At 52.1% G+C, this 57,671-nt stretch carries 49 protein-coding genes and 1 tRNA gene (2 of these 50 running past the window's edge); 18 read left to right on the top strand and 32 right to left on the bottom strand.

Going from position 1 to position 57,671, the window contains the following annotated elements:
* The 3 genes in view from LT85_RS04640 to LT85_RS04630 are tightly spaced (each overlapping or abutting the next) and all read right to left on the bottom strand, a layout consistent with a single transcriptional unit that may run on beyond the window.
* Positions 1–597: the 5' portion of a YdcF family protein gene (locus tag LT85_RS04640; RefSeq protein ID WP_253273665.1), read on the bottom strand. It extends 162 nt beyond the left edge of the window; 597 of the gene's 759 nt are visible here — the first part of the coding sequence; the start codon lies at positions 595–597; the stop codon falls past the left edge of the window.
* Positions 594–1,949 (bottom strand): lipid IV(A) 3-deoxy-D-manno-octulosonic acid transferase, encoded by a 1,356-nt coding sequence (waaA, locus tag LT85_RS04635; RefSeq protein WP_253273664.1) that lies wholly within the window; start codon positions 1,947–1,949, stop codon positions 594–596. Before waaA ends, LT85_RS04640 begins: the two co-directional genes overlap by 4 nt.
* A complete protein-coding gene (locus tag LT85_RS04630; protein WP_038485871.1) occupies positions 1,946–2,827 on the bottom strand; it encodes a Kdo hydroxylase family protein in 882 nt (293 codons plus the stop codon). Before LT85_RS04630 ends, waaA begins: the two co-directional genes overlap by 4 nt.
* Before the next feature lie 234 nt (positions 2,828–3,061).
* Here LT85_RS04630 and fdnG point away from each other — a divergent pair, with 234 nt between their 5' ends.
* From fdnG to LT85_RS25195, 14 genes are all read left to right on the top strand, one after another.
* Positions 3,062–6,130 carry a formate dehydrogenase-N subunit alpha gene (fdnG, locus tag LT85_RS04620; RefSeq protein WP_156117426.1) on the top strand — a complete coding sequence of 1,023 codons (3,069 nt, stop codon included), beginning with the start codon at positions 3,062–3,064 and terminating at the stop codon, positions 6,128–6,130.
* 8 nt (positions 6,131–6,138) lie between these two features.
* Positions 6,139–7,113: a formate dehydrogenase subunit beta gene (gene fdxH / locus LT85_RS04615; protein WP_038485861.1), complete on the top strand. Its 975-nt coding sequence runs from the start codon at positions 6,139–6,141 to the stop codon at positions 7,111–7,113.
* Positions 7,110–7,760: a formate dehydrogenase subunit gamma gene (locus LT85_RS04610; RefSeq protein ID WP_038485857.1), complete on the top strand. Its 651-nt coding sequence runs from the start codon at positions 7,110–7,112 to the stop codon at positions 7,758–7,760. The genes fdxH and LT85_RS04610 overlap by 4 nt, the downstream gene beginning before the upstream one ends.
* A 93-nt stretch (positions 7,761–7,853) precedes the next feature.
* Positions 7,854–8,801: a formate dehydrogenase accessory protein FdhE gene (fdhE, locus tag LT85_RS04605; RefSeq protein ID WP_038485854.1), complete on the top strand. Its 948-nt coding sequence runs from the start codon at positions 7,854–7,856 to the stop codon at positions 8,799–8,801.
* Entirely contained in the window at positions 8,802–10,250 is a 1,449-nt protein-coding gene (gene selA, locus LT85_RS04600) for an L-seryl-tRNA(Sec) selenium transferase (RefSeq protein WP_052134652.1), read from the top strand.
* The gene (gene selB / locus LT85_RS04595; protein ID WP_038485851.1) at positions 10,247–12,187 is read left to right on the top strand and encodes a selenocysteine-specific translation elongation factor; all 1,941 of its coding nucleotides are present in this window, start codon (positions 10,247–10,249) and stop codon (positions 12,185–12,187) included. Before selA ends, selB begins: the two co-directional genes overlap by 4 nt.
* Before the next feature lie 42 nt (positions 12,188–12,229).
* Positions 12,230–12,325: transfer RNA gene (locus LT85_RS04590), tRNA-Sec, on the top strand.
* Between the two features lie 351 nt (positions 12,326–12,676).
* On the top strand, positions 12,677–14,212 hold the full coding sequence (locus LT85_RS04585) for a glycosyltransferase family 39 protein (RefSeq protein WP_172656940.1): 1,536 nt from the start codon (positions 12,677–12,679) through the stop codon (positions 14,210–14,212).
* A complete protein-coding gene (locus LT85_RS04580; RefSeq protein ID WP_038485845.1) occupies positions 14,209–14,901 on the top strand; it encodes a hypothetical protein in 693 nt (230 codons plus the stop codon). The genes LT85_RS04585 and LT85_RS04580 overlap by 4 nt, the downstream gene beginning before the upstream one ends.
* Positions 14,902–14,923: 22 nt before the next feature.
* Positions 14,924–15,931: a glycosyltransferase family 2 protein gene (locus LT85_RS04575; RefSeq protein ID WP_038485842.1), complete on the top strand. Its 1,008-nt coding sequence runs from the start codon at positions 14,924–14,926 to the stop codon at positions 15,929–15,931.
* 9 nt (positions 15,932–15,940) lie between these two features.
* On the top strand, positions 15,941–17,086 hold the full coding sequence (locus LT85_RS04570; RefSeq protein ID WP_052134650.1) for a glycosyltransferase: 1,146 nt from the start codon (positions 15,941–15,943) through the stop codon (positions 17,084–17,086).
* The gene (locus LT85_RS04565; RefSeq protein WP_172656939.1) at positions 17,076–17,876 is read left to right on the top strand and encodes a class I SAM-dependent methyltransferase; all 801 of its coding nucleotides are present in this window, start codon (positions 17,076–17,078) and stop codon (positions 17,874–17,876) included. Before LT85_RS04570 ends, LT85_RS04565 begins: the two co-directional genes overlap by 11 nt.
* Positions 17,870–18,817 (top strand): lysylphosphatidylglycerol synthase domain-containing protein, encoded by a 948-nt coding sequence (locus tag LT85_RS04560; protein ID WP_038485836.1) that lies wholly within the window; start codon positions 17,870–17,872, stop codon positions 18,815–18,817. The genes LT85_RS04565 and LT85_RS04560 overlap by 7 nt, the downstream gene beginning before the upstream one ends.
* Before the next feature lie 21 nt (positions 18,818–18,838).
* Complete coding sequence (locus LT85_RS25195) at positions 18,839–19,639, top strand: class I SAM-dependent methyltransferase (protein WP_081992037.1); 801 nt, start codon at positions 18,839–18,841, stop codon at positions 19,637–19,639.
* A 19-nt stretch (positions 19,640–19,658) separates the two neighbouring features.
* On the opposite strand, the gene waaC is transcribed toward LT85_RS25195, so the two are convergent.
* The 15 genes from waaC to rfbB form a co-directional block, all read right to left on the bottom strand.
* Entirely contained in the window at positions 19,659–20,645 is a 987-nt protein-coding gene (gene waaC / locus LT85_RS04550) for a lipopolysaccharide heptosyltransferase I (RefSeq protein ID WP_038485833.1), read from the bottom strand.
* A gap of 24 nt (positions 20,646–20,669) precedes the next feature.
* Positions 20,670–22,058: a phosphomannomutase/phosphoglucomutase gene (locus tag LT85_RS04545; protein WP_038485829.1), complete on the bottom strand. Its 1,389-nt coding sequence runs from the start codon at positions 22,056–22,058 to the stop codon at positions 20,670–20,672.
* Between the two features lie 197 nt (positions 22,059–22,255).
* Positions 22,256–22,576, bottom strand: a complete 321-nt coding sequence (locus tag LT85_RS04540) for an H-NS histone family protein (protein ID WP_038485826.1) — start codon at positions 22,574–22,576, stop codon at positions 22,256–22,258.
* A 45-nt stretch (positions 22,577–22,621) separates the two neighbouring features.
* On the bottom strand, positions 22,622–24,556 hold the full coding sequence (locus tag LT85_RS04535) for a polysaccharide biosynthesis protein (protein WP_052134643.1): 1,935 nt from the start codon (positions 24,554–24,556) through the stop codon (positions 22,622–22,624).
* Between the two features lie 78 nt (positions 24,557–24,634).
* Positions 24,635–25,195 carry a sugar transferase gene (locus LT85_RS04530; RefSeq protein WP_038485823.1) on the bottom strand — a complete coding sequence of 187 codons (561 nt, stop codon included), beginning with the start codon at positions 25,193–25,195 and terminating at the stop codon, positions 24,635–24,637.
* A gap of 15 nt (positions 25,196–25,210) precedes the next feature.
* A complete protein-coding gene (locus LT85_RS04525; RefSeq protein WP_038485820.1) occupies positions 25,211–26,218 on the bottom strand; it encodes a hypothetical protein in 1,008 nt (335 codons plus the stop codon).
* Positions 26,219–26,223: 5 nt separating this feature from the next.
* Positions 26,224–26,766 (bottom strand): serine O-acetyltransferase, encoded by a 543-nt coding sequence (locus LT85_RS27285; protein ID WP_038485818.1) that lies wholly within the window; start codon positions 26,764–26,766, stop codon positions 26,224–26,226.
* Positions 26,763–27,926, bottom strand: coding sequence for an NAD-dependent epimerase/dehydratase family protein (locus tag LT85_RS04515; protein ID WP_253273663.1), 1,164 nt, complete (start codon positions 27,924–27,926; stop codon positions 26,763–26,765). Before LT85_RS04515 ends, LT85_RS27285 begins: the two co-directional genes overlap by 4 nt.
* Positions 27,889–28,812 carry a glycosyltransferase family 2 protein gene (locus LT85_RS25805; protein ID WP_081992035.1) on the bottom strand — a complete coding sequence of 308 codons (924 nt, stop codon included), beginning with the start codon at positions 28,810–28,812 and terminating at the stop codon, positions 27,889–27,891. The genes LT85_RS04515 and LT85_RS25805 overlap by 38 nt, the downstream gene beginning before the upstream one ends.
* Before the next feature lie 89 nt (positions 28,813–28,901).
* On the bottom strand, positions 28,902–30,062 hold the full coding sequence (locus tag LT85_RS25800) for an O-antigen polymerase (RefSeq protein ID WP_081992033.1): 1,161 nt from the start codon (positions 30,060–30,062) through the stop codon (positions 28,902–28,904).
* Between the two features lie 176 nt (positions 30,063–30,238).
* The gene (locus tag LT85_RS04500; RefSeq protein ID WP_081992030.1) at positions 30,239–31,555 is read right to left on the bottom strand and encodes a flippase; all 1,317 of its coding nucleotides are present in this window, start codon (positions 31,553–31,555) and stop codon (positions 30,239–30,241) included.
* Between the two features lie 133 nt (positions 31,556–31,688).
* The gene (gene rfbD / locus LT85_RS04495; RefSeq protein WP_038485809.1) at positions 31,689–32,558 is read right to left on the bottom strand and encodes a dTDP-4-dehydrorhamnose reductase; all 870 of its coding nucleotides are present in this window, start codon (positions 32,556–32,558) and stop codon (positions 31,689–31,691) included.
* Positions 32,555–33,100: a dTDP-4-dehydrorhamnose 3,5-epimerase gene (rfbC, locus tag LT85_RS04490; protein ID WP_038485806.1), complete on the bottom strand. Its 546-nt coding sequence runs from the start codon at positions 33,098–33,100 to the stop codon at positions 32,555–32,557. Before rfbC ends, rfbD begins: the two co-directional genes overlap by 4 nt.
* 2 nt (positions 33,101–33,102) lie before the next feature.
* On the bottom strand, positions 33,103–34,002 hold the full coding sequence (gene rfbA, locus LT85_RS04485; RefSeq protein ID WP_038485802.1) for a glucose-1-phosphate thymidylyltransferase RfbA: 900 nt from the start codon (positions 34,000–34,002) through the stop codon (positions 33,103–33,105).
* Complete coding sequence (gene rfbB / locus LT85_RS04480) at positions 34,002–35,081, bottom strand: dTDP-glucose 4,6-dehydratase (RefSeq protein WP_038485799.1); 1,080 nt, start codon at positions 35,079–35,081, stop codon at positions 34,002–34,004. Before rfbB ends, rfbA begins: the two co-directional genes overlap by 1 nt.
* Before the next feature lie 388 nt (positions 35,082–35,469).
* On the opposite strand from rfbB, the gene LT85_RS04475 reads away from it, so the two are divergent.
* A complete protein-coding gene (locus tag LT85_RS04475; RefSeq protein WP_038485796.1) occupies positions 35,470–36,303 on the top strand; it encodes a symmetrical bis(5'-nucleosyl)-tetraphosphatase in 834 nt (277 codons plus the stop codon).
* A gap of 19 nt (positions 36,304–36,322) precedes the next feature.
* On the opposite strand, the gene LT85_RS04470 is transcribed toward LT85_RS04475, so the two are convergent.
* The 6 genes from LT85_RS04470 to LT85_RS04445 all read right to left on the bottom strand — a co-directional run bounded on the left by LT85_RS04470 (position 36,323) and on the right by LT85_RS04445 (position 41,170).
* Positions 36,323–37,093 carry a lysophospholipid acyltransferase family protein gene (locus LT85_RS04470; RefSeq protein ID WP_038485793.1) on the bottom strand — a complete coding sequence of 257 codons (771 nt, stop codon included), beginning with the start codon at positions 37,091–37,093 and terminating at the stop codon, positions 36,323–36,325.
* Positions 37,090–38,379, bottom strand: a complete 1,290-nt coding sequence (locus LT85_RS04465) for a dihydroorotase (protein WP_038485790.1) — start codon at positions 38,377–38,379, stop codon at positions 37,090–37,092. Before LT85_RS04465 ends, LT85_RS04470 begins: the two co-directional genes overlap by 4 nt.
* 137 nt (positions 38,380–38,516) lie before the next feature.
* Positions 38,517–39,476, bottom strand: a complete 960-nt coding sequence (locus LT85_RS04460; protein WP_038485787.1) for an aspartate carbamoyltransferase catalytic subunit — start codon at positions 39,474–39,476, stop codon at positions 38,517–38,519.
* Between the two features lie 12 nt (positions 39,477–39,488).
* Positions 39,489–40,007: a bifunctional pyr operon transcriptional regulator/uracil phosphoribosyltransferase PyrR gene (pyrR, locus tag LT85_RS04455; protein WP_038485784.1), complete on the bottom strand. Its 519-nt coding sequence runs from the start codon at positions 40,005–40,007 to the stop codon at positions 39,489–39,491.
* Between the two features lie 38 nt (positions 40,008–40,045).
* On the bottom strand, positions 40,046–40,456 hold the full coding sequence (ruvX, locus tag LT85_RS04450; RefSeq protein WP_038485781.1) for a Holliday junction resolvase RuvX: 411 nt from the start codon (positions 40,454–40,456) through the stop codon (positions 40,046–40,048).
* 48 nt (positions 40,457–40,504) lie between these two features.
* Complete coding sequence (locus LT85_RS04445; protein WP_081992027.1) at positions 40,505–41,170, bottom strand: YqgE/AlgH family protein; 666 nt, start codon at positions 41,168–41,170, stop codon at positions 40,505–40,507.
* Positions 41,171–41,291: 121 nt separating this feature from the next.
* Here LT85_RS04445 and LT85_RS04440 point away from each other — a divergent pair, with 121 nt between their 5' ends.
* Positions 41,292–42,782, top strand: coding sequence for a cryptochrome/photolyase family protein (locus tag LT85_RS04440; protein WP_038485778.1), 1,491 nt, complete (start codon positions 41,292–41,294; stop codon positions 42,780–42,782).
* Positions 42,783–42,834: 52 nt separating this feature from the next.
* Here LT85_RS04440 and LT85_RS04435 read toward each other — a convergent pair whose 3' ends face one another.
* The 6 genes from LT85_RS04435 to LT85_RS04410 form a co-directional block, all read right to left on the bottom strand.
* Positions 42,835–48,927, bottom strand: a complete 6,093-nt coding sequence (locus LT85_RS04435) for an Hpt domain-containing protein (protein WP_038485775.1) — start codon at positions 48,925–48,927, stop codon at positions 42,835–42,837.
* A 160-nt stretch (positions 48,928–49,087) separates the two neighbouring features.
* Positions 49,088–51,487 (bottom strand): methyl-accepting chemotaxis protein, encoded by a 2,400-nt coding sequence (locus LT85_RS04430; RefSeq protein WP_038485772.1) that lies wholly within the window; start codon positions 51,485–51,487, stop codon positions 49,088–49,090.
* A gap of 128 nt (positions 51,488–51,615) precedes the next feature.
* Entirely contained in the window at positions 51,616–52,221 is a 606-nt protein-coding gene (locus tag LT85_RS04425) for a chemotaxis protein CheW (RefSeq protein WP_038485769.1), read from the bottom strand.
* Between the two features lie 63 nt (positions 52,222–52,284).
* Positions 52,285–52,650: a response regulator gene (locus LT85_RS04420; RefSeq protein WP_038485766.1), complete on the bottom strand. Its 366-nt coding sequence runs from the start codon at positions 52,648–52,650 to the stop codon at positions 52,285–52,287.
* Positions 52,651–52,736: 86 nt separating this feature from the next.
* A complete protein-coding gene (locus tag LT85_RS04415; RefSeq protein WP_038485763.1) occupies positions 52,737–53,165 on the bottom strand; it encodes a response regulator in 429 nt (142 codons plus the stop codon).
* Positions 53,166–53,328: 163 nt separating this feature from the next.
* Positions 53,329–53,481 carry a rubredoxin gene (locus tag LT85_RS04410; protein WP_038495022.1) on the bottom strand — a complete coding sequence of 51 codons (153 nt, stop codon included), beginning with the start codon at positions 53,479–53,481 and terminating at the stop codon, positions 53,329–53,331.
* A 107-nt stretch (positions 53,482–53,588) separates the two neighbouring features.
* On the opposite strand from LT85_RS04410, the gene thiD reads away from it, so the two are divergent.
* Together thiD and hemL are read left to right on the top strand one after the other, a co-directional pair.
* Complete coding sequence (gene thiD, locus LT85_RS04405) at positions 53,589–54,443, top strand: bifunctional hydroxymethylpyrimidine kinase/phosphomethylpyrimidine kinase (RefSeq protein WP_038485760.1); 855 nt, start codon at positions 53,589–53,591, stop codon at positions 54,441–54,443.
* Positions 54,444–54,603: 160 nt separating this feature from the next.
* On the top strand, positions 54,604–55,887 hold the full coding sequence (gene hemL / locus LT85_RS04400) for a glutamate-1-semialdehyde 2,1-aminomutase (protein WP_038495020.1): 1,284 nt from the start codon (positions 54,604–54,606) through the stop codon (positions 55,885–55,887).
* A 38-nt stretch (positions 55,888–55,925) separates the two neighbouring features.
* Here the strand turns inward: hemL and corA are convergent, their stop codons facing one another.
* A complete protein-coding gene (gene corA, locus LT85_RS04395; protein WP_038485757.1) occupies positions 55,926–56,891 on the bottom strand; it encodes a magnesium/cobalt transporter CorA in 966 nt (321 codons plus the stop codon).
* Between the two features lie 276 nt (positions 56,892–57,167).
* Positions 57,168–57,671: the 3' portion of a monofunctional biosynthetic peptidoglycan transglycosylase gene (mtgA, locus tag LT85_RS04390; protein ID WP_038485754.1), read on the bottom strand. It continues 189 nt past the right edge of the window; only the last 504 of its 693 coding nucleotides appear in the window; its start codon lies beyond the right edge, outside the window; its stop codon occupies positions 57,168–57,170.

Genomic DNA, 57,671 nt, shown 5'->3' with positions numbered 1-57,671 from the left:
CTTCTCAAAAAGAATTTGAGCGCGAGACATATGTAAAGCATCTGTGACTAGTAAAATCCGGCCCACCCCTGCCCGCCTCAGAATTTCTGCAGAAAATAATGCATTCTGTTCGGTATTATCAGAGACATCTTCCAGCCACTTTACCGGCACAGAAAAATCTTCCCGCAAACTGTTTGCCATCATTTCAGCTTCTGATGACGGCCAGCCCTCGGGACTCCCGCCCGATACCAATATCGGCAAACCCGTTTGGCGATATATCTTTGCACCGTAACGCAAACGAGCCAGAGTCCAGTAATTCGGCTCATCGGCAGCGCCATACTCCGGCGCATTTCCCAAGCGGCCGCCGCCCAATATCACAATCGCCTGTGCATCATGCAGGCCTGCCGCAGACAAAACCGGGACCCGTTGCTCTAACGGCACCACCAGCAGCAACGCCCCTGCCTTGCTGCTCAATATCCCAAGCAACAATAGCGAAGCAACGCTCAGAGTGACACCCAAACGTGGATAAGCGCGACGCAAGAGGATCCCGGCAAAACAGGACAAGATAAGATTCGTGGGCATCAGCAAGAGCGTGCTGAGCACTTTGGTTGCGATCACGGCGATGTGCATGGGACAGAGAACTCGGAAGAGATTAAAGGCTGCAGCAATGCCATGGTTCGCGCGGTAGCGCCTCGATGCTGCCGCGCGAAACTGCTAGCCTGCTGGCCCATCGCTTGCCGTTGCTCCCGGCTCTGCAACAGATACAGCGCCTCATCTAGCATATTCTCGACATCGGTCACGCGACGCGCGGCGCCGGCCGCAATGGCCTGCTCGGTGATGGCGGAGAAGTTAAACGTATGGGGACCAATCAATACCGGTTTGCCTACGGCAAAGGCCTCGATCAGGTTTTGCCCTCCCATCGGCAACAGGCTACCGCCGATAAACGCAACATCGCAAACAGCGTAGTAGGCGAACATTTCGCCCATTGAATCGCCCACCAGTATTCTTGTTTCGGGCGGCACGGCGTCGCTGCCAAGTCCGGTGCGGCGCAACGACGACAATCCCTTCGCTGCCGCCAGCTGGGCAACTTCGTCAAAACGCTGCGGATGACGCGGTACGATTACTGTCAAAATATTCGACCATGCCGGATTCTGGCCGCGCCGGAACAAAGCTTCGAGTATCAAGTCTTCTTCGCCCTCGCGGGTGCTAGCGCACAACAATACCGGACGACTACCTATCTGCGCTCGTATCGCGGCACCCGCAGCCAACAAGGCCGGCGGCGGAGTGACATCGAATTTAACGCTACCGGTCACCTGCACATTGCGGCCGCCAAGCTGTCGTAAGCGGCCTGCATCTGCATCGGTCTGCGCGCCGACGCAGGACATCCCGCCGGCGGCTTCTGTCATCAGCGTGGAAAATCGCTTGCCGCGACGCAGGGAGCGCTCCGACAGTCGCGCATTCACCAGTGCGACCGGCACCTTGTAACGACCGCACTGCGCGATCAGGTTCGGCCATACTTCCGTTTCCATCAATACGCACAGACTTGGCTTGAAGTGACGAAGGAAACGCCCGACCATCCAGCCGGTATCGTAAGGAAGAAAGGATTGCACCACGCGGGGAAATTTGCCGAACAGAGAATGCCCGGTCGCGCGGCCTGTTGCGGTCATGTGCGTCAACAGGATGGTATAGTCCGGATAAGCATCAAGCATAGCGGCTATCAAAGGCTCGGCGGCGCGTGTTTCGCCAACGGAAACGGCATGCACCCACAGGAATTTGCTTGTCGCCAGATGCTGCGCCATGGGAGGATAAAACCCGATGCGCTCCGCCACATGCTGGCGGTAACCTGGCTCCTTGCCGCCGCGCCGCCACAAGCGCAGCAATACCATCGGCATCGCCAGCCACCATACCGCCGAGTACAGCAAACGAATGCGCCAGGCCCGCCCTGCATCAAAACCCGATGCAGCCTTCATTCCGTGAGCACGCGGCCAGTCAGGCGGCGCAGGATCGCCAGCGGGCTGGCGCCTGGGTCGTACTGCTTCGCAGCTGGCAAATGCAAGGTCTGTTCCATCATGTACTGGCCGGCCATCACCGCATGCGGTGTCTGGTCGGAAAAACACACCCACACCGATCCGGCGGCAAATGGCTGGGTTACTTGCGGACCGTTTTTCTGGTACTCAAGATCGGACTTCATGGCGTCGTGCAGTTGCAACATCAGATGATCGTATTCGCTACGCAGCGACTTCGTGATGTGTAAGGCGTTCATGGCCTTTGCCTGCCAGCGCGAATAGGCTTTGACGCGCGGCAGGAACCGTTGCGCGACATCTTCGAACGGCTCACCGACACGCCAGACGCGCGGCACGCCGTCTGGGTTAACGTTGGCAAACACGCGCAAGATCCGCTCACCGTAATTCGGGCGTGACGGGAAAGAATCGACATGCAGGCGGCGGTCATCGGCCCGCCACGACTGGGCACGGGTTTCCACTTGCATCGGCCTGTAGCTGGTGGGGGCCATGCGCAATTCGCTACGGGTGTCGGCATACGCTGGCAACAGGGAATAGATCAACTGCTGGGCCTGGCTGCGAAAACGTCCGATCATCTTGGCCAAGGCGATCTGGTCAGCCGCATTACCAAGCGCGCCCTTCAGCTTGCCGTTCGCGTCGAGACTGATGTTGCGGCTTTTGGGATCCCGGATCTCCGGTGTCAGGAAACGCTGCTCATCGGCAGTGAATGCAAAACTCAGATGTGGGAAATACAGGACTTTTCCGGCTTCAAGCGCGGAAATCCAGGCCGAGTTTGGCGTGTTGATCTGCCAGTCGGCAATATCGATTTCGAGAATTTGTTGTTCCATGGCCGTATTATGCCGCGTTGCAATGACGACGTGAACCACGGCATCTGTCCACCTTGTTGATATTTATCAAACAATCAATAAAAAGCATGTTTTTCCAGCCTGCGCAGGACGAAACTGCCGTAACAGCCGGGGGGGTGCAACATTTCCTTCTGTTGGCAAACAATAATCCATCCTATAATAAAAACGCATGTTCAGAACACTGTTTGGCATTAATGCGCAAAGAGAGGTCTACCCATGGTTCACATGTCCCGGCGCCAGTTCCTTAAAACGACTGGCGCAACCCTGGCAGGTTCAAGCTTGGCGCTGATGGGATTTTCTCCCGCCCCTGCGCTGGCCGAAGTACGCAGCTACAAGCTGACGCGCACGGTCGAAACCCGTAATACTTGCCCCTATTGCTCCGTCAGTTGCGGAATCCTGATGTACAGCCTCGGTGACGGCGCCAAGAATGCCAAAGCCAGCATCATCCATATCGAAGGCGACCCCGACCACCCGGTCAATCGTGGCACGCTCTGCCCGAAAGGCGCTTCCCTGCTGGATTTCGTACACAGTCCCAGTCGGCTGCAGTTCCCGGAATACCGGGCGCCGGGCTCCAAAGAGTGGAAACGCATGTCGTGGGACGATGCGTTAAGCCGTATCGCTACCCTGATGAAACAGGACCGGGACGCCAACTTCATCGAAAAGACGCCGGAGGGACTAACCGTCAACCGCTGGCTAACCACAGGCATGCTGGCGGCGTCGGCCAGCAGCAATGAAGTCGGCTATCTGACCCATAAAACCATGCGCAGCCTCGGGCTGCTGGCGTTCGACAACCAGGCGCGTGTCTGACACGGTCCGACGGTGGCAGGTCTTGCCCCGACGTTTGGCCGTGGAGCGATGACGAATCATTGGGTCGACATCAAGAATGCGGACGTTGTCCTTATCATGGGCGGCAATGCAGCCGAGGCCCATCCGTGCGGCTTCAAATGGGTGACCGAAGCCAAGGCGCATAACAAGGCAAAGCTGATTGTGGTCGATCCGCGTTTTACGCGCTCGGCCTCGGTGGCGGATTTCTATGCGCCTATCAGGACCGGCACTGACATTATTTTCCTCGGCGGAGTGATTCGTTACTTGCTGGAGAAAGATCAGATCCAGCACGAGTACGTCAAGAATTACACCGATTTCAGCTTCCTCGTGCGCGAAGACTATGCCTTCGACGATGGCATTTTCTCTGGCTACAACGCCGACAAGCGCAACTACACCAAGACAACCTGGGACTACGAGGTGGGCGAAGACGGTTTTGTAAAGACCGATCCGAGCCTGACCCATCCGCGCTGCGTCTTTAACATGATGAAACAACACTACGAGCGCTACACGCCGGAGATGGTGGAAAGCGTCTGCGGCACGCCCAAGGAAAAATTCCTTAAAGTGTGCGAAATGCTGGCCTCGACGGCATCGCCGACCCGCGCAGGTACGATCTTGTATGCACTCGGCTGGACCCAACACTCGATCGGCTCGCAGATCATCCGCACCGGCGCCATGGTGCAGCTGTTGCTGGGGAATATCGGGATCGCCGGCGGCGGCATGAACGCCCTGCGCGGTCACTCGAATATCCAGGGACTCACCGATCTGGGCTTGATGACCAACCTGCTGCCAGGCTACATGACCCTGCCCTCCGAATCCGAGCAGGATTTCGGCAAATATATCGCCGCCCGCGCCAGCAAGCCGCTACGTCCCAACCAGCTCAGCTATTGGCAGAACTACGGAAAATTCCATGTCAGCCTGATGAAATCCTGGTGGGGCGACGCCGCCACCGCAGACAACAACTGGGCCTACGACTACCTGCCCAAGCTCGACAAGCCCTATGACATGCTGCAAATATTTGAGCTGATGAAACAGGGCAAGGTCAACGGTTATATCGCACAGGGCTTCAATCCGCTAGCGGCTGCGCCCGACAAGGGCAAGATCGGCGCCAGCCTGGCCAAGCTGAAGTTCCTGGTGGTGATGGATCCACTCGCGACCGAGACTTCCGAATTCTGGAAGAATCACGGCGCGTTCAACGACGTCGATTCGAGCCAGATACAAACCGAGGTATTCCGGCTACCGACCACCTGCTTTGCCGAAGAAGAAGGTTCGCTGACGAATTCCGGCCGCTGGCTGCAATGGCACTGGAAAGGCGCGGAACCTCCGGGCGAAGCGCGCAGCGACCTGGAAATCATGTCGACCCTGTTCCTGAAGATGCGCAAGATGTATGTAACGGACGGCGGCAAATATCCCGACCCTATCGTCAAGCTGTCCTGGCCCTATGCCGATCCAGAAAGCCCGACGGCCGTGGAACTGGCCAGGGAATACAATGGCCGCGCCCTGAGCGACCTGGCCGATCCGAAAGACGCCAGCAAGATCACTCGCAAGAAAAACGAACAGCTGGCCGGCTTTGCCGAACTACGCGACGACGGCAGCACGGCTTGCGGTTGCTGGATCTTCAGCGGCTGCTGGACTGAAGCAGGCAACCAGATGGCGAGACGCGACAATTCGGACCCTACCGGCATCGGCCAAACGCTCAACTGGTCCTGGGCGTGGCCGGCCAACCGCCGCGTCCTGTATAACCGCGCTTCCTGCGATGTGAATGGCAAGCCGTTCGACGCCAAGCGCAAGCTGATCGGCTGGAACGGCGACAAGTGGGGTGGCGTCGACGTCCCCGATTTCAAGGTAGACGAAAACCCTGCCGGCGGCATGGGGCCGTTCATCATGAATCCGGAAGGCGTGGCGCGTTTCTTCGCCCGCGCCGGCATGGCCGAAGGCCCGTTCCCTGTGCACTACGAACCGTTCGAAACGCCGGTCGGTTATAACCCGCTGTTCCCGAAGAATGCAAGCGCAACCAGCAATCCTGGCGCTCGCGTGTTCCCTGACGACCGCGCCATGTTCGGCAAGGTTGACGCCTTCCCGCACGTCGGCACTACTTACCGCCTCACCGAGCATTTCCATTACTGGACCAAGCATGCGCGTCTCAACGCCATTCTCCAGCCGGAGCAGTTCGTTGAAATCGGCGAGGATCTGGCGAAGGAAGTCGGCGTAGTGGCCGGTGAGCGGGTCAAGGTTAGCTCCAAGCGCGGCTATATCGTTGCCGTGGCGGTGGTGACCAAGCGCATCAAGAAAATGACGATTGAAGGAAAACCTGTGCATCACGTCGGCATCCCTATCCACTGGGGCTTCAAGGGCCTGACCAAACCGGGCTATCTCGCCAACACGCTGACGCCGGGCGTGGGAGATGGCAATTCGCAGACGCCGGAATTCAAGTCGTTCCTGGTCAAAGTCGAGAAGACATAGGAGAAACCATGGCTCTGCAATCGCTCGATGTCAAACGCGTCTCTGCCACCACCACGCCGCCGCCCGGCGCGCGTGAACCGGTCACCGGCACTGTCGCCAAACTGATCGACGTCACCAAATGCATAGGCTGCAAAGCCTGCCAGACCGCCTGCATGGAATGGAATGACTTGCGCGATGAGGTCGGCGTCAATGTTGGCGTGCTGGACAATCCGCCTGACATGACGGAACACTCGTGGACCGTCATGCGGTTTTCAGAATACGAAAATCCGGACGGCAATCTCGAATGGCTGATCCGGAAGGATGGCTGCATGCACTGCGAAGATCCGGGTTGCCTCAAGGCTTGTCCGTCGCCCGGCGCGATCGTCCAATACAACAATGGCATAGTCGATTTCCATGAAGAAAACTGCATTGGCTGCGGCTATTGCGTCACCGGCTGCCCGTTCGATGTGCCGAGGATTTCAAAGAAAGACAACAAAGCCTACAAATGCACGCTGTGCTCGGACCGGGTCGCAGTGGGCCAGGAGCCGGCCTGCGTCAAGACCTGCCCTACCGGCGCCATTGTCTTCGGCACCAAGGAAGACATGAAAGCGCATGCGGCTGAACGTATCGTCGATCTCAAAGAACGCGGCTTCGGGCAGGCCGGTTTGTACGATCCGCCCGGCGTGGGCGGCACCCACGTCATGTACGTGCTGCATCATGCCGACAAACCCTCTCTCTACCACGGCCTGCCAGACAATCCGCACATCAGTCCGTTGGTCGGCCTGTGGAAAGGTGTCGCCAAGCCATTGGCGCTGGCCGGTATCGCACTGACTGCGCTGGCCGGATTCTTCCACTATATCAAGGTCGGGCCGAACGAGGTGACAGATGACGACAAGGCTGCGGAAGAGCAAGAGTCCGCAGCATCAAGACGCGCCGCCCTGCTCACTACGCCTGAGAACAATGCGAACGATCCCAACATCACAGGACAGGATCTGCCACCATGAACAACCCCGACAACGCCGATCGAGATGTCACAAAAGACAGCATCGTTCGCTACAACGCCGCTGAGCGTATCAATCACTGGGTGGTCGCCATCACCTTTGTGATACTGGCCTTATCCGGACTGGCCTTGTTTCACCCGGCGCTGTTCTGGCTCAGTTTTGTGCTGGGCGGCGGCCCTTGGACCCGCATCCTGCATCCCTTCATCGGCCTGGTGATGTTTGTCTGCTTTGCGCTGCTGACCCTGCGTTTCTGGCGGCACAACCTGATCAGTAAAAATGATGTCGCGTGGCTGGAAAATGTCGGCGACGTCATCAGCAACCGCGAAGAAAACCTGCCGCCGGTAGGCCGTTACAACGGCGGCCAGAAATTACTGTTCTGGGTCATGATCGCCTGCATGGCAGGCTTGCTGTTGTCCGGCATCGTCATCTGGCGCGCCTGGTTTTCCTGGCTGTTTCCGATCTTTGTCATCCGGCTTGCCGTGGTGTTGCATGCGCTGTGCGGCTTTGGGCTCATTGTCGGCATCATCGTGCATATCTATGCTGCGATCTGGGTCCAGGGCACTGTCGGCGCTATGACACGCGGTACGGTAAGCAGAGCCTGGGCGCGCAAGCATCACGCCGAGTGGTACCGGAACATGACTGGCGAATGAAATTTTCGTGCGCCCCCTCAGGACATATTTAGGCTACATTAATACCATCTGCTTTGAAAGGGTCATTCGCACCCACGAAAGGAAGGTGGCGCTTTGCAACGTATCCTTGAACCGGGTGAAATCGAAGCCCTGGATCACAATGCGATTCCTCGTGTCCGATTGCCGCAACGCATCAATATTTTCAGCAACCGGGCGCAACGCCTCAGACAGCTAGCGGCAGGCAACCCAATCGGCGATTACCTGAAATTGATGGCGTCGCTGGCCGAGACGCAACAACAGGCATTGAACGAACTAGCCCGGGAACCTGACGATCAGGCTCAGGTTCAAGCCAGCAACAACCTCGCCCAGACACATCTGATGCCATTGATCCTGGCGACTGATCAGGTACGCAGCCCGCATTGGCAAGCGATATTGGACCAACTGCTGGAGCAACTCGCCAAATCAACGGACTTGCCGCCGCAGCTAACCCAACTGATAGAACATATTAGACAAAGCAGCCCTAACCAGCACGACAGCCAGGCGGAAGCTATTTTGCGGCGCAACAATGAAATCATCGACCCGGCCAGCGCCCCGTTCTATACAGCTGCCTTACAGGTCATATGCAGCGATCTGGTGACGCGCTTCCAGGTTCGCGACGTGCCATTGCTGGACACCCCGGGTTTATGCCCATGCTGCGGCTCGATGCCGGTTGCAAGCGTCGTGCGGATGGATGGGCAATCACAGGGCCATCGCTATCTGCAATGCGGCATGTGCGCCGCCGAATGGCATATGGTGCGAATCAAGTGCACCTATTGCGATTCCACCCAAGGAATCGCGTATCAATCCATAGAAGACGAACAGGCCGCCGGCGCAGCAAGCGCCAAAGCCGAGACCTGCGACGCATGCCATAGCTGGCTGAAAATTTTTTATCAGGAAAAGGATCCGTATGTAGAACCCGTTGCCGACGATCTGGCCAGTTTGACGCTGGATCTGCTCATGGGTGAAACCGCCTACGTTCGTCGTCAAGGCAACCCGCTGTTGTGGCAAGCTGCGGAGGGCTGAATGAAAGGCGCAATCTCGCTGGTCAGTCCTATCCTTGCGGCCGCCAGCGACATTCCCGCAGTAGACCGCGTTCTGAATCTGCCTCAGACCCAGACCTTGCTAACGCAATATGGACGCACTCAGGTGACCGCAGCCGTACGCAGGCTACTCGACGAACTCAGAAGCCAGGCGTTGGCCGGAACACTTGCGGCGAGCGCCATTGACGATAGCAGCTTGAGCAGCAGTCTGGAGCAGCGCCTTGCGACTGCCAGCCGCCTGCAACTGCGTGCGATGTTCAATCTCACTGGTACCGTGCTTCACACAAACCTAGGACGCGCGCTGCTGCCGTATGAAGCCGTACAGGCAGTGATTAGTGCCTTGACCAATCCCGCCAATCTTGAATTCGATCTGGAAACCGGTGGCCGCGGCGACCGCGACAGCCTGGTGGAAGACGTATTGTGCGAACTCACCGGGGCCGAAGCGGCAACCATCGTCAACAACAATGCTGCGGCGGTATTCCTGATGCTGAACGCGCTGGCGCAAAGGAAGGAAGTCATCGTCTCGCGCGGCGAACTGGTTGAAATCGGCGGGGCTTTCAGGATTCCCGACATCATGCAACGCGCCGGGGCAAAGCTGATCGAGGTCGGCACCACCAACCGCACCCATCCTGCAGATTACGCCAACGCCATCAGCGCTCGCAGTGCGATGCTGATGAAAGTCCATTGCAGCAATTACGCCGTCAGCGGTTTCACCAGCAGCGTCGAAGTTGCTACGCTGGCAGAGCTGGCGCGACCTCACGGTGTTGCCGTCACGGTCGATCTGGGCAGTGGCACACTGATTGACCTGACGCAATGGGGCTTGCCGGCAGAGACCACTGTACGGGAAACCATCCGACAGGGCGCCGACCTGGTGACATTCAGCGGCGACAAACTGCTGGGCGGGCCACAAGCAGGCATCATCGTCGGCCGCGCAGACCTGATACAGCGTATCAAGAAAAATCCGCTGAAACGCGCGCTGCGTGTCGGCAAACTCACGCTAGCGGCGCTGGAACCAGTATTACGGTTATATCTGGCGCCGGAATTCCTGGCCGAACGGCTAACTACCTTGCGCCTGCTGATCCGTAGTCAACCGCAGATACAGGCGCAGGCAGAGCGCCTGCTGCCGGTATTGCAGGTGGCATTAACAGGCAAATATGCAGTGACCGCCGAAGCAATGTTCAGCCAGATCGGCAGCGGCGCTTTACCTGTCGACCAGTTACCTAGCTACGGCCTGGTGCTGCGTGCCTGGAGCACCGCCGATGGCGGCAAGCGCCACGGCCGCGCACTCGACAAACTTGAGAAAGCGTTGCGGCATTTGCCGCGCCCAGTTATCGGCCGGATCGCCAGCGACGCACTATGGCTCGATTGTCGCTGCCTGGAAGAGCATGACGAAAACCTGTTCAAGGTTCAGCTGCAGGATTTATCCCTATGATCGTCGGCACCGCCGGACATATCGATCACGGCAAGACCACGCTGATCAAAGCGCTCACCGGCGTCAATACGGACCGCCTCAAGGAAGAGCAGGAACGCGGCATATCGATCGAACTTGGCTATGCCTACACCGCGCTGCCAAATGGCGATGTACTGGGATTCATCGATGTCCCCGGACATGAACGCCTGATCCACACCATGGTGGCAGGCGCCAGCGGCATCGACTTTGCGTTGCTGGTGATCGCCGCCGACGATGGCGTCATGCCGCAAACGCGGGAACATCTGGAAATCCTGCAATGGCTGGGAGTCAATGTCGGCGCCGTGGCCTTGACCAAAATCGACCGCGTCGATCAGGCCCGCATTGCGGAGGTTACCAACGAAATTCAAGAACTGCTTGTGCACACCAAACTGGCAGGCATACCGGTTTTTGCGGTTGCGGCGCATCTTCCGCAAGACGCCGGAACCGCTGCCTTGCAACGACATTTGCATGTGGCGGCGCAAAGCTTGCCGCCGCGCCGCGCCGATGGTCTCTTCAGGATGGCGATAGACCGGGTATTCACCTTGGCAGGACACGGCACCGTGGTAACCGGAACCGTTTTCTCGGGCGAGGTTCACAACGGCGATCATCTGGCACTGATGCCGTCCGGTGATACTGTACGGGTACGCAGTCTGCATGTACAAAACCGCCCCGCCGCCAGCGGCCACGCCGGCCAACGCTGCGCACTCAATCTGAGCGGCATCGACAGGGATGCCATCAAGCGCGGCGACTGGCTGGCAGATTCTCGTGCATTGATACCCTCGACACGGATAGACGCGGAACTGCACTTGTCTGCTCACGCCGGTTTGACGGTGCGCAACCGCTCTCCTCTGCATGTCCATTTAGGGACCATGCACCAGGTTGCCCATCTCACGTTGCTAGAGGGAAATGCGCTGACCGCCGGTCACAACTGCAAGGTGCAGCTGCTGTTCGAATCGCCTGTCTGCACCGTGCCGGGTGATCGCTTTATCGTCCGCAATGCGCAAGCAAACATGACAATTGGCGGCGGCCACGTGCTGGACCCGGTAGCGCCGGCAAGAAAGCGACGTGCGCCAGGGCGCCTGGCCTGGCTCGACGCGATGGAGCATATGCTGAATGGCGCCGGCATCACTTCCTTACTGCAAGCAACGCCTATCGGCGGCTTACGGCTTTCGACGCTGATGCAACTTAGCGGCTTGCCATCGGACTCATTGCGCTTACCGCCAGACGTACAAACGATTGTAACCGGAGCGCTGGAGCAGGATAAATTTGTGATGCTCTCCAGCCAATGGCATTCTCTAAAGGAATGCGCGCTTACCGCACTCGCCGATTTTCATACGCGCTTCCCGGATGAACAAGGTATCGATGCAGGACGTTTGCGGCGAATGGCACAGCCGAATCTAGACAGTGCGTTGTGGCACGCGGCCTTGGACACACTTCTCAGCGAAGGGGCAATTCAGCGTAGTGGACAGTGGCTTCATTTGCCGCAACATACTGTGTCGCTGTCAGAAAGCGAACAGGGGCTAGCGCAGCAATTGCTGTCAAAATTGGCAGCCGCAGATTTCGATCCTCCGTGGGTACGTGAACTGGCGAGGACGTATGCCCTGCCGGAAGAACAGGTTCGACAATTATTGCGCAAGTTGCTGCGGCAAGGATTGGTATATCAGATTGAACCTGACCTGTTTTATCACCACGACTGTTTACGTCAGCTGGCTGCGCTGGCGAAGAAACTGGCAACAGAGCAAACCCTTGAACATGGCACGAAAGCTGTCGCCGGCGTCAATGCCGCAACCTGGCGCGATGCGACCGGGCTGGGACGCAAGCGCGCGATACAAATCCTGGAGTTTTTCGATCGTATAGGTTATACCCGGCGCATACGCGACATGCATGTGTTACGCGACGGTGACACGGTCTGGTTTTGATAGCGTAGACGCCATCAATCCAGATAAGATAGAGCAGCACAAGGAAGGCACACGTATCCGGTGATGCGGCCGGGCTTCAAACCCGGTGGGGGGTGCCAGTCACTCCCGGGTAGGTTCGACTCCTGCTGTCTTCCGCCAATTATTGGCACGATGCAAAAGCATATGTGGCACGTACAAACTGAAAAAATACATAACTTCGCAACAAGCCATAACATATCTCATTGAATTAATAAAGACATGAATTGTTACAAAATGATACATAAATGCATCTCTTTTATGGTCTACTTTCTCAAAATCATGATTTGGCGCCGTAACAGAGTTACAAGATAATTAAAAAATCTTTACGCCACTTTTCTATATATAGCGCTAGCTCGCTAAAAAATAAGGTGGTGCATGCAGCGTATACAAAATATTTTCCTTCATTACTCGTTGCCAATACTGTTAATTTCTTTGCTTTTTTTTGTAAAGACGCTCTATCTGGCTTTCTGTGTGACGCCATTTTCAGCGGTTCCGGATGAGATTGGACATTATGCTTACGTTCAAGATATAGCATACGGAAAAGGCATTCCTGTATTGAGTTCGCCTGCTGTTGGAAAATCCCTGATTGGTGCAGATATCATGGGATATGTAGAAAAAAACACTGATGCAAAACCAGCTTATAACTGGATTGCGCAACATCCGCCTATTTATTATGCCTTGGCTGCAATACCATTGAAAATAGGCAGCTGGTTCACTAGCGATCAAGAACTTTTGCTACGCCTGCCACGTATTGTATCGGCGTTGTCCGGTGCATTGTTGTTACTAGTTTTATTCCAGACTTTCAAAGTCGTCGGATTGGACACACCACGTGCCAATGGACTTGCGGCCGCCATTGGCTTTATTCCAATGGTTTCCCACCTATCCTCGGGAACCACGCACGATATACCACTTTTTCTGTTTTGTGCATTAGCTACCTATTTTTTTGCTCGCCACATTGTTGAGCGTCAAATTAAAGACGCCTATTGGTGCGCAACGTGGCTTGCCATTGCAAGTGGTACAAAAATGATGACTCCTTGGGTCTTGCTTGCCCCGATGATATTTTTCCTGATCTTTGAGCTTTCCACTCCAAATAAAATTAAACATGTTCTTGGTATAAGCTTGACGGCGTTCTCAATTCCAATAATCTGGATGGTGCGCAACCTTGTTTATTTCGGGAATCCGTTGTACACCTCCGGCACAGAAAGAAAACCTGGGCTAGATGTAGCACTAAACTTAAGTTTTCTGGATTTCATACATTCACAACCTGCAATTAGCCAAACTATTAATTGGTTTTACGGAATGTTTGTATATCTTGGTGCTGGCCGGGAAAATGTACTCCTTCAGTACGATTTGGTGCCTCGCCATTTGAACTTTATCTGGTTCGCAGTACGTGGCTTTCCATATAGAGGTTTTTTGGATATTCTATTTTTTCTGCTAAATATCTTTCTCATTTACATCTTAAAACTTCTATGGAAAATTTTCAAAAAAAATCCAAAAAAAACTGAAGATACCTCCTTAATTTACTATATAAATAGTCGTCTTCAAGAACATCACTACAGAAAACCGTTAAGCATAATCAGCGTTATTGTCGCTGTTTATTTCTCTATTTATGTTGGCTCAGCAAATTTTACGAACTTAAGTTTTCTCGTACTTTTCTCTGTCGTTGCATCAATATTTCTAGGTACGTTATCATTGCCTTTGAGTTTTCTTTCAACAGATAAAATAGATAGAGTTGCATTGTACGGTTTTTTTATAAATCTATTTTTTTCTATTATTTTTTTATACCATATATATGGCGCCTATTTAATTGAAGGTCAATTAAGAGCGACTCAAGGTAGATATTTCTATCCAGTCATTCCATTACTATTACTGTCTGCTGCTGTCGCTTTTATTCGATTACGCGTACCGGTAATAGTTCTCAATATAATTGTCACCATTTTGGCTTGCGCAGAACTTTCAACCTATATTTTGCAAGTGATTCCATTTTATCTGAAGCAGTATTCATGAAATATCTCATCTCTTTGAAGATAATTTTTTTATGGACGATATTTTTCATTTTTTTTATTTACTTTTCCTTTAATGAAAATTACTCAAAAAAATATATACATACCATTCTTCCAGCCCCCGCAGTCCGTGAACAAATTCCAGCTGGAGAAATTGTAACGGGCTTTCATATTCAACAGTCTATTAATTGGAACTATATTAATGTTTCAACACTAAATCAATCTGCCACATTTTGCATTAACCTTTTGATGGCAAACTATAACAATCGCAGCAATTCAGGAATATTCTCTTTAACCTTACGAAATCAGAAATTTTTACAAAAAAAAATAATAAATTCACAGTCAGTACGTGATAACACCAATCAAATTGTTTGCTATGACAAACTTCCTCTGCCGGAAATTGCATTTACACCAACCATCCTTATCCTTGAGGGAATAGACAGCAATCCCGGAAAGGCCGTTTCCGCTTGGCTAACCTCAGATACAACATTCGGTATAGCTCAACGAGACGGTGTGGTACTGGGAAAAAGTCTGGTGTTTTCCATTGATGTAATAAATGAATCTAATGGGAAGCTTATGCAGGTCATCTTGCTAACCATACTTTGCGGTTTGAGCATATCAATACTATTTTGGCCCACTAATTCCAAATCATGCGGCGACACAACTGCGATGGCGCGATCAAGCAATCAGTAACAAATATCGAAAATAAAATAAATTGAAACTTATCATCCAAATTCCTTGCTACAACGAAGCAGAAACACTCGCCATCGCTCTTGCGGCCTTACCAAGAAAGGTCGCCGGATTTGACTGCGTAGAATGGCTGATCATTGATGACGGCAGCAGCGACGACACAGTCAGCGTCGCTCGCAAAAATGGCGTCGATCATGTGGTTCGCCATACCCGTAACCAAGGTCTGGCGCGCGCCTTCATAACCGGTTTGGAAGCCTGCCTTCATCTGAAGGCGGACGTCATTGTCAATACCGACGCCGACAATCAATACGATGCGGAAGACATTCCGGCATTAACTGCTCCTATACTTGGCAAACAAGCAGATATCGTAATCGGCGCACGCCCAATTGCTACCATCGAGCATTTTTCACCCTGGAAAAAAATCCTTCAAAAGCTGGGCAGCTGGGTGGTTCGCGTCGCCAGCAAAACCGACATTGCCGACGCCACTAGCGGCTTTCGAGCCATCAGTCGGACCGCAGCCCAAAACCTGACCGTATTCAGCAGCTATACCTATACGCTGGAAACCATCATCCAGGCTGGTCAAAAAAACATGAGCGTCACTTCTGTGCCAATCCGGGTAAATGAAGACTTACGACCTTCGCGTCTGGTCAAAAGCATCTCATCGTATGTGTCCCGTAGCATGGTCACTATCGTAAGAATTTTCATCATCTATCGCCCCTTCCGCTTTTTCGGATCGATTGGGGCTGCACTATTTGCCGCCGGTCTGTTGATCGGTTTACGCTTCTTGTGGAAATACCTGGGCGGAGATGGTAACGGTCATATACAGTCTTTGATTCTCGCCGCCGTTTTATTGGTAATGGGGTTTCAAACCTTGCTGGTTGCATTTCTCGCAGATCTGCTGGCAGCCAATCGCAAACTGATCGAAGACATTCGCTTCAGATTACGCGATGACAAGGGGGTCAATGCGGTACTGGACCGCTCGCTCGATCACGACACGCAAGAGACTCCGGTACCTGACGAAATCGTGGCCTGAACGAATACAATGAAAATTGTTTTGTGGGGGACTTATGATACTGGCAAACCGCGTGTGAGGCTGCTACGCGACGGTATTCGCAAGAATGGCATTGAATTAATTGAGTGCCATGCAAATGTCTGGAATGGTATTGAAGACAAAAGCCAGATTAAAGGTATTTTCGGCAAATTCAGCATGATTGCGCGCTTGCTATGCTCCTATCCGCAGTTAATATGGCGCTATTTACATCTGCCTGCGCATGATCTGGTCCTGATCAGTTATCCGGGCTTGCTTGATATATTAGTGATCCATTGTTTCGCCCGTCTGAGACGCGTGCCTGTAGCCTGGGATGTATTTATTTCTGCCTATGATACGGTGATCGATGATCGCCGAATGTTTCGCGCCAGGCATCCTGTTGCGCATGCTCTTTGGAGACTTGAATGGCTTGCGCTCAGGGCTGCTGATGGAATTTTCATGGATACAAAGGTACATGCCACAAGACTGGAAACGCTATTTCATTTGCCCGATGGTGAATGCGGTACCGTGTGGGTCGGTGCAGAAACCGAGAAATTTCCCGTTCCACAAACGCCAATTCCCCGGTCTCAAGAATCATTGCGAATTCTGTTCTATGGCCAGTTTATTCCCTTGCACGGAATCGAGCATATTATAGAAGCCGCTCGCTTGCTGAGTCACGAAGAGATCGATTGGATGCTGATCGGTAAGGGGCAGGAAACATCGCATATTCAGACAATGCTGGCCGAACAGCCATTGCCCCGCGTACATTGGCATGAATGGGCGGATTATCAGGATTTGATAAGCTGGATCCGGCAAGCAGATATCTGTCTTGGTATTTTTGGCACTTCTGAGAAAGCGGCTAACGTTATTCCGAATAAGGTGTTTCAGATTATTGCAGCTCAAAAGCCATTGATTACACGCGACTCACCAGCTATCCGGGAATTGCTCCAACACTGTCCGCCTTGCGTTTCCCTAATACCAGCAGGAAACCCGCAAGCGCTAGCGGATATGGTGCAACAGCAAGCGGATATCGTGATGAACAGAAAAGAAGGAAGCTGCCATGCAGATTTAACAAAAAAGATTGATGCGGCAGCTATCGGAGCGCAATTCCATGCATGGCTCCTCAGTAAACGAAATTTCAAGATTGACCATGATGATTGATCCCGTACTTGGACCGGCAATACCTGAACTTGGTTGGGTTCCGGCACCCCGTTATCTGATGAGGCGGGCGCGAATTCGCCGGCTGATGGACAAGATCCCGACAGGAAGTCTAATTGAAATTGGCTCGGGCGCGGCGGCCCTGCTGGTTGAATTGGCCCAAAAGGGTTTCCAATGCGAAGCATTGGAAATGTCCGCAGATGCACGCGCGTTGTCGACGTCCATGATCCATAAATTTGCTCAAAACATACCGCTGCATGCCTCCCCCAATCCTGACTGGAAGAATTGTTTCGACGTGCTATGCGCTTTTGACGTACTGGAGCATATAGAGCATGATCAGCAAGCGTTAGCCCAGTGGATATCGTGGATAAAACCCGATGGCCATTTATTGCTGTCCGTGCCAGCCCATATGAAATTGTGGCGCGCCGGCGATAAATGGGCAGGACATTTCAGGCGCTATGAACGCAGTTCATTCATTATGTTGTTAGAAAATTCCGGTCTGGAAGTGGAAGTATTCGAGTGCTATGGATTTCCATTAACCAACTTCACCGAATGGATCAGCGCGCCTATCTATGCTCGTCGCATTTATAATAAAGCACAGAACGACGATGCCAACCGCAAGCAAAATAATGATCGAAGCGGCACTGACCGCAAACCGCATATGGCACTTTATCCCTTGCTGCGTTCTCTGCCAGGAAAATGGACTCTTGGGCTATTTTCCGCCATACAGAGTCTCTTTATAAACCAAGACCTGGGTAGTGGCTACGTCGTCAGAGCCAGACGCCGATGCTGAAGAAGGTCTATCGTGCGCTAGGCTTGTTGATAGGCTTGGTGACAATCGTAGCTTTCATGGGATATACGTTCAAGACGTTGACCATGAAAGACATATCGCGACATTTGACAGCTCCGGTACTTGGCAGCATTGTGATCGCGGCGCTGCTCTATGCCACCATCATTCCGGTAAGTGCCTGGGCATGGAAACGCATGCTCGCGGATATTGGCTACGCTCGTCCATGGCGTGAATTATCAATGATCATGGGAGTAACCCAGATAGCCAAATATTTGCCAGGAAATGTCGGACAGCACATCGGACGCGCCGCAATGTCAATGGCACGCGGCATCACATTACGGCCCTTTTTTATAACAGTATTTTCAGAAACCTTGCTCGCATTGCTCGCTGCACTGATTGTTGGCTCCACAGGTGCTTTTTTTTCACAGGCTGGCCTGGCTAACTTCAGCTCCGCGCACCAAACAGTTTTTATACCTGTACTAATCGGCTTACTACTTCTAACGTTGCTGTTGTACCGCCCTTTGGCGCCGCGCTTGTTAAAATGGCTAGCTCCGGCAAACAACTCTACGTTTGAAGGGATGTTGCCACGACTACCAACATTGTTTCAGGCATTTGGTGCCTATAGTTTGAATTACGTCACGATTGGCGCAGGGATCTTTGTCATGGTGACGGTATTGCTACCGGAAATGAAACACGACTTTATGTTGCTGCTGGCCAGTTTTGCACTGGCATGGGTTGCCGGTTTTTTCACGCCGGGTGCGCCTGCTGGCTTAGGCGTCCGCGAAGTGCTCATGCTCGGTATGCTCACTCCCAGCTACCCCGGATCAAGCGCTCTTCTTGTGATTGTCGGCTTTCGCCTGGTGACCATATTGGGCGACAGTATTTGCTTTCTATTCGCTTATCTCATGCTCATATTTTCGCGACGTACGAAGCAGTTCATCTAATTTCTATTTGCATACGACACCATGAATCTCGAACCCACCGGCGAAAGAATGATCCTTGAGCACTACGACTCTTCGATCGAAGATTATGTCATCTACGCGATGCATATCGCCACCTACAATTTTGCTGAAAAATTTACCAAAGATAAGCGTGTGCTGGACTACGGCTGCGGCAGCGGCTACGGCTCTGCGCGAATATCCCGGAATGCCATTCATGTTGACGCAGTTGATGTGGCCGAAGATGCGATCGCCTATGCGCAAGAGCACTATGCAGCGTATAACATCGCTTTCCATTGCTGCGCACCAGATAGTCGACTGCCGTTTCCAGATCAGTCATTTGATACGGTGCTTTCATTCCAGGTTTTCGAGCATATTCAAAAGACCGCGCACTATCTTTTGGAAATCCGCCGGGTTCTTAAACCCGGGGGACAATTAATTCTGGTAACTCCGGACCGCAGCACACGCCTACTACCGTGGCAAGCTCCATGGAATCGCTGGCACATTCGTGAATACAGTACAAGCTCACTTAAAAAATCTCTGGAACCTATTTTCCAGGAAGTAGACATTCTGCACATGAGCGGACGCAAAGATGTGATTGAGATCGAGCTTAGCCGCTGTGCAAAAATAAAATGGATAACGTTGCCATTTACACTGCCGTTTGTACCAAGGTTTCTAAGGATGAAATTATTGAATGTGATACATGCTTTGAAGAAAAAGCGTCAGCCAGCAGGCGTAAAGAAACAATTCAACTTTGACGACACAGATATAACGATTACCCAAAATGCGCAACCATCTCTGAACTTGGTGGCGGTAGTCCGAAAATAATCAATCCGTACACCTAAATTCATACCAATAACATATCGATCGCCTGCGCGACAGCGCTCACGGCTGGCGGCGTTCCCTCGTCACCCAAATTGATAATTTTCGAGGACCAGTTTCCTTCTGTCTTCCAGCGAGGAGAATCGCAGTACAACTCGATCGTCGGGCGCTCAAAGGCAGCAGCAATATGAGTAAGGCCAGTGTCAACCCCCACAACCAGCGCAGCGCGCCGGGCCAGCAGCATCGCCTCCATTAACGACAATTTGGGTAGCACCCTCGCATTGATCATCTGGCTAGCCATCTGCTCTGCAATAAGCCTCTCGCTCTCGCTCCCCCAAGGCAGCAATACTGTCATCCCGCGTCCGGCCAACAATCTGGCGATTTCTATCCAGTTCGAAGACGGCCATCTCTTTTCCGCACGGGCCGTGCCGTGGAAAAAAACCGCATAAGGTTCAGCCTGCAACCATGCAGGCGATTGCGAAGGTTCTATATCGGGCATGCGCATGTTGAAATCGACAGCCCCCCCAACGTTGTAATTCAGCGCTGCCGCAGCCACCTCGCGTGCGCGTAGTACGGCATGGGTATGCAGGCCTACCTGAACGCTCTTGGTGTGAAATATACGCGACAGCGGTTCGTAACCGGAACCTTCGGTGGCATTGGCTAGCCCCACCCGCTGCCCGCCGGGAGCCAGACGAGCCATACGCATCACTATGCTGGTTTTCAGCAAGCCTTGGGTATCGAACACGACATCGTAGGTATCCAGCTTGAGTTGCTGCATAAAACTGGTGATTTCCCTCCGTATCGCACTCGACAGCAAATTCTTGCGCCAACGACGCAAAGCAATTGGAATGATACGCCGTACATCGGGATTCATGCGCACCAGTCCGCTGTAGCCCTCCTCAACTACCCAGTCGATATTGGCGCCTGAATAGTGACGACGGATATCCGACACCATTGGCATGTTATGCACCACGTCTCCCAGAGAGGAGACGCGGACGATCAGAATATTCAAACCGGAACCATCGACAGGAATAAATTAAAAGGGAAGCGCAGCATCCGGCTTGGCAGCCAGAATCACGCGCTTGAATTCAGCCTGAATACGTAACAGCGCTTGCTCGGACTCAGCTTCGAAGCGCATCACGACCACCGGCGTGGTATTGGAAGACCGAGCCAGACCGAAGCCGTCTGCATATTCAACCCGTAAGCCATCGATCTTGATGATGTCGTCAGATCCTGGAAATTTTGCCTCAGCTTGCAATTTCTCAATCAAGCCAAAATTCTCCCCCTCTTCCAGTTTCAAGTGCAGCTCCGGTGTACTGGATGATTGCGGCAACGCGTTCAGTACCGCAGACGGATTCGCTTCCCTGCTGAGCAATTCCAGCAAGCGCGCACCGGCATACAAGCCATCGTCAAAGCCATACCAGCGGTCCTTGAAGAAAATATGCCCACTCATTTCGCCGCCCAGCGGCGCAGCTGTTTCACGCATCTTGGCCTTCACCAGCGAATGGCCAGTTTTCCACATCAGCGGTTTGCCGCCATGCTCGGCGATCCACGGCGCAAGATGGCGCGTGCATTTGACGTCATACAGAATCTCTTTACCCTGATTGCGCGTCAATACATCTGCTGCAAACAGCATCAATTGACGATCCGGATAGATGATCTGACCATCCTTGGTGACAACCCCCAGGCGATCGCCGTCGCCATCGAACGCCAATCCGATTTCAGCATCGGAATTCTTCAAGGCACGAATCACATCTTGCAGGTTTTCGGGATGCGCGGGATCGGGATGATGGTTAGGAAAAGTACCATCCACCTCGCAGAACAACTCATCCACCTCACAACCAAGCGCACGATACAGTTCACCGGCAAAAGCGCCGGCGACGCCGTTGCCGCAATCGGCCACGATCTTCATCGGCCGCACCAGGTGTGTATCGCTGACGATCCGCTGCAGATAAGCATCTTTGATGTCGTGCTGACGATAGCTACCGCTAGGCACTACCATAGTAGGCTTGGCACTGCCGTTTGCGACGGCTTGATATAGCTGCTGGATGGCTTCACCATAAATCGCTTCACCGGCAAGCACCATCTTGAAGCCGTTGTAATCGGGAGGATTATGACTGCCTGTAACCATGATGCCGGACTGTGCACCCAATACGTGAGTGGCAAAATAAACCATCGGCGTTACCACTACGCCAAGATCCACCACGTCCACACCGGCATCCTGCAAACCGGTAGCCAAGGCGGTGACAAGTTCAAGGCCGGAGAGGCGTCCATCGCGGCCGATAATCACAGTGGACTCGCCTTTGGCGCAAGCGGCACTACCAAATGCCCGACCGATTTGACGAGCGATCCCAGCATCCAGGGTGACGCCTACTACACCGCGAATGTCGTAGGCCTTGAATATCGATTTAGAGAGTGGGAGCATAATTTTTTGATGGAAATATCGCGGTGCATAGCAGAAAGCGCCGAACGTGTTGCCCACGCGCTGGCACCATCAATGATGAGGCGCGAAACCAAACCACAAGACGTCCGCCGAACTTCAGCGCACGCCTTCGGTTCCTGAGATTAACTACTACGTCGTCGCAACCCTCAACTACAGGACACGACGTCGTTATGCGGCGGCTATACGCGCACTGCGTCTAAAGACTGTCCCGATGCGACCCAATCCTGCACCCATTTAGGCTGACGGCCACGGCCGGTCCATTGCAACGTAGCATCTAATGGATGCCGATAGCGCACCGCCACTTTGGCTTTGGAGGTCGCGCCTTTGCCACGGGATTGTGCACCGAGTAAATCTTGCAGAGAAATGCCTGCACTTTGTGCAATCGCCAGGATTTGCTCGCGTGCCTTGGTTTGCTCCTGGTGTTCCCGATCTTTCAAGGCTTGTTTGACCTGATCCTGTAACGCACGCAGCTCACCAACTGATAATCCAGATAAATCCATACGCCCCCCGATAAAGGAAATTCAATTTTAATAAAAATCGATAAATTAATGCAATGTTGTATCACTTATCTTTGATAAGCGATGCTTTGCGCGCCATATGAAATCTTCAATTCCACATTGCGGCGAATATTCGGCGACCGTGCGTAGCAATAACTCACGCACCTCTTCATAAGCAAATCTGTTACATGAATCATCCAGTTTGCTGAGTAAATCCTCAAGGATCGCCCAAGGAATCTCGACTTCCTGCGCGCGCATGATCAAAGGGTGTTCGGTACCTTCGACATTTTCACCAATTAAGAGCTCTTCATACAGCTTTTCTCCCGGACGCAAACCCACATGGTTGATTTCAATCGTGCCATCCGGCGACAGATCCGATAGCACTTCCAATCCGCTTAAATGCACCATTCTTGTTGCCAGGTCGATGATCTTTACGGGATCGCCCATGTCCAACACGAATACATCGCCTCCCTGCCCCATTGCCCCAGCCTGCAGCACCAACTGAGCTGCTTCCGGTATGGTCATGAAATAACGCGTGATTTCCGGGTGAGTAAGAGTAATAGGGCCGCCTGCCATAATCTGTTTGCGGAACAACGGCACCACCGAACCGGACGACCCGAGTACGTTACCAAAACGGACCATGCAGAACCGCGTTTTTGATGCGCCTTTGACTTGCACGCGGGAGAACGCTTGCAATATCAGCTCGGCAAAACGCTTAGTCGAGCCCATCACGTTGGTTGGGCGAACTGCTTTGTCGGTGGAAATTAATACGAAGGATTTAACACCAGCTTGCAAGGCTGCCTTAGCTACGCTCAGTGTACCAAACACATTATTCCGGATGCCTTCAATCGGATTGTGCTCAACTAATGGTACATGCTTATAAGCGGCTGCGTGGTACACGGTTTCTACCGAAAACGTACGCATGATGCGCGTACATTTTTCCGTTTCTAGCACTGAACCAAGGAACGGTAACAATTCAATGCTTAGACCAAGGCTTCGTTGCAACTCGCTCAGTTCCTGCTCAATTGCATACAGACCAAACTCAGACATTTCAAGCAAAATCAGTCGAGATGGCCGCTGCCGAATAATTTGGCGGCACAACTCGGAACCAATTGAACCCCCTGCGCCAGTGACCAAGACCGATTTATTTACGATACAGGCAGAAATTAATTCCGGATTGGGCTCCACTGGATCCCGCCCCAGCAAATCCTCTATCTCGACCTCACGAATATCCTGAACACGCAATTCACCGTTGATCAAACTCTTGATTGGCGGAGTTACTTTAATTTTAACTTTGAGAGGCTCAAGCTGATCAAGAATATGTTTCTGCTGCAACTTGCTGACGGAGGGCATCGCCAACAACACCTCTTTAAGGTTGTATCGCGCGATCAAGCCTGGCAAATCATTTGCCGAGAAAACTTTTATTCCGGCAATAGTTGCCCTGTGCAATTCTTTTTTATCATCTACAAATGCTACCGGTAAATATTCGTTCCCGACGCGGAGCGCACTTGCAAGTTGCGAACCAGCCTGACCTGCGCCATAAATTACTACTGGCACGGCGCCAGTAGCGCCACTGATCCGCAGCAAATATCCTCTTGCCAAAAAACGGCTTGCGGCCACATACAAGATCGCACTGACCCAATAGATACCAAAAACTGCACGAGAATAACCTGCCGTCTGTGTAAATGTTCCAAGTGCCCCCAAAGTAATTACTGACAGTGTTACGCCAAGCACTACGACATATACAATCTTGTGATCTATGAAACGAACAACGGCACGATACAGCCCCAACTTGATGAAAATAGGGATAGATATTAAAGGCGCCATCACTATCAACAGACCGTATTGATGTAACAACCAACTACTAAGTCCGTCGTGACGCAGCCATATAGCCAGGCAAAATGTCAACGGCAGCATAACAAGGTCTGCCGATGCTGCAATCACCTGCTTTTGAAAACGGGATAAGCTTAAAAAAGAAATCATGTCGATAATTTAGTTAGTTGCCACTATAAGAAAGTCACAACATTTTTTTCTATCAAATCTCAGATTTTTCATTGGTTATCAGTGAGTAATACCATCTCTACGAACGACTTTTAAAAACGTGAGATAAATAATTTTTATATCGAGAAAAAATGATTGTTGACGAAGATAGTCCACATCCAGTTTAACTTTCTCAGGAATTGGCAGCTCATCTCGCCCATTGATTTGTGCCCATCCCGTCAATCCAGGTAATAATTGATCGACGCCTTGCTCTGTTCTCATTGCGATCAAATCATTCTGATTGAACAACGCAGGCCTAGGACCGACAAAACTCATATCGCCGATAATTATGCTCCACAATTGAGGTAATTCATCAAGACTCGATTTACGTAAAAAAGATCCAACCGGCGTAAGAAATTTTTTAGGATCGGGTAACAAATGTGTTGCAACTGCCGGTGTATTCGTACGCATGGTGCGAAATTTCGGCATTTTAAAGATTTTGTTGTTGCGCCCGACACGGTCCGACCAGTAAATAACAGGACCTGCTGATGTAAATTTTACCAATAAAGCAGTAATAGCTATAGGTATAATTAACATTATTGAGGCAATCAAGGCCAATATTAAATCAAAAAATCTTTTCATTTGCTGCCGAGTCCTTCAGGAAAATATTTCCGCTATCCATTCACGCAAACTGTATTTTCTGTAGATTTCTTCATTTACAGGGCAGAAAACAGTGAGCAAAAAATTGCCAGGTATCACCGGAGTCAATCTATCAACTACAAGAATATTATTGGGATTGTAGAAATCATAATTTTCCACATCAGGATTTGTCGTAATCAATTTTTTCCTCGCCCCCAGACACTCGATCGTACGCATCGTTAATCCTGTCTGCCCCGGGTGATGTATATCCACCAAGATTTTGCTGCGCCCAATTAATTCCAGTGTATGAGAGAAATTCAACGAATTCCATTTCACATCATGCCAAGGAATCGGCCTAAATTGCCGGTCAAATATTTTCCTTACTGCGAAAACCCATTTGCTTTGATAAAAAAAATGTGCATAAAGACGAATATCAGGCACGAGATCTCTCGTCACGGCCCATAATCTTTGTACAACAGAGTAACGATCTGAATGTATAGATCCGAGAAATAATAGATCAATTTCGGCTTTCGCATTTAATTGGCTTAATTCTCCGACCAACTCATACGCGCGAGAATAAAATAACGGAAGATGTTTGATTTTCTCATTACCGATGGAGTCAAAGCGGTCAAAACTGTACACTTTATCAAAGTATTGCAATTTTTCATGGCTGTTCTTGAAATTTTTCAAAGAATCCCACGTGTAGTACAGAAATTTTGCATTTGGCAAAGCGGCTTTTAAAGATAAAATTTTTCCGGCAGGGAGCGCTTCACCTTTGACAACAAATACAACACTATAAGCAACCTGAGTAGCTCGCGTCACAATTTTATCAAAATACTCATTGACTATTTTGGTTACTAGCTCGGGACAAAAGCGTATTATCGCTTTCATAAATGATGTAGATGACGGCCTGTCGTCATACCAGTCGACTTCATACCCCGCGGCCCTCAATTCTACTTGAATCTCTTTTTCATATCCAAAAAAACTAGGCGCAATAAACAATACGCGCTGACTGGTCTGTATCATCTTGCTTATACCTGCTTAACTATGCGCGCCGGAATACCAACAACGGTAGCACCTGCCGGTACATCCTCAACAACAACGGCATTCGCTCCCACGCGCGCATTACTACCTACCGTTACAGGACCGAGAATTTTTGCGCCGGCACCGATAATTACATTGTCGCCAATACTTGGACGAGATGAAACTGAGTAATCCAAATCAATTTCGCGAGCACCAAAAGTCACGTTATGATAAATCGTTGCGTTGTCCCCAATTTTATTGGCCCCGATCACAGTTCCTTGAGTATGCGGAAAATATAAACCAGGCCCGATTTCACATCGAGCAGCAATTTCAAGACCAAACAAGACAAAATTTATGAGGCCAAATATTTTAGCGAAAGGAGATAATTTTCGTTGCAAAAACCAGTGAGAAAGTCGAAAAATAACCACTGGCATGAAGCGTGGAGAAAATGAATTTTTCAACAGTCCGAGAAAGGTTGCTTGCTTTTCCAAGCGACCCGCAATCAGATACTGGCGGGTCAAATCCGCAAATAAAATTGTTTTCAAACTCATGACATCATCTTGCGTTTTTTCAGTTCTTCGTTTGCTTTGTCCAGGCCATCCTCGGGCAAAGGCTGCGAAAGAACCCAGCTTGCGAAAGCTTCAATTCCCTTTATCAAAGATATTTGTGGTTCGAATTTCAGTTTCGTACGTATTTCGCTCAGGTCAGCATAACAATGGCGAATATCACCCAAGCGATATTGAGCAGTTACTCCCGGCCTTACCTTCCCACCCAAGGCATCTACTAACATATTGGCAATTTGCAATACCGATGTTGGCTCGCCTGCGCCAACATTAAAAGTACCACCGTTAGCAGCATCATTCAGAAGCGCTAATTCAATTGCACATACAACATCGCTAACATGCACAAAATCCCGGCTCTCCTGCCCATCCTCGAAAATTGGAAGAGACATACCACGACGTATTCGAGTGGAAAAAATCGATAGAATCCCCGTATAAGGATTATTAAGAGATTGGCCCGCACCATAAACATTTTGAAATCGCAATATGGTCGTTCCGATTCCGAGGGAATCTCCAGCAATGCGAATCAAATCTTCTTGTGCATATTTTGTTGCAGCGTAAATGGAAGCAGGACTTGGCCGGGCCACCTCCGGTGTAGGTATTGCCGTTATTACATCGCCACAATGTGGACAAACAGGATCCCATTGATGGCTTTTCAATTGGACAGCGCTTCTGGCTCCAGGATAAACGATACCGTGAACCTTGCAATCGTACGCTCCCTCGCCATAAATCGATCTCGACGATGCAAGAACGATTTTTTTTATCGAATGCGGTGCGTTCGCGAGCACATCCATTAATTGAGCGGTTGCTTGGCTATTTACATCATTATAGTGAGCAATCTGATACATCGATTGCGCAGTCCCCGTTTCAGCCGCTAAATGAACTATGCCATCGATATCTGCCAATGCTTGAATCAAGGCCGCCCGGTCACGGACATCCGCTCGAATCAATTCGACTTGATCAACCAGATCATCAGGCAAGTCACGTATGACATGAATCTGGGGGCTAAAATTATCCAAAATACGGATCTTAAACCCTCGTTTAAGTAAGGAGTAAGTTAAGTTTTGACCAATAAAACCTGCGCCACCTGTAATCAAAATATTCATAATACATTCATCCAATAAATTCGCCTGACTTGCGGCGTATGCCATCGCAAATACCTACAAGCATCATTTTCAAACTACGTAATTTCTTTTCATCAATTAAAATATTGATAAAAAATCGGAGAGTTAAACCATAAGTTAAACGGCGCTTCCATGTCCAGGAAACATAACTGGCCCGGCAAAAACTTACTGTATTCCGAAAATAATAAAAGCGACGCAATGGAGAGTATCTGAAAAAACTCAATCCAAATATACGAGCGGGTGGAGCATCCGATGGCGCATGTCCCATTTCAATTCTTAGACATCCAAACAATTTATAACCTTTTGCTCTGGCGCGAAAGCTCCATTCAGTATCTGTATAATCCACAAACAAACCAGCATCATAATGGACGCCATTTTCCCAAACATCGGCTCGCACTAACATACCAGAAGTAATCAATGCATCAGTTTCGACATAACTTTCGGAACAGTTATTAGGCAATCTCGATATAATTTTCCCCTTCTCCTCAAGATAAAATGGGAAATAGGTTTTATTGGACTCACGGCGGTCGAAGAAAACTGGACCAACCGCAGCACAATTAACTCCCTCTAATGCAAATTTTTCATGAGTTTTCTTGAGATTTCCGATAAGGTCAGCAGTTGGAGCACTATCCTGATCAAAAGTGGCCACATACTTCACTCCCAAGCTTATCGCACGCTCAAATCCCATATTCAGAGCATGCCCAAGCCCTTTGTTTTTTTCAAATTGTATATATTCAATATCCAGACCTTCTTTCTGTGCAAAATCGTAAGCCTCCTTCGTTCCACCATTATCGACCAAAATCAAATAATCGACCTGTGACGATAAAGACTTCAGGAGATTAACTACAATTTTGTATTCAGGAAAATAGCCGACAACTATTGCTGCAACACCTGTTTTATTTAATTGTGTCATCTAAAGCTTTTCTCACGTTTAATTAAAATATAATTACTTATATGTTACCCGCAAATCCAATCCGCTTAAATTTCCATCTATTTTTAAAATTATATTTTTCTAATTTTAAATCCTTCGAATATATATAAAAAAACATAAAGCAAGAAAACTATCGCCCAAAGCGGATATGCGCGTAAATATTGCTCTTCGAAAATACTCATTATCAAAGGATATAGTGAAAGCGAATAATTAAATAAACTCAATTTTGACTTATATCGGTTTTTAAATAAAAACATTGAAATAAAGCCAATTATAAAAAATCCGATACAAACCGCTAATATTCCACCATCGTGGTACCAAGGAAAAAATGCGGTGTAAACGTTCCCAGGTAGCGGCGTTTCTACAAATGGAAACAAAGAGGGAGTAATTTCGCTCTGAACCCCTAAGGCCGAGAGGAAATTTTTTATAAAATTCGGTACTAATAACCAACCCGATATATCTGGATCACCTTTTGCTACATAATTATTAAATCCTGCTAAGCCGCTTAAAACATAAACTTTAAAATTCCAGGCTATGCTTTCAAATATATTATTTTCACTGCCACCTTTATTTAATAAAAAAGCCAACAGAAAAAATATTACAACAAAGGAAAATAAAATAAAGAAAGCTATTTTCTTTTTAATTCTCCCTTGGAAATACAGTATTATACTAAGCGAAGAAAAATACAATAACAATATCACTCTGCCAAAAGTTAAAAATCCTGCGAGCATTCCTGTAATTGCAATATAAGTTACCACTCTGCCACGAAGAGTCGGGGCACAAGAAATCGAAAGCAACGATGCAATTACAATTAAATAATGCAAATAAGAAATTAATATCACTTCTCTATCATTATTGCCAACAGAATCAATTAGCGAATTTCGTAATTCTGAAAGCGATTGAGTCGAGTCAAAGAAAATACTAATTATTAGAGGTAATGCAACTCCTAAAATATATGCAGGCAGTAAAAATTTTATGCAAATTTTTATAAATCGTGGAACGTATTCTTTATTTTTTAAATCCGTGTGCCTATATTTTCCATTAAATATATTTGCAAAAAAACAACCGACTACAAATGCAACACCGCCAAAAAAAACAATAACCCACGTATCAGTTACAAAGGGATAAAAAGAATCTAAAAAAACAATATGACCTAAAGCTTGCATTCCCCAAAGGGATAAAAATATGAAAATTGGATTTATCAACCAATCAGAGGTTTTTATTTTCTGCATAATTCTTTAATTTTTCTACAAATTAATTTGATTAAAGAATTTAAAATCAATGAATTTGTATGTCAATATACTTTCACATCAAAAATCAAAAAAAGAATTGAAATTAGTCAATCTTAGCCGTAAAGAAAACGAATTATTGCAAATAAAAGGAAGTCCGCTCAACCAAATTTAACATATCATCCGATATTCTTTGTCGCAACCATACCTACCATTCTATGTAAAATAATTCCATCAACAAATACTCGTAATGACCAAATTAATGAAGCACCTACAATCCCCAATTTACTGACTGAAAAATACAATAATGGCAAATATATGAATAACTCACAAACATGAACTTTTGCAGTTATATCTGACCGCCCGGCTCCTTGTAAAAATGCGAAAGGAATTGCCGCTAGACCATTTGCCAACACTCCAATTGCCAATATCTGAAAAACTCGTGTACTTTCATCAGAAAATTTCCCACCAAGCCATAAATGAAGTATCCAACCTGCAAAAAATATGACAAAAATTACTGCGGGAAATATTAGATAAAATATGTATTTGCAACTTTTCCAATATAATGTCATTGCTTCTTTAGTATTTTTCTGTGCATTTAATTTGGCAAATTGGGGAAAACATACTCCAGCTATCGCCGCTGGAATAACCAACAATTTGGTGACCATTTCATACGGTGTAGCATAATAGGCAACTGCTGCCATAGATAACATCATTCCGATAACGAATCGATCCATTTGCACCATTATCGGGCTCACAATATTACTCACAGTCATCCATCCACCGAATTTGAGTAATTCAGGCACGACAGCCCTTGACAATGAAAACTCTGTAAAATTATCCATGGATCTGTAGCAAAGGAAAAAAAATGCAATTGCTGTAAAAGCTCGGACTAATAATAAAGAAAAGAAAATTGCAACTAGGCTATTAGAAAATGGTAATACACACAATGGTGCAACAAACATCAGCACACCTAGCGGAATACGCACCAAATTTACCGATTTGAATTCATGCTTAGCTTCCAATACGCCACGCAAGCCCGTCGCCAATAGTACGAGAGGAATAGATGGCGCCAGCATACTCAGGCTACTCTTCGTTTCATCTTGCAAATAAACTGGTATCTTGAGACCCGAATAAATGATCCAATCACTAAGACCAACAATCAGCAAACTCGCGATCAATCCGAGTACAAACATGACGGTCAATCCGGTCCACATTAATGGTGGAATATCCTTTCCTTTATTCGTAGCAAGTTTCTCAGAAATAATTTGAGTTAGCGCACGTCCAATACCCAGATCAAATAAACTGAAATATCCAATCAGCATCCAGGCAATAGTTAATATTCCGAAACGATCAACTCCCAATCCCTTGATCAGTAAAGGAATTGATACTACAGCCGCGATCAACGGGGCAATCTGACCTACCAAATTCCATCCAATGTTATGAATAAATGTTCGATATGACTTCTTGTTGGATTCAGAATTTATTAGATCCAAGTTACCACCTTATTTCCCTTTTACTGAAAATTGCTCCGCTCTATAAAAAGCAATTTTCATGTACAGAATCTATAAATAACACCAGCTGTATGAAAATCGTTGGACAACGCGAGGATCATCCGCCGGAATGACATTATTCTTGGCAGAGTTTCAAAGCTCTTTCCCAAGCTGGCAATCCACAAAAAACGCTGGTCAATTTCTCGCAGGAGATAACTGAGTTATTAGGCCGTTTTGCCGGCAACGGGTACTCCTGTGTCGTTATTGCAGTTACGACAGGCTTTTTAGGTAGCGTTGTGTTTGCCAATATCGCCTCTGTAAATCCTGCCCAAGTGGTATGGCCCTGTGCTGTCAAATGATACAAGCCGCCCTTCTCTTGCCACCAAGCATGAGCGTCTTGCGTGCTCATCATCTGAGCGACAATGTGCGCGGTGGTATCGGCAATTGTCCGACACCAGGTTGGGGCGCCATGTTGGTCACCGACTATACGTAGTTCGCTGCGGTCAAGAGCCAAGCGCAACACTGTCAATAGGAAATTTTTACCCCGCGTGCCATAGACCCAACTTGTCCGCAGGATCAGATGCGGAACACCGGAAGCTTTGATCGCCAGCTCTCCGGCCAGCTTGCTACGACCGTACTCATTGATCGGACAGGTAGGATCGTTTTCTGTATAAGGACTGATTTTGGTACCGTCAAAGACATAGTCAGTGGAATAATGAATTATCGCTGCACCTAATTTCTTTGCCTCTTCCGCCATGACTCCCGGTGCCTCGCCGTTGACGAGCATAGCCAACTCTGGTTCAGTCTCTGCTTTATCCACAGCCGTGTACGCCGCTGGGTTAACGATAAGATTTGGCTTGATTTCACGAATGACGTCCCTGACCTGCGTCAAATTCGACAAATCCATCTGGTTACGATCAAGAGCTATAACTTCACCGAGACCTTGCAAGCTGCGCTCCAACTCATAACCGACCTGACCGGTTTTACCGGTGACAAGAATTTTCACGCGAAGACCTCTGCATCCGCCAATAACTTCCCAACTTGGTCCTTCCCGGACAACAACGGTGTTCCGGCAATCGGCCAATCGATGCCAATGTTGGGGTCGTTCCAGAGAATACTGCGTTCAAATTCGGGAGCCCAGTAATCGGTGGTCTTGTACAAAAATTCTGCCGATTCGCTGGTAACCACAAAACCATGGGCAAATCCTTCAGGAATCCATAATTGACGCTTGTTTTCAGCCGAAAGCGTTACACCAACCCAATGACCAAAAGTAGGTGAACTTTTACGCACATCGACAGCAACATCAAACACCTCCCCAGCCACTACGCGCACAAGCTTGCCTTGAGGCTGGCGAATTTGATAGTGCAATCCACGCAATACATTTTTAGCGGACTTTGAATGATTATCTTGAACGAAACTGGTGCTGAGGCCAGTTAGTTCATTGAAACCACGTTCGTTGAAACTCTCGTAAAAAAAACCACGATCATCGCCAAAAACCTTAGGTTCAAAAATCAATACTTCAGGAATATTTGTAGTTTGTACTTGCATGTTTAAAATACCTTATCTTTTAATAAGCCCAGCAAATATTGGCCATATCCATTTTTCTTCAACGGTTGCGCCAACTGCTCCAATTGCATAGCGTTGATGTAGCCTTTGCGATAGGCAATCTCTTCCGGACAAGCGACTTTAAGACCTTGTCGATTTTCAATAGTGGCAATAAATTGCCCGGCTTCCAGCAACGATTCGTGGGTGCCTGTATCCAACCACGCCATACCACGTCCCATTAATTCGACATTCAACCGATGGCGCTCGAGATAGACGCGATTAACATCGGTAATCTCAAGCTCTCCGCGTGGAGATGGCTTAATATCGGCTGCTATATCGCACACTTCGCTGTCATAAAAATACAATCCGGTTACCGCATAATGGGATTTCGGTTGCAAAGGCTTTTCCTCGATACTTATCGCGCGCCGCTGGTCATCAAATTCGACTACGCCGTAGCGTTCTGGATCATGAACGTGATATGCAAATACGGTGGAACCTTCCGTACGCGCTGAGGCTATGCTCAATTGATTTTCAAAATCGTGTCCATAGTAGATGTTGTCTCCCAAAATTAAAGCGGAGGGTGCATCACCGATAAATTCGCGGCCAATAATAAAAGCTTGCGCCAGGCCATCCGGAGTTGGCTGCACGGCGTAGCTCAGTTCGATCCCCCATTGCCGTCCATCGCCCAGCAATTCTTTAAAACGCGGTGTGTCCTGCGGCGTCGAAATGATCAATATCTCGCGTATCCCTGCCAACATCAATGTGGTCAGCGGATAGTAGATCATCGGCTTGTCATAGACCGGCAACAACTGCTTGGAGACCGCCATCGTCACAGGATACAAACGGGTGCCGGAGCCCCCAGCAAGAATAATTCCTTTACGGTTTTGGGAAGATGAAGCGCTCATTAAACACCTCCTGCTGCGTTCTGACGCTGCTCATAATTTTGCTCCACCCATTTAAGATAATCGCCCGACTGGACATTTTTTACCCAATCCTGATTATCCAGGTACCACCTCACGGTCTTGCGAATCCCGGTATCAAACGTTTCAATTGGCTTCCAGCCTAATTCACGTTCGATCTTGCGTGCATCAATGGCATAGCGGCGATCATGGCCAGGACGGTCCGTGACGTAAGTAATCTGATCGCGGTAGCTGCCCGTTGCTTTCGAATCCAACTCATCGAGAATGTCGCACAATGTATACACAACATCGAGATTGGCCTTCTCATTCCAGCCGCCAACGTTATAGACGTCACCCGGCTTTCCTGCGTCCAGCACGCGGCGAATTGCCGCACAATGATCGCTTACATACAACCAGTCGCGTACCTGCTGGCCATCGCCATAAATTGGCAACGGTTTGCCGGCGCGGGCGTTGGTGATGATCAAAGGAATCAGCTTTTCTGGAAAATGATAGGGACCATAATTGTTGGAGCAATTGGTAGTCAGTGTCGGCAAGCCGTAAGTATGATGATACGAACGGACCAGATGATCCGATGCCGCCTTCGATGCCGAATATGGGCTGTTAGGTGCGTACTGAGTTGTCTCAGTAAATGGCGCATCGTTCGCGCCCAGGGTACCGTACACTTCATCGGTTGAAACGTGGAGAAAACGAAACGCCATTTTCTCTGCTTTCGGTAAAGCATTCCAGTAAGCACGCGTTGCTTCAAGGAGACCGAAGGTACCGTTAACGTTTGTTTCCACAAAAGCGGCGGGTCCGTGAATCGAACGATCGACGTGACTTTCCGCCGCAAAATGAACGATTGCCCGAGGCTTATGCAGAGCTAACAAAGCAGCCACCTGAGAAGTATCGCCAATATCGCCTTGCACGAATATATGGCGTGGATCCTGGCGAACACTCGACAGATTATTTATGTTTCCTGCATACGTCAGCTTATCGAAATTAATCACCGGCTCATCATTCTGCGCCAGCCAGTCCAGTACGAAATTGGAACCAATAAAACCGGCCCCGCCAGTAACAAAGATCATGAGATTATCCTAAATACAATACAAAAAATTAAAAGCCACATTCTATATTAATTGCATTTTTGCAACACAAAAAAATGCAAGCAAGTCGAGATTATCCCCCATTATTTAGTGAAATCAGACCTTCGCGGCATATTTCGAACTAACAGCAGTAGAAATTGATAAAAGTATGTATATATTCATACAAACAATTTTCGCCTAGCAACAACAAATGAATTTAATGGTTACATAGGACCTTGATCAGTATAAAAAGTGCCAAAAATCAATTTTTAATCTATACATTACAGTTAATAATTTACCCGTTCCTATTAACAACGTCACTCGCAACACTGGAATCCACGCTCCCACTTACAATAGCAAGCGTCGCCACAATCAATCCATACCTGCATCCATGCCAATCGATAGTTCAGTAACATATGCCATCGGCGACCTCCAAGGCTGCTATCAAAGTCTGGTAACGTTAATAGACAAGATCGAAGCCATAACGCCCAACGCCAGGTTTATTTTTGTCGGCGACCTGGTTAATCGTGGCTCACAATCGCTCCAGACGCTGCGCTTGATTCGATCCTTAGGCGAGCGAGCACAAGCGATACTAGGCAATCATGACCTACATCTACTGGCCGCAGCCCACGGCATCCGCAAACTCCATCGCGGCGATACGTTGGATGAAATCCTCGACGCGCCAGACCGAGAGGAGTTGCTGGATTGGCTGAGACACCGGCCTTTAGCCCTGTTTCAGCAAAATCATCTTTTCATACACGCAGGCGTGCTGCCTCAATGGTCTGCAGCAAAAACCATGGCGTTAGCACAAGAAGTAGCAGACACACTACAAAGCCCCCGCTGGGTAGATTTTTTGCGTGAAATGTACGGTAACCAGCCGCTGCACTGGGATGACGCGCTCAAGGGTAACGAACGCTTGCGCTGCATCGTCAATGCTCTAACGCGCCTGCGCTTTTGTACGGAGGATGGAACGATGGAGCTGGCAGCGAAGGAAAGCACGGGAATTTCCCTGCCCGGCTACATGCCTTGGTTCGATGCACCGCAGCGGCAAACTGAGGATGTCACCGTAGTGTTCGGCCACTGGTCGACGCTGGGGCTGGTGTTACGGCCCAATCTGATCGGACTGGATACCGGCTGTGTCTGGGGCGGAAAACTGACTGCGGTGCGCCTGGCGGACCGCATGGTAGTACAAGTCAGTTGCCCGCAGGCGCAGCGCCCTGGCTAATTGCGTCTCGTGACCAACGTCAAGCTGCGACGTCGATCTTCTCGGATTGCGGGTCCTTCAATGCCTCAGCAATCAAGGCCTGTGCAGTCGCTGCCAGTTCACGCCGATGCCGTCCGCCAGTCTCGATTGGCGCTAGCTGGATCAGTTCGGCTTTCATCGGGGCGCCTTGCAGGATCGCAATCATGCTTTGCGCAAAAGTCATGTCGCCGATAAAATCCGCCGCCGGATGCAGGGCTCCTTGCGCATCCAGATAACGCAAGGCATAGGGTTGTACCGGAACCTGTGCGTCCAGCGCCGCCTCGAACAGGTTGGCGTGAAACGGCAGCAATGTACCTTGCGCCGCTGTGGTTCCTTCAGGAAAAAAGGCCACCCGCTCACCTGCCTGGATGCTGGTGACCAGTCCCTGGAATATGCGTCGTACATCGCGCTGCCTGCCGCGTGCGATGAAGATGGTGCCGCCTTTTTCGCATAACCAGCCAAGCAGCGGCCAGTCGCGGATATCAGACTTGCCGACGAAGCTGCAGGTCTGAGTTGAGTTGATGACGAAAATATCCAGCCAGGACACATGGTTGGCAACGATCAATGCCCGGGTTGGAGCAACGCTGTTGCCGGGATTGTGCAAGCTGACTTGCACCCGGCAAATCGCCAGCAGTTCAGCCGACCATTTGCGGATGCGCCAGCGTCGTCCGGTGGCGTCGGCCAGCGGGAACACAACTGCGCAGGTCCACAGGCCGACAACAAGATGCAACAACACCCGCACCAGGCGCAACACAAACCACAGCCGGCTCATGCGCGTTCGAAGGTAATATGCCCGGCCACAATCGTGGTCTTCACACGCCCGCTAAGTTCGTAGCCGAGGAACGGTGTGTGCTTACCCTGGCTCGCCAGCTCTTTGGCGGCAACTGTCCAGCGTATCGCCGGATCGAACAGGCAGATATCGGCGGCGCTGCCGATTGTCAGCTGACCGGCTGGCAAGCCGGCCACGCGTGCGGCATCCGTAGTGATCTTGGTCAAGGCACGGCTAAGGCGTTGTGGCACCGACTCAACACACTCTTCGGCCCATTTCAAGGCAAGTGACAACAGCAGCTCAAGCCCCGTTGCACCCGGCGTTGCTTCACCGAACGGCAACAGTTTTTCATCGTCGTCGACCGGCGTGTGGTCGGAGCAGATTGCATCGATGGTGCCATCCAGCAGCGCCTGGCGAATCGCGTCGCGATCGCGTTGTGAGCGGAACGGCGGCGTCATTCTGGCATTGGAATCGAAGAAGCCGATATCAACGTCAGTCATATGGATGTGGTGGGCGCCGACGTCACAGCTGATCGGCAAGCCTTCTTTCTTGGCGTTGCGTATCAGTTCCAGGCCTTCGGCGGAGGAAATCCGGCACAGGTGAACTCTCGCACCGGTAGCGCGCACCAACTCGAAAATAGTGAGGAGCCGTATGGTTTCCGCCATCGTGGGCACGCCGGACAAACCCAGTCTTGAAGCGATCGGGCCGCTGTGGGCGATGCCGCCATTGCCCAGATAAGGATCTTGCGGACGCAGCCAGACGGTGTAGGAGAAGGTGCGCGCATATTGCAGGGCGCGCAGCAACACAGTGGTATCCAGTATTGGCTCTTCGGCCTGGGCAAAACCGATACAGCCGGCGTCGGTCAGCTCCGCCATCTCGGTCAACTCCTTGCCCTTGAGTCCGACCGTCAATGCGCCGAGCGGGTAAACATGCGCCTGGTTCAGGTTCTTGGCGCGGTGCTTCAGCATTTCCACCAGTCCGGGCTCGTCCAGCACCGGATCGGTATCAGGCGGACATACCAGACTGGTGACGCCACCCTGCATGGCGGCTTGCATTTCCGATTCCAGCGTCGCCTTGTATTCATAACCTGGCTCGCGCAAACGCGCACTCAGATCGACAAGGCCGGGCGCCACCACCAGGCCGGCGGCGTCGATAATCTTGTTGGCGGAGAAATCGGCAGGCGGCGTACCGACGCCGACGATCTTGCCGGCGGCAATAAACAGATCCTGCTGAGCATCGATGTTGTTTGCGGGGTCGATCAGACGGCCGTTTTTGATGTGAAGTTTCATCTGTAATTTTTTATATTGTGGGAAAGAGCTGCCCGGGTAGGGTTTAAAAGTCGCCGCAGCGCGACGAATTACTCTGTCCTCAACTGACTAAACCGAAAATTTGAAGCTACGTAACACTCTGCATTACAAAAACAGCGCTAATTACCCGCCAAAATGCTCATGACCGCCATCCGCACAGCAATACCGAATGTCACCTGCGGCAGAATCACCGCCTGCGCACCGTCGGCCACCGCCGAGTCGATTTCCACGCCGCGGTTCATCGGCCCCGGGTGCATCACGATCGCGTCCGGCCTGGCCAGCGCCAGGCGCTCTGGCGTCAGGCCGTAGCTCTTGAAAAATTCCTGCGCCGACGGTAGCAGCGCGCCGCTCATGCGCTCATTCTGCAAGCGCAGCATGATGATGACGTCGACGCCCTTCAAGCCTTCGTTCATGTCGGTGAATACGCGCACTCCCATTTGCTCCAGACCGCTCGGTAGCAAGGTGCGCGGTCCGATCGCGCGCACTTCCGGCACGCCCAGCGTGGTCAGGCCGTGGATGTCTGAACGGGCCACGCGGCTGTGCAGGATGTCGCCGACGATCGCCACCGTCAGGTTGCTGAAATCCTTTTTGTAGTGCCGGATCGTGTACATGTCCAGCAAGCCCTGGGTCGGGTGGGCATGGCGGCCGTCACCGGCATTCACCACATGCACGTGATGCTGCTTTGTATCGGTCAGGTGCTTGGCGATCAGGTAAGGCGCGCCGGACTGGGCGTGGCGCACCACGAACATGTCGGCGTGCATGGCCGACAGGTTGTCGATGGTATCTAGCAGCGACTCGCCTTTGCTGGCGCTGGATGCAGAAATATTCAGGTTGATGACGTCAGCAGATAGCCGCTTGGAAGCGATCTCGAACGTGGTGCGGGTACGGGTCGAATTTTCGAAAAACAGGTTGAACACGCTTTTACCGCGCATCAGCGGCACCTTCTTGACATCGCGGTCGCTGACGCCGACAAACGAAGACGCCGTATCCAGGATATGCGTGACGACCGATGTCGGCAGGCCCTCGATGGTCAACAGATGCTGCAGTTCGCCGTTTTTATTGAGTTGGGGATTAAGCATTGGATTCGATGACTAAATAGATTCTATGACTAAGGTAAAGCTGCCGTCGCCGGCGCGTTGAAGTTGTAGGGATTGGCCCGGCTGCAAGGTCACCGCATCGGCGACAAAATCCGCCGCCACAGGCAAATCGCGCTCGCCGCGGTCGATCAGCGCCGCCAGCATGATTTTTGCAGGGCGGCCGTAGTCGAACAGCTCGTTGATGGCGGCGCGCGTGGTACGGCCGGTATAGAGCACATCGTCCACCAGCAGAATGGTGGCGCCATTGACGTCGAACGGGATCTGGGTCGGCTTGACGTCGGTGCGCAAGCCTTTTTCGGAGAAATCGTCGCGATAAAACGAGACGTCGATGAAACCGAGCCGTTCGGCGGGATTCAAATGCAAGGCCGCAACCAAGCGCTCGGCAATCCAGGCGCCGCCCGAATAAATGCCGATGACGGCCACGTTACCGCTGTGCGCCAATGCGCTTTTCACTTTGGCCTCGAGCACCTGGTACAGTGCTTCGGCATCGAATTGAGGAGTGATTGTAGTCATTACATCTTCATCGCAAAATCAAACAAAATCGAACAGGATCATTCGGCCGAGTGATCAATCAGGTCATCAAAATACTGCTGCAAAATAATCGCGGCGGCGCGATCGTCGATCACTTCCCCGCGCTGCTGCCTGATCACTGCAGACGAGTAGCGTTCATCCACCAACGCCGTGGCGACCGCATAACGGCCGTGCAGCTGGTTTGCGAAGCGCTGGCAGCGCACGCTCATTTCGTGCTCGGCGCCATCCGGATGCAAGGGCAAGCCAACCACGCACAGCACCGGCTGCCACTCTTTTATCAGGAGCGCGATTTCGGCAAATTTTCCGTCATTGGTCGCGGCGCTGATGACTCGCAGCGGCTGCGCCTGCTTCAGTACTGTATTGCCGACCGCTACCCCGATGCGCTTTAGGCCGAAATCAAAACCCAGCACGGTGCCGGCCGGACCGCTCATGCCAGACTCCAGGACAGGCTCTGTTTAATCAGCAGCTCAATTCGCAACTCAGGCACGGCCAGACTCCGCGGTCAGCATATACGGGGAAATACCCAGCAGATTAACGGCTGCGGCGAAGCGCTCGGCAATCGGCAAATCAAAAATGATCGCAGGATCTGCAGCCACCGTCAGCCAGCCGTTATGCACAATTTCACTTTCCAGCTGGCCGGCGCTCCAGCCCGAACAGCCTAGACTGACCAAGATGCGCTGCGGGCCGCTGCCTTGCGCCACTTCTTCCAGCACATCCTTGGAAGTCGTCATGGCGACGTGTTCCGTCACTTTCAAGGTTGACGAATAGCTCTTGCCCGGAGTGTGCAGCACAAAACCGCGCTCAACCTGCACCGGGCCGCCAAACATCACCGGCCGCTCGCCGATCGAATCTTCAAACCCCAATTCCGGACTTATTTCCAGTGTCAGGTCGATACGGTCAAACAACAACTGCATTGTCATATCGGTAGGTTTATTGATCACCACACCGAGTGCACCGTTAGCATTATGCTCACACAAATACACCACGGTACCGCCAAAAACCGGATCCAGCATGGAAGGCATTGCAATGAGGAAATGATTTGTCAGATTCAAGGAAGGAGAATCCGGGTCGCCGGACGCCTTCGCGGCGCTCTTGCGCGCGGGAGAATCATCCTGAGTTGTATCTAGCTTAGCCATGGGCCGCATTTTATCAGTTTTAAATAGGCTAAAGCCGCTTTGAATAGTGTTCCTTCTCGGGTAAAGTCGCTCGCAAGCCCGCCTCGGCATTAGCTCATGGCAGTCCATCCTTTTACGCAAAACATCTCCTATGTCGCAATTCGACACATCCCTGGTCTGGTTCCGGCGCGATTTGCGCGTGTTCGATCACGCCGCTTTGCATCATGCATTAAAGAGCAGCAAGGCCGTCTTCTGCGTGTTCGTCTTTGATACGGAAATCCTGCAACCGTTGCTTGATGCAGGCTTGAGCGCAGACCGGCGCGTTGAATTCATCCACGCCAGCATCGTCGAACTCGACCTGGAGTTACGCAAATTCGGAGGTGGCCTGATCGTCCGTCATGGCGTCGCCGCCGATATTATTCCTGCGCTGGTGCAACAGCTTGGCGCAACGGCGGTGTTCAGCAACCACGATTACGAACCGCAAGCACGCCAGCGCGATGACAGCGTGGCAAACAAACTGGCCGCAGCTGGTTGCGCCTGGCGCAGTTTCAAGGACCAGGTGATTTTTGAGTGCGACGAAATCCTGACCTTGGCCAGCCGACCGTTTTCAGTATTTACGCCCTACAAGAACGCCTGGATGAGAAGGCTGGCTGCAGCAGATGGCCCGTTCTTCCTGAAGCCCTATCCGATCGAGAAATATGCAGAAAATCTGGCGCCGCCAATATCTGCAACGGACGATAATATCCCTAGCCTGAGACAGCTCGGTTTTGAGAAAACCAATTTACGCACCTTGAAAATCACACCCGGCATGCGTGGCGCGGCCAGCTTGCTAGAGGATTTTTTGCTGCGCATCGGACAGTATGAGGAAGCCCGCAATTTCCCGGCGATTAAGGGGCCGTCATATCTGTCGATACACCTGCGCTTCGGTACGATATCAATTCGCACCCTTGCACGTACCGCATATCAAATGCTGCACCAAGGAACAGCCGCCAGCGGCGCTGCGACATGGCTGTCGGAATTGATATGGCGTGATTTTTACTTCATGATTCTGTATCACCATCCACATGTGGCGCAACACGCTTTCAAGCCGGACTACGACGCTATCCAGTGGGAAAGCGGCGCCCATGCGCAACTGCTTTTCCAAGCATGGTGCGATGGCCGCACCGGTTATCCGCTGGTAGACGCTGCCATGCTGCAACTCAACCAGAGCGGCTATATGCACAACCGCTTGCGTATGGTAGCCGCTTCATTCCTGATCAAGGATCTGGGCATCGACTGGCGCTGGGGTGAACGCTATTTTGCTGCGCATTTGAATGATTTCGACCTGGCTGCAAATAACGGCGGCTGGCAATGGGCAGCATCGTCGGGTTGCGATGCGCAACCCTATTTCCGCATCTTTAATCCGATCACACAGTCGGAAAAATTCGATGAGGATGGGAAATTCATTCGCCGCTATCTGCCGCAACTTGCTGCTCTCGGCAACAAGCACATCCACGCGCCATGGCTAGCGCCAGCGCAGGATTTGCAGAATGCGGGGATCAGACTGGGAGAAAATTATCCGCTGCCGTTAGTACAACATGACGACGCGCGGAAATTGACCTTGCAACGTTACGCGGTGGTCAAGAAGATAGCTGGAGAATGAGGAAGAATTGTGGGGCGGATGGAAACGTTCTTTCCTATCCGCCCACACAATTTTATTGCAGGGTGCTTGCTTCTTTATTGATGAACGACTTGATCGTGCTGATCAATTCATCTTCCTGATACGGCTTACCCAGATACTCGTTGACGCCCAATTCCATCGCATAGGTACGATGCTTGGAAGCCGTGCGCGAGGTAATCATGATGATCGGAATATGGCGGGTCCGTTCATCGTTGCGGATATTGCGGCTCAAATCGAAGCCGTCCATGCGTGGCATTTCGATATCCACCAGCATGACGTCCGGGGTGATCGCCTGCAACTGTTCAAGCGCATCGACGCCGTCTTTCGCCAACACCACCTGATAACCTTCACGCGACAGCAAACGTTGTGTAACCCGGCGCACGGTCAGCGAATCGTCGACCACCATCACGACGCTCTGGCTGCGCAAACCTTGCACCGCCTGCGCCACCGGCGGCGAAACCGACTCCACGCTGGTGCTCATTTCCGCTACGGCGCCCATTACATCGTGGGTAGCCAGATGCGACTGGCGCGGTGCGCGCTGCTCATGCGCCGAACGTTGCAATTGCAGTTGCATCAGCGGTACCGGATTGAGGATCAACACGATATCCCCCGAACCCAGCACCGTAGCGCCGGCAATCCCGATCATCCGCGACAACTGCGGACCGATATTCTTGACCACGACTTCTCGGTTACCAACGATTTCATCGACATGCAATGCCACGCGGTCATTGCCGCTGCGCAGGATGATGATCGGCGAATACTGCTGCGCCACCGGCGCCATTTCCGCATCGCCCAGCAAGGTCGACAGATATTGCAAAGGCACTTTGTGCCCTTGCCACATCAGCATGCCATCGTTATAGGCGGCGGCCAAGGCCTTTGCCTTCAATTGCTGCACCTGTTCCACCAGCGCCGACGGTACGGCATAGGTATGACCACCGGTCGTCAACAGCACCACTTGCGTAACAGCAAGAGTCAACGGCAGGTGAATCGTGAAATGGGTACCGTGGCCAGGATCGCTGGTGACCGCAACGCGACCACCCAGGGATGCTGCTTCCGAACGCACCACGTCCATGCCGACGCCACGTCCAGCCAGCTCTGTGACATCAGCTGCGGTAGAAAACCCGGGGCGGAAAATCAAGTCGGTGGTTTCGAGATCAGACAATTGCTGGTCGTTTTCCAGCAAGCCGACAGTACGCGCCTTGTCGCGGATCCGTTGCAGGTTCAAGCCCTGGCCGTCATCCGACATCTGGATCAGAATTTCATTACCGTCCTGACGGATTTCAATTTTCAGTTCACCGGTTTCGTTCTTGCCGGCAGCGCGCCGTGCTTCCCGTGATTCAATCCCGTGCACGATCGCATTTCGCAACAAATGCTCGAATGGCGCAATCATTTTTTCAAGCACGCTACGATCGATTTCCACATGGCTGCCGCGGATATCCAGGTTGACGCGCTTATCCAGTTCTTTCGCAACCTGCCGCGTCAGACGGTACAGACGCTCACCGATACTGGCAAACTGCACCATCCGCACATGCATCAGATCCTGTTGCAAATCGCGGGTCAGGCGGCGTTGCGTCAGCAAGTCGACGTTGGCGCCCTCGACTGTGTTGGTCAAGTTCTTCTGCAGCGAGGCGACGTCGTTGACGCTCTCGGCCATCATCCGCGTCAATTCCTGCAAGCGGGTAAAGCGGTCGAATTCGAGCGGATCGAATTCGCGTTCACCGGCCAGCGTCATGCGCGAACTGATTTGGGCTTCCGCCTGGATTTCAATTTCACGCAACTGTCCGCGCAAACGGTCAACGTTTTCCGTCAACTCAGACAGGGACAGTTGCAAGGTACCGATACCGGACTCAAGCCGTGAGCGGGTGATCGAAACTTCACCAGCCTGGTTCACCAGGCGGTCGAGAATTTCGGCGTTGACACGCACCTGCGATACCAGGCCGCTGCCTTTTGCCGTAGCGCTGGCAAGCGCCGGTGCCACCACGCCAGCCGCCAGAGATGGCATCACGCTAGGCAAGTTGACCGGCGCAGGTACATCCGTCGCCACTTCAACCGCAACCGGTGCAACAGGAGCAACTGGCGCAGCCGGTTGTGCAGATTGCGGATGGCGCAGGTTGTCAAACATCTGCACACCGCGATCGTAGTGCGCCAACAATTCATCGACAGTCTGGCGCGACGAAGTACCCGATTGCAGGATCACCTCGATGTGGCTTTCCATCTCATGCATATGCTGGCCAAGCACCATCGCGCCAGCCATGCGAGCACTGCCCTTGATAGTGTGCAGATGACGCAGGATTGCTTGCGGCACAGGATGTGCGCTATTGGTCCCTACCGGATTTTCCTGCCAGCTGCGCAAAGCGCTGCCGATTTGCGGCAGCATGTCGCTACCCTCTTCCAGGAACACCGGCAACAAGTCGGTATCCAGTTCGTCGCGTACGATCAACGCGGGATCGATATCTTCTTCTTTCGGCGCATCGAACAAATGCGGTGCTTCAGCCGCTGCTACAGGCTGATGCGGCGGCGCGGCAATCGAAATCGGCAGCACATGTAATGCATCATTCCAGGCGCTTGCAGGTTCGGCTACTGCCGCAAGCGGCTCGACCGGACTTACCACTGGTTGCGACGCGGGTTCGGCAACGATCGGTGCAATGACAGTCGCAGTGGCAGGCGCAATGACGGGCGCAACAATTTCTTGCGGCGTTTCCAATGTTTCTTCGGTATCCGCCAGGTCCGGCAACGCTTCCGCTTCGTGCGCACGCAAATCTTGCCGCTGCCACAAGCTATCCAGGCTACTCACCAGCGCCGGTTCGTAATACGGCATATCGCCTTGCGTGAACTGTTGCAACATCCATTTGACGCGTTCAACGCTCAGCTGCAAGGTGTCGTAATCCGGACCGTGCAAGCTGCCTGGTTGCAGCGCCATGCGTTGCAAGGCCATTTCCAACGCGTGCGCGACTTCTTGCAACGGTTTGAAACCGACGGTAGCCGAACTACCTGCCAGCGAATGGGCCGCGTGCACCGACTGCGTCATGACCGGACGCTCTGGCTCGTGACGCCATTCGGCAAAATCATGCGCCAAATGGCGCACCAGCTGGTCGGTCTCGGCCAGATAAATGTTGTACAGCGGGAGACTGATGGTCAGGTCGCCAATTTGCTTGGTGCTATCGTCGTGACGGATTTCCTGCATGCCGGGAAAAGCGATGACCTCTGCGCTGACAGGCACTGCTTGCGGTTCGGGAACAGCAACCGGCGTCGCTGGCGTTATTTCTGCAACCGACTGCAATTCAGGTTCAATTTCCGGCGTCGACTCTGCTGCACTGAATGCATGCGGAACATGATCAGCATGTGCAATCGCATCTGCATGCTCCGTGTGCGGCACGCCGAACAAAGCCAGGTCGTCGTCGCTTAGCTGAATTTCCTCTGCCTGCTCCGGCAGTTCAAGCAGGTCGCTGAATTCCGCCGCTGCGCCTGCCGTATCGACCACCGCCGGCGTTGCAGCGGCAGGGTCTGCAAAGGCACCGCCTTCGCGCACGGTTTCGGCAATTTCAGTCAATGCATGAGGAGTCTGTTCCGAGTGCCCGTGCAACTGGATTTCCTTGACCCAACCATCCAGCTGCTTCACTGCGTAATCCAGCAAGGCGCTCAAATCGGCGCTTACCGGACGTGATTCCGACAGCCACAGATTCAGCACCTGCTCAATGCCCCAGGCGGCTTCGCCGAAAGCATTCAAACCGATCATGCGGCCACTGCCCTTGAGCGTATGGAACGCACGACGCAATACCGTCAGCGGCTCTTGTTTATGCGGTGCATCATGTAATTGCAGAAGCGCTTGTCTGGCGGTAGTCAGAACCTCTTCCGCTTCGGACAAAAAAATCTCACGCAGTTCGGCGTCGGCCTCCTCGTCTGTCACGGTGGCGACAGCCGCCAAGGGCGCTGCGGCTTGCGCCGCATGGTATGGCACGGCGGGTACGATGGTGGTGACGATATCCGCCAGCGATTGCTGCGATGCCGAGAAATCCGGATGGTCGAGAATATCGATCGCCGCCTGAGCCCGGTCAGTCGCTTCAGGATTGTCGCTCAAGGCCGCATCAACCCGCATCTGCACCAGGGATTCTTTCAGTCTTTCCTGCAGCTCCGGATCGTGCGGCTGCGCAGTCAGCGACAACGCCAGCTCGGCCGATTGCTGCTGATGCTGCAACAACTCATCTTCCACCGTCGCCAGCTCAGGCAAAGTTGGCAGGCTGTCGCTGGCTGGCGCCGCTACGTGTGATACAGGAAGGTCGCTGACCACCGACAGCACAACCGGATCGGGTTGCGGGGCTGCAACCAGGGCACGCCGTTCCAGCAGGTTAATGCGGAATACGCCAGCCTCTTCGTCGAACGTGAAATGATTGTTTTGCGTATCCGACTGATGCTGCAAGGTCTCGATGAAAAAGCTCAGAGCGCCGATGTTTTGGGCAATCCGTTCGAACTCCTTTTGTTCCGGCGCGGCCTCAACACCTTCAACACCTTCAACACCTTCAACACCTTCAGCACCTTCGGCAGCAAAGCGTTGCAGCGTATTGCGGGTATGCTCAACCACGCGGATGGCGTCGCTCTGGTCCTGGATCGCCAGCGCACCCTGGATCTGGTACAGCACTTGTCCGATCTGGGTCAGCACTTCACGGCGATCCGGGTCTTTAAAGAATTCGTCCAGCATCTTTTCGACCTGGCGCAAACTAGATAACATTTCCGAAGCCAGCATCTTGACCGTCTGGCGCTGTTGCGCTTCGCGATAGATATCGTCGATCCATTGCGCAGGCTTGCCCAAGGTCTCGCCTGACACCACGGCCAGCAGGCGTGCAGTCATCGCATCGGCGCGTTCAGAGAAATTTTGCGGCAAACGGCTGATATGGTTCAGCGTATTCTCGATAAACAGCAAGCTGGTGGCGATTTCCATGCAGATCGCATCGCCCGGCCGCGAATGTGCAGCGTGGCGCGCGATGCCGTTCAATTCACGCAACAGCTTCGACAAGGATGGCGCGTTGAGCTGACTGCCAGCTTCGCTGAGGCCATGCATTTCTTTCTCAAACGCTGCAGCCGGAGCGGCATCGCCGCTGGCCAGCCGGTCCCACATGTTCTTGGCTTGTCCCAGGCGTTCTTTGGCTGTACCCAAGGCATCCAGGCTGATCTGGCCGTAATGACGCGTGCTGTAATCGGTCGGCACCAGGCCGTTGAGGCGATATGCAGTGCGGATCTGGGCCGTCAGCTTGGAAGTTTGTTCAATCCCCGCGATAAAAAACAGGGCATCGCGCAACAGTCGCTCCGAAATACTGGATGATCCCTGGCTCAAGCGGCGCAGTTGCAGATTGATACGGGCGAACAGCTGCTTGACATATAACTCATTGGATATCTGTGCAGTAGCCACACCTTCCGAAAAGCCGTGCATGACCCACCAGAATGCGCGCGCCTGCTGATTACGCTGGGTCTGCTCGACTTCACTCACCACCATTTGCATGGTGCCGGCGTTTTCCAGCTCAACGGTCTTGTCGGCGCTTTTCAGGAAAGGCAGCAGCGCCCGTTCAAAGCGCTTGCGCAATGACAGATAGAAATCGGTATCGACGGCTGCGGCCTGCTCTGCCGCAGGGAAATGCGGACGGATTGTCAGGTCTGGGAAAAACAGGTCTGCCGGATGAATTCTCTCGGCGCCGCGAATTTCCAGCAGCGCTTGATAATAAGGAAACAGACGTACCGGTTGATGACTGCCACCGGCCAATATTTCGTCCAGATATTCGATCAACGCCTGATAGGCGTTGTTGATCGTTTGCACATGCTGCTCAGTCAGCTCTGCCTGGCCCGACTCTGCGCGCTCAAGCAAATCTTCGACAGTTTCGGTAATGATGATGACGCCGTCGATATCGACCATCTGCAACGCGCCGTGCGCTTGGTGCAGATATGTTTTGGCAAGACGGATGGCGGTCGAATGGTCGTCGCTGGCGTGCTGCTTGTCGTGAATTTTCGACAAGGCTGCACCGGATTGATTCAGGGCCTCGCGAATTTCGCTCATCACCCATGACAATGGTCCGGTATCAAGATGCGTCCGCGTAGAATCTTGCATATGCGCAGCGGAACTGGAAAAATCGGTGGTCATGACTACCTCATGGATTCAGGACGTGGTCAAGCGTATAGACCACGATGCATATCGGCCAACGCATCACCCTAGCTTGCAACAACGCGCAAACCCGGACAAGCCTTGGCCGACAACCGCACTCGCTGGCCCGATAAAAGGACAGCGAGTGCGGAACTACACATTAATTGGTCACGCGGAAGCGCGATACCGAACTCTTCAAATCTTCTGCCAGTTTCGACAATTCGCGAATCGACAACGCCGTCTGGCGCGTACCTTCCCGCGTTTTTTCCGTCACGGAGAGAATGTTCTGAATGTTGGTAGCCACGCCGTTGGCCGAATTGGCCTGCTGCTCTGTAGTGGAGGAAATACTTTGAATCAGTTCCGCCAGTCGGTTCGAAACGCGCCGGATATCCGACAACGCCGCACCGGCCGCATCTGACAGCTTGGCACCCTCGACCACCCCTTGCGTCGAACGCTCCATCGCTACGACCGCATCATGGGTGTCGGTCTGAATGGTACGCACCAGCGCACCAATCTGCTTGGTCGCCGCGCCGGAACGTTCCGCCAGGCGCTGAACTTCTTCCGCAACCACCGAGAAGCCCCGGCCCGCTTCACCCGCCGACGCCGCCTGGATCGCCGCATTCAGCGCCAGCACGTTGGTTTGTTCGGTAATGTCGGAAATCAGTTCGGTGATTTCACCAATTTCCTGTGACGATTCACCCAGCCGTTTGATGCGCTTGGAGGTTTCCTGGATGTGTTCGCGAATTTCGTTCATGCCTGAAATCGCGTTTTCCACCGCCTTGGAACCCTCTTCCGCCGCACTAACCGACTGCCGCGCCACTTCGGCTGATTCACTAGCCGATTTGGAAACGTCGGTAATCTGGGTCGCCATGTCGAGAACCGCTTGCGTGGTTTCCTGAATATCGCGCGACTGTCTTTGCGACGCCGCCAACAGTTCGATCGAAATGCTTTGCGCCTGGTCCGACGCCACGGTAACTTGCTGCGCCGTTGCGGTAACCCGTCCGACCAGTCCGCGCAATTCTTCCACGGTGTAGTTAACCGAGTCAGCGATCGCACCGGTAATGTCTTCCGACACCGTCGCCTGCACCGTCAAGTCACCATCCGCCACTTCTTGCAGTTCGTTCATCAGACGCAAAATCGCGGCTTGGTTCTGGTCGTTGGCGTTACTTGCATCTTCTTCCTGCTTGATCGCCTGCAGACGCTGTTCTTCCGCTTCCATCCGGCGTACGTCAGCTTCGTGGGTACGGTGACGACCGTCCTGCACCTGAACCCAGGCAATGGCGGCAGCCGCCAGCAGCGTTGCCAAGGCCGACACCAGCATCAGCCAGAACCAGATACTTTGCGTGTCCTGCGCGGTACGGTAGGTATCTTGCAAGGCGCTCAGGCGTTGCTTCAGATTTTCGTTCTCGGTAAAAATCAGCTGTTCGGATTGTTTGGCGGAGACGAAGTTCTGCATGTTGCCCAGAATCGATGCGACGGATTCCTGGTATTCGGCAAAACTCTTTTCCAGTTCAGTCAGTTTGCTGCGTTCTTCTTCGCTCTTGCTTGCCGGCAGGCGCAATACATCGCTGCCGTTCAGGAAGCCGCTGACGATATCGCGGAAGGTATTGGTATCTTTACCCAGCAAGAACGCCGTTTCCGGGTTCACACCTTCCGAGGTCAGGAATTCATTGGCGGAACGGCCGAGACGCTGAGTCAACATGACCAGCTGCGACGATGCCGCGATTTCACGTGGCGTGGCGCCGGTCTGGGTCTTCAGGGTCGCAATCTGTTCCGACAAATCGAGCAGGTTAGGAGAAATACCATTCAGTTTTTGCAGCGTCACACCGAAGCTGGTCAATTCCTTTTGCAGCTTGAGGATGGTATCCGCGGCCTTGTCGGTATTCGACCAAACCTTGTTGACGTCGGTCAGCTTGGAATCCATGGTGGCGCTAGGAGCGCCGATATCGTGCCCCTTGTAATCGCCACCCTTGAGCAAGATGCCCAGATCCTGGTTGAATTCCTTGCGGCTGTCTGCCAACTGCTTGAACGCTTCAGGATTACCCTGAATCGCATTCGGCGTCGCCTTACCGATACGCTGCGAGTGCATCAGCGCGTCGCCGGCGATCTGGGTCTGGGTCGAGCTCATCGCCGAACTCTTGGCGCTCAGCCACAAGAACAGGATGGTCAACAGCAAACCTGCGCCGAGTACGATCAGCAACAGGCGAATCTGCTTTTGTTGCGGCAATTTGCCGATAAATGGCAACGGGCGGGCATCCGGGCTGGCGAGTTCGGCAGCAGCTGTGCTGGTGAAAGCGGCAGCGGTTTGTGGAGCCGCTTCTTGCGGAGTAGGCACAAATGCCGGGGCAGACGATGCAGCGGGGGCGGGAGCCGAAGCCGGCGCAACATGCGGCGCAACGAACGGCGCCGCGATTGGCGTCGGCGGCGGCTCAGGAATAAATCGTTCTTCCATGACAGTCTGTTCAGGATCGTGCATCAGCGCGTCCTGCATGAAACGATCGCCAGCTTCGCCCTGCTCTTCCTTGGCCGCCTTGGATAAAGACGGTAGTTTGAATGCCATTACAGAATCTCCTAATTGCTCGATGAAATCACCATGTACACGGCGGGATCACCGTGTGGCCGGCAAAAATCGCCGTGTGCCAATTCGCTGCCACCGAGTGCCATCGCTATTGCAACAGCACCTGGAACTCATAAACCTACTTGTAAAAAACGAGGGTCCTGCAAGATTTGGGCCATGCTCAGCTCGCTCCAGATCTGGGAATCGCTGTCGATATAGCGCTTTGGAGCTGCCTGATCCAATGAATCCGGGGCTTGCAAGGTCATTTGGGCGACATTGCGCAAACCCAGAACACGCGAAACCAGCAAGCCGCTGTTGAACGAAAACGTCGGCGCAAACGCGACAATCCGACATTCCTTGTCAATTTGCGTCAAAGCCTGTCCCTGGTAACGCGCAAAATCGATCACGCTGATCAGCGTTCCGCGCACATTGCTCAGGCCCAGATACCAATCGTGGGTGAGCGGCACCCGTGAAATCTGCTCGACAGCGACAATTTCGCCGGCTTCTTGCAGGTTCAACAACCACCGGCTCTGTCCGATCAATAAACCAAGCTGGCTTTCCTGTGCTTCGCTGCCGCTGCGCGCAGCCTGCATCCGCTCCAGCAAGTGCGACTGGAACTCGCGCAGCCGATTGCGGCGCGAATCCGCGTCGAGCGCTACTTTGCCGGCCTTGTCAATTGGCTGCAACGGCGACGATGGCGGCAATTCCGCCGTCAGAGGCGAGGTTGATTGGGTCATTTTGATTGGATGCCGATGTAGCGTAGTCAAACGTGAAATTCAAATTTCAAATTCAGCACTCGATTAACCAAGCGCTGCGATTTTAGCCAGCAGTTCCTTTGGATCGATAGGCTTCACCAGGTAATCGCGCGCGCCTTGGCGCAAGCCCCAGATACGGTCGGTCTCCAGGCCCTTGCTGCTGCAGATGATGATAGGAATGTCTTTGGTGTCGTCATCGCGCGTAATCGAGCGCGTCACCTGAAAGCCATTCTGGCCAGGCATCACTACATCCATCAGGATCAATTGCGGCTTGTCAGCCTTGATCTTGTCGAGGATGCCTTCACCATTTTCGGAAGTCGACACGGAATAACCGGCCTTCGCCAGGATATCGGTCAAGAAATAACGCTCGGTTGGCGAGTCGTCGACGATAAGAATTTTTTGTATGGCCATTTTCAACCTTTAATGCTTCAGTTACGTCAAATTATGTAGTTCAGCGAGATGTCGCCAGTTTCAGAAAATTTACAATCAACCAGCATTTACGCCGTTACCGCTACGACGCTTTGGACAGCACCGTCCGCAGCCTGGGTATGCTGGCGCACCGCCTTCAGCAGACTGTCTTTGGTGAACGGTTTGGTGAGATATTCGTCGGAGCCGACCATAGCGCCGCGCGCACGATCAAACAGGCCGTCCTTGGACGACAGCATGACCACCGGCGTAGCATGGAATTTAGCGCTCTTTTTAATCAGAGCACAGGTTTGATAGCCATCCAGACGAGGCATCAGGATGTCGCAAAAAATCAACGCGGGCTTGTGATCATTGACTTTCGCCAATGCATCGAAGCCATCTTCGGCAAGTACCACCTGATAGCCGGCCTGGCTAAGGAAAATCTCCGCAGAACGACGAATCGTGCTGCTATCGTCAATCACCATTACCTTCAGGTTGACGCCGCCAAGTGATGTTGTCATGAAATCGTCTCATTCAATCCAAATAAATCTACGGCGTCACTGTAACAAAGAAAGGCATGCCTTAGGACAATGTTTTATATAGGGTAGACGATAAAGTTCAATTTATTTTGTAACTTGGGGCGATAAATTATTGTTCCTGCAATAAAAAAATGCCGGAACTGGATTAAATGGCAACCATTTCGAAATCTTCCTTGCGTGCGCCGCACTCAGGGCAAGTCCAGTTCATCGGCACGTCGTCCCACAATGTGCCCGGGGCGATGCCTTCTTCCGGCAAACCGGCCTCTTCATCATAGACCCAGCCGCAAATCAGGCACATCCAGGTTTTGTATTCCGGCTTCGATGTTGCGTTGCTTTCATTATTGCTCACGGCAGTAACCCTTCAATCAAGTAAAATGCAAAGTCGGATATCTTAATCTACCCGCCGTGCAAAACCAAACTTCTCCTCTTATATTGACCTTCGGCGTTGCCGACCCAGTCGGCGCCGCCGGTATCCAGGCAGACCTGGCCACTTTTTCGGCGATGGGCTGTCACGGCCTTTCTGTCATCACGTCGATCCTGATCGGCGACACCGCCCGCATCGAAGATACGCAACAAATCGATGCCGACTGGGTCGCCGATCAAGCCCGGGTACTCCTCGAAGACATGCCGGTGGCCGCTTTCAAAGTAGGCGCCGTCGGCAGCATCGAGAGCGTATCCGTGATTGCCGAGATTGTCTCGGACTATCCGGAAATCCCGCTGATTCTAGACCCTTTTTTGTCGGCGATGCCGGATCAGGGACAAGATAGCGAAGACTTGCTGACCGCTATCCGCGAGTTACTGATCCCCCAATCCACCGTCATGCTGCTGTCGGCAGTGGAACTGGCGCGGCTGGCGGAAACCTGGCGCGAACCATCATCCGAAGACATGATGAGCATCGATGCGATGCGCGTCATCGAACTCGGCTGCGAATATTTGTTTGTCACCGGTACGCCGACCCCTGCTGCGGAAGTCGGCAATACCTTGTTCAGTGAAAACGGCGTCGTGCGGCAGGATACCTGGCCGCGTGTATCCGGCTCGTTCACCGGCGCCGGCACCACCATGTCGGCGGCAATCGCGGCAATGCTGGCCAATGGCCTGGACGTGCCTGAAGCGGTGTCCGAAGCGCAGGAATTCACCCTTGCAGCGGTCACGGCAGCACAACGGCTGGGGATGGGAAAGCTGATACCGGACCGTTATTTCTGGGCCCGTGAAGAAGGCCTGGAGCGCGAAACAAAAAACGAGAGTGACGGCGACTCCTGATTTTGGCGCTGCGACAAACGCATAGCTCAAGAAGACTTATTCAACCAAACCATTTAACCAAGAAAACAGGGAAGACACGGCCCCCCCGGCTAGCATTCGCACAACGAGAATTTTCGTATCTTCCATGCTTTCCGTGAACAATTTTCCCGATACAAAGCACATGACTTCCAATAACGACACCCTGTTCGCTCGCGCCCAACTGACCACCCCTGGCGGCGTCAATTCCCCGGTGCGCGCCTTCCGTTCTGTTGGCGGCACGCCGCGTTTTATCACGCGCGCCGAAGGCCCTTATTTCTGGGATGCCGATGACCGCCGCTACATCGACTACATTGGCTCCTGGGGTCCTGCGATTGTCGGCCACGCCCATCCAACCGTGATCAAAGCAGTGCAGGATGCTGCTGCGCGCGGTCTCAGCTTTGGCGCACCGACCGAGGGCGAAATCGAAATCGCCGAGGAAATCTGCAAACTGGTGCCGTCGATCGAGCAGGTACGGTTGGTTTCCAGCGGCACCGAAGCCACCATGAGCGCGTTGCGCCTGGCGCGCGGCGCCACCGGACGCGACAAGATTCTCAAATTCGAAGGCTGCTACCACGGCCACGCCGATTCGCTGCTGGTCAAGGCTGGCAGCGGCTTGCTGACCTTTGGCAATCCGACTTCGGCCGGCGTACCGGAAGATTTCGTCAAACACACGCTAGTCCTCGATTACAACAATTGCGAGCAATTGGAGCAGGCTTTCAAGGACATGGGCGACCAGATCGCCTGCGTCATCGTTGAGCCGGTGGCCGGCAATATGAACCTGGTCCGGGCAACGCCGGAGTTCTTGCAAACCATGCGCCGCCTGTGTACGCAGTACGGCACCGTATTGATTTTCGATGAAGTCATGTGCGGCTTCCGCGTGGCGCTGGGTGGAGCACAAGCGTTGTACAACATCAAACCGGATATCACCGCGCTGGGCAAAGTCATCGGCGGCGGCTTGCCGGTAGCGGCATTCGGCGGCCGCGCTGACCTGATGAAGCACATGGCGCCACTAGGCTCGGTGTACCAGGCGGGTACCTTATCGGGTAATCCGGTAGCGGTAGCCGCAGGCATGAGCACCCTCAAACTGATTCAAGAGCCGGATTTTTACACGAAGCTTTCGGCGCAAACCAGCAAGCTGGTCCAAGGCTTGAGCAGCGCAGCCAAAGATGCCGGCATCACATTCAGCGGCGATGCTATCGGTGGCATGTTCGGTTTATATTTTGCGGCAGAGGTACCCGGCACTTACGCGGCGATGATGGCATCCAACAAGGACTTATTCAACAAGTTCTTCCACGCCATGCTGGACGCTGGCGTGTACCTGGCGCCGTCCGCATTTGAAGCCGGTTTCGTTTCGGCCCAACATGACGATGCGGTGATTGACGCCACCATCGCGGCGGCGCGCGGCGCATTTGCGCAACTTGCCTAAGCAGTGAAATCAAGGGCAGCGAGCGCTGCCCTTGCGCGTCAATTCAGCCAGCCGCGCCGGCGGAAGTACCAGAATGGCGTGATTGCAGAACACACCATCAATACCAGCGCGAACGGATAGCCCAGCGACCAGTCGAATTCCGGCATGAAACGGAAATTCATGCCGTAGATACTGGCGATCAGCGTCGGCGGCAAGAACGCCACTGAAGCGACCGAGAAGATCTTGATGATCTTGTTTTGATTGATGTTGATAAAACCGACTGTCGCATCCATCAGGAAGTTGATCTTGTCGAACAGGAAAGCGGTGTGGCCATCCAGCGATTCAATGTCGCGCAAAATCTGCCGCGCATCTTCAAACTGATCCACGCTCAATAAACGGCCGCGCATCAAAAAACTTACCGCGCGCCGGGTATCCATCATGTTGCGCCTGATCCGGCCGTTCAAGTCTTCCTCGTGCGCCATCGCACTCAACGCTTCGGCAGCGGCCTGGTCGGTAAGCTTCTTTTGCAGGACGCGCGCACTAACCTCATCCAGCTTCTTGTAGACGCCCTCCAGGGCGTCGGCGGAGTATTCGGCGTCGGTCTGATACAGATCGAGCAGCACGTCCTTGTAATCGCCGATAGAGCCCGGCCGCGAGCGTGCCCGCATACGCACCAGCCGGAATACCGGCAAGTCTTCGCCATGCACCGAAAACAAGATATTGCGTGCCAGGATAAAAGCGACCGTAACAGTCGACGACGGGCCGTCGTCTTCTTCAAACAGAAAATCGGTACGCAAATGGAGGTCGCCGTTTTCCGCTTCGTAGTAGCGGGCCGAGGCTTCGATATCCTTGACTTCGTCTTCACCAGGCAGCGTAACGCCGTAGATACTCTTGACCCAGGCCCGCTCCTGGTCGTTCGGCTCAGTCAGGTCGACCCACACCGGCTGGACCTTTTCAAGATCGCTGTGACTCTCGATGTTGACCTGGTTAAGCCGGCCGTTTTGCAATACGAATACATTAATCATGCTTACCTCAAAAACTGATTTTGCAGAGAGGTTGTTTTGATATTGCTACACAGTTCGACAATGAAATCCTGCTGCAATTTAAACAACCTATATCAAATCCGCATATTAGGGCTGTTAACACTTAATTTTGGAGTGCGAACGTGCGGCAGGCGTTGCGTGTCTAGGCGTGGTGACGCGACGTGGCGGGCCACGGCAAGAAGCCGTAACAACGGCATGCGACGCGGCCAGCGCACGTTATCATTTGAACGCATCTCCCAAATTAAGTGTTAACAGGCCCTAAGGCAATTCAGCCGATCCCATGCGCCGCAAAATCAGTCCGGTACGTTGCGACAGATAAGCCGATCCGCGGTTTTTGTCGTAGAAACGCGGCCGCGGCAGCATCACGGCAAGGCGCGCAGCCTGACTGGCGCCAAGGTTGGCGGCTGAGGTTTTATAGTAGTGCTGGGATGCAGCCTCGGCGCCGAACACGCCATTACCCCATTCCACCACATTCAGGTAGATTTCAAAGATGCGTTCCTTGTCCATCAGGAACTCCAACATGTAAGTGATGACCAGCTCCTGCCCTTTGCGCAAATAGCTGCGCTCGCCGGACAAGAACAGATTCTTAGCCAGTTGCTGGGTAATGGTGGAACCGCCGCGCACCACTTTTCCCTTCTTCTCGTTTTTTTCGTATGCCTGTTGCAGGGCGTCCCAGTCGACGCCATCATGTTCAGAGAAATTGGCGTCTTCGGAAGCAATGATGGCGCGCTTCAGATTGGTCGAAATACGTGTATATGGCAG

The organism is Collimonas arenae (assembly GCF_000786695.1).
GTDB lineage: Bacteria > Pseudomonadota > Gammaproteobacteria > Burkholderiales > Burkholderiaceae_D > Collimonas > Collimonas arenae_A.
The sequence above is the reverse complement of the archived record's forward strand: the minus strand, read 5'-3'. Positions and strand labels throughout refer to the sequence as shown.

Coding starts and splice junctions, on each gene's coding strand:
- waaA (WP_253273664.1), bottom strand. CDS start 1,949: ATGAAGGCTGCATCGGGTTTTGATGCAGGGCGGGCCTGGCGCATTCGT.
- LT85_RS04630 (WP_038485871.1), bottom strand. CDS start 2,827: ATGGAACAACAAATTCTCGAAATCGATATTGCCGACTGGCAGATCAAC.
- fdxH (WP_038485861.1), top strand. CDS start 6,139: ATGGCTCTGCAATCGCTCGATGTCAAACGCGTCTCTGCCACCACCACG.
- LT85_RS04610 (WP_038485857.1), top strand. CDS start 7,110: ATGAACAACCCCGACAACGCCGATCGAGATGTCACAAAAGACAGCATC.
- selA (WP_052134652.1), top strand. CDS start 8,802: ATGAAAGGCGCAATCTCGCTGGTCAGTCCTATCCTTGCGGCCGCCAGC.
- selB (WP_038485851.1), top strand. CDS start 10,247: ATGATCGTCGGCACCGCCGGACATATCGATCACGGCAAGACCACGCTG.
- LT85_RS04580 (WP_038485845.1), top strand. CDS start 14,209: ATGAAATATCTCATCTCTTTGAAGATAATTTTTTTATGGACGATATTT.
- LT85_RS04570 (WP_052134650.1), top strand. CDS start 15,941: ATGAAAATTGTTTTGTGGGGGACTTATGATACTGGCAAACCGCGTGTG.
- LT85_RS04565 (WP_172656939.1), top strand. CDS start 17,076: ATGATGATTGATCCCGTACTTGGACCGGCAATACCTGAACTTGGTTGG.
- LT85_RS04560 (WP_038485836.1), top strand. CDS start 17,870: ATGCTGAAGAAGGTCTATCGTGCGCTAGGCTTGTTGATAGGCTTGGTG.
- LT85_RS25195 (WP_081992037.1), top strand. CDS start 18,839: ATGAATCTCGAACCCACCGGCGAAAGAATGATCCTTGAGCACTACGAC.
- LT85_RS04545 (WP_038485829.1), bottom strand. CDS start 22,058: ATGCTCCCACTCTCTAAATCGATATTCAAGGCCTACGACATTCGCGGT.
- LT85_RS04540 (WP_038485826.1), bottom strand. CDS start 22,576: ATGGATTTATCTGGATTATCAGTTGGTGAGCTGCGTGCGTTACAGGAT.
- LT85_RS04535 (WP_052134643.1), bottom strand. CDS start 24,556: ATGATTTCTTTTTTAAGCTTATCCCGTTTTCAAAAGCAGGTGATTGCA.
- LT85_RS04530 (WP_038485823.1), bottom strand. CDS start 25,195: ATGAAAAGATTTTTTGATTTAATATTGGCCTTGATTGCCTCAATAATG.
- LT85_RS04525 (WP_038485820.1), bottom strand. CDS start 26,218: ATGATACAGACCAGTCAGCGCGTATTGTTTATTGCGCCTAGTTTTTTT.
- LT85_RS27285 (WP_038485818.1), bottom strand. CDS start 26,766: ATGAGTTTGAAAACAATTTTATTTGCGGATTTGACCCGCCAGTATCTG.
- LT85_RS04515 (WP_253273663.1), bottom strand. CDS start 27,926: ATGGCATACGCCGCAAGTCAGGCGAATTTATTGGATGAATGTATTATG.
- LT85_RS25805 (WP_081992035.1), bottom strand. CDS start 28,812: ATGACACAATTAAATAAAACAGGTGTTGCAGCAATAGTTGTCGGCTAT.
- LT85_RS25800 (WP_081992033.1), bottom strand. CDS start 30,062: ATGCAGAAAATAAAAACCTCTGATTGGTTGATAAATCCAATTTTCATA.
- rfbC (WP_038485806.1), bottom strand. CDS start 33,100: ATGCAAGTACAAACTACAAATATTCCTGAAGTATTGATTTTTGAACCT.
- rfbA (WP_038485802.1), bottom strand. CDS start 34,002: ATGAGCGCTTCATCTTCCCAAAACCGTAAAGGAATTATTCTTGCTGGG.
- rfbB (WP_038485799.1), bottom strand. CDS start 35,081: ATGATCTTTGTTACTGGCGGGGCCGGTTTTATTGGTTCCAATTTCGTA.
- LT85_RS04475 (WP_038485796.1), top strand. CDS start 35,470: ATGCCAATCGATAGTTCAGTAACATATGCCATCGGCGACCTCCAAGGC.
- LT85_RS04470 (WP_038485793.1), bottom strand. CDS start 37,093: ATGAGCCGGCTGTGGTTTGTGTTGCGCCTGGTGCGGGTGTTGTTGCAT.
- LT85_RS04465 (WP_038485790.1), bottom strand. CDS start 38,379: ATGAAACTTCACATCAAAAACGGCCGTCTGATCGACCCCGCAAACAAC.
- LT85_RS04460 (WP_038485787.1), bottom strand. CDS start 39,476: ATGCTTAATCCCCAACTCAATAAAAACGGCGAACTGCAGCATCTGTTG.
- pyrR (WP_038485784.1), bottom strand. CDS start 40,007: ATGACTACAATCACTCCTCAATTCGATGCCGAAGCACTGTACCAGGTG.
- ruvX (WP_038485781.1), bottom strand. CDS start 40,456: ATGAGCGGTCCGGCCGGCACCGTGCTGGGTTTTGATTTCGGCCTAAAG.
- LT85_RS04445 (WP_081992027.1), bottom strand. CDS start 41,170: ATGCGGCCCATGGCTAAGCTAGATACAACTCAGGATGATTCTCCCGCG.
- LT85_RS04440 (WP_038485778.1), top strand. CDS start 41,292: ATGTCGCAATTCGACACATCCCTGGTCTGGTTCCGGCGCGATTTGCGC.
- LT85_RS04435 (WP_038485775.1), bottom strand. CDS start 48,927: ATGACCACCGATTTTTCCAGTTCCGCTGCGCATATGCAAGATTCTACG.
- LT85_RS04430 (WP_038485772.1), bottom strand. CDS start 51,487: ATGGCATTCAAACTACCGTCTTTATCCAAGGCGGCCAAGGAAGAGCAG.
- LT85_RS04425 (WP_038485769.1), bottom strand. CDS start 52,221: ATGACCCAATCAACCTCGCCTCTGACGGCGGAATTGCCGCCATCGTCG.
- LT85_RS04420 (WP_038485766.1), bottom strand. CDS start 52,650: ATGGCCATACAAAAAATTCTTATCGTCGACGACTCGCCAACCGAGCGT.
- LT85_RS04415 (WP_038485763.1), bottom strand. CDS start 53,165: ATGACAACATCACTTGGCGGCGTCAACCTGAAGGTAATGGTGATTGAC.
- LT85_RS04410 (WP_038495022.1), bottom strand. CDS start 53,481: ATGTGCCTGATTTGCGGCTGGGTCTATGATGAAGAGGCCGGTTTGCCG.
- hemL (WP_038495020.1), top strand. CDS start 54,604: ATGACTTCCAATAACGACACCCTGTTCGCTCGCGCCCAACTGACCACC.
- corA (WP_038485757.1), bottom strand. CDS start 56,891: ATGATTAATGTATTCGTATTGCAAAACGGCCGGCTTAACCAGGTCAAC.